We start from the raw sequence: 57,486 nt of genomic DNA, 5'->3' as shown, positions 1-57,486 counted from the left end.
TGATCCGCGAGACCGAATCGCAGATCGTCATCAACGTCGGTTCCTCGTTCCTCAACATGTCGGTCCTGCGTGCCTGCATCGACACGGGCGTGGCCTACCTCGACACTGCCATCCACGAAGAGCCGGGCAAGGTCTGCGAGACCCCGCCGTGGTACGGCAACTACGAGTGGAACCACCTGGAAGAGTGCAAACAGAAGAACATCACCGCCATCCTTGGCGTGGGCTTCGACCCGGGTGTCGTCAACGCGTACGCCGCGCTGGCGCAGCAACAGCATTTCGACCGCATTGATTCCATCGACATCCTCGACGTCAATGCCGGCTCCCATGGCAAATACTTCGCCACCAATTTCGACCCGGAAATCAACTTCCGCGAGTTCACCGGACAGGTGTGGAGCTGGCAGAACAGCCAGTGGACCAGCAACACCATGTTCGAAGTCAAACGCACTGATGACCTCCCGGTCGTCGGTTCGCAGAACCTGTACCTGACCGGCCACGATGAAGTGCACTCGCTGTCGAAAAACCTCGACGTGCCCAACGTGCGTTTCTGGATGAGCTTCGGCGAACACTACATCAACGTGTTCACCGTCCTGAACAAGCTCGGCCTGCTCTCCGAAAAACCGGTCACCACCGCCGAAGGCCTGGAAGTGGTGCCATTGAAACTGGTCAAGGCCGTACTGCCCGACCCGTCTTCGCTGGCGCCCGGCTACACCGGCAAGACCTGCATCGGCGACCTGGTCAAAGGCACCAAGGGCGGCAAGGCGCGTGAGGTGTTCATCTACAACGTAGCTGACCACGAAGAAGCGTTCGCCGAAACCGACAGCCAGGGCATCTCTTACACCGCCGGCGTGCCACCCGTAGCCGCCGCGCTGCTGGTTGCCCGTGGCGAGTGGGACGTGCAACGCATGGCCAACGTGGAAGAACTGCCGGCTGAGCCGTTCCTCAAGGCGCTGGACGTGATGGGCCTGCCGACGCGGATCAAGGACGAGCACGGTGATCGTGCCTGGGATGCGATTGCCTGATTAGGCGATAGCGACCCGAACAAAAAAATGCGCCCCGAGGGGCGCATTTTTTGTTGGGGGCAAACACAGTTCTCAAACCCGATGAAATTCAAAATGTGGGAGCGGGCTTGCTCGCGAATACGGTGTGTCAGCCAGCCTATTCTTTTCTGACCCTCCGCATTCGCGAGCAAGCCCGCTCCCACATTTGGATCGATGGCGACTGTTATTCCAGGTTCCGCGCCGAATTGCTCAGCGCTCTTGAGCACTGCAACAACGCCGGCGCCAACTGCCGTTCCGCATCCGCCCTGCTCCACCGACTGGTCGGCGCCACCACATGCACCGCCGCCACCGGTCGGCCATTGGCGCCCAGTACCGGCGCACCGATGGTCATGTCGCCCAGGAACAGCTCCTGGCCATTCACCGCATAGCCTTGCTCGCGCACCTGTTGCAGCGACTCCAGAATCTGCTCGACGTCCGTTAGCGTCTGGCTGGTGTGGGCAATGCGCTGGCTGCTCTCGATCAGCACCAACGCTTCATCCACCGGCAACGCGCTCAAATACGCCCGCCCCGACGCCGTGCAGTACATCGGCACCCGCGAGCCGATCGGCATATGCACCGGCACAAACCCTGAGCTAACAAACCGTGCGATGTAGGTCATGTCGTAGCCCGCAGGCTCGGTGAGGCACGAGGTCTCTCCCGTCAGCCGGGTCAACTCCGATAGAAACGGGTTGGCCACCTCGATCAACGAATGCGCATCCAGGTAACTGAAGCCCAACTCCAACACCCGGGGGGTGAGTTGGTAATGACGTGTGCGGGAGTGTTTCCGAAGGTAACCAAGGCTTTCGAGGGTAAACACCATGCGCTGGGCCGAGCTTTTGGTCATGCCGGCGGCCTCGGCCACCTCTGCAAGGCTCATGCTGCGGCGCTGTGCGCTGAATGCCTTGAGCACCGACAGGCCTTTTTCCAGGGATTGGTTGTGCAAGCTATTGCGTTCTTCGGACATGGCGAACTCGCGGTTTGGTCGATCAGGCGTGGCGATATTTCTACCGTAAATCACAAAAATAGACCACTTAATATCGCATATCGATACGAATGGTTCATTTTGTCGATTTTCTATCGCGCTATACGATTTTTTATAATCGAAATGGCACAGAGCTTGCGATTTCATCGTCAGCCGCTTGCGGTACTGACGATCCGTTTTCCTTCTGGAGTAACCCGATGAACAGTCTTTCGCCCTTGTTTCGCCGCCTCGCCTTCGCCGTATGCGCCACCCTGTGTGCCAGCGCCGTGCACGCAGAAAGTGCGTCCTCGTACAAAGTCGGTGCAACGGCCAGCGGTTCGCCGTTTACCTTCCTCGATATCAAGAGCAACAGCATTCAAGGGGTAATGGTCGATGTGGCGGAGGCCGTGGGCAAAGCAGGCGGCTTTACCAGCCAGATCGAACAGACCAACTTCGCCGCGCTGATTCCCTCCCTCACCTCCGGCAAGCTGGACTTCATTTCCGCCGGCATGCTCAAGACCGAGGAGCGCACCAAGGTCGTGGATTTCAGCGCACCGGTGTACGCCTACGGTGAAGGCCTGATCGTCAATGCCGACGACAACACCGCCTACCCAGACCTGGCCCCGCTCAAGGACCAGATCGTCGGCGTACAGGCCGGCACGGTGTTCTACGACCAACTGAACAAGCTCGGCATCTTCAAGGAAATCCGCACCTACGACTCCATCGGCGAGATGGTCCGCGACCTATCCCTGGGCCGCATCAAGGCCGCCGTGGGTGATCAGCCGGTGGTGGCCTACCAGATCCGCCAGAAGCTGTTCAAAGGCGTGAAACTGGCCACCGACTACCAGCCCACCAACGTTGGCGAAGTTTGCCTGGTAGTGCGCAAGGGCGATTCGCAAACCCTGGAGCGCCTGAACACCGCCATCGCCAGCATCAAGGCTGACGGCACCCTGGATAGCATCCTCAAGAAGTGGGGGCTTGATACCCAGGTGCGCCCATGAACCTCACCGAGTTCCTGCAAAACGCCCATGACTTCTTGCCGATCCTGCTGCAAGGCGCCTGGGTGACGATCCAGATCACCGTGCTGTCGTTCCTGCTCAGCAGTGCCATCGGCCTGGTGCTGGCGCTGCTCAAACTGTCGCCGATCCGCGCGCTGTCGTGGACGGCCAGCACCATCATCAACGTGATCCGTGGCCTGCCGATCATTGTGCAGCTGTTCTACATCTACTTCGTGCTACCGGACATGGGCGTGCACCTCACCGCGTTCTACGCAGGTGTGATCGGCATGGGCATCGCCTACTCGGCGTACCAGGCGGAGAACTTCCGCACCGGCATCATCGCCGTGGAGCAGGGCCAGCGTGAGGCCGCTGAGGCGCTGGGCATGCGCTCGGCGTTGATGATGCGCCGGGTGATCCTGCCTCAGGCGTTTCGCATCGCCCTGCCGCCCTACGGCAACACCCTGGTGATGATGCTCAAGGACTCGTCCCTGGTCTCCACCATCACCGTGGCAGAGATGACCCGCCAGGGCCAACTGATCGCCTCGTCCACCTTCCAGAACATGACCGTCTACACCCTGGTCGCCCTGCTCTACCTGCTGATGAGCCTGCCGCTGGTGTATGGCCTGCGTCGCATGGAACAGCACCTGGGCCGGAGGAAAAAAGCATGATCGAGATACGCCAACTGCAAAAACACTACGGCAGCCACCGCGTGCTGCACGGTGTTGACCTGGACGTGGCCAAGGGCGAAGTGGTGTGCCTGATCGGCCCCTCAGGCTCGGGCAAATCCACCCTGCTACGCTGCATCAACGCGCTGGAAGCCTACGATGGCGGCGCCATTACCGTGTTCGGCGAAACCGTGCAGCGCGGCAGTAAAAACGTGCACACCCTGCGCAGCCGATTGGGCATGGTGTTCCAGCGTTTCAACCTGTTCCCCCACCGTACCGTGCTGGAAAACGTGATGGAAGGCCCGGTGTACGTCAAAGGCGAACCGCCCAAGCAGGCACGCGAAGAAGCCCTGGAACTGCTGGAAAAAGTCGGCCTGAGCGCCAAGGCCGACGCCTACCCGGAACAACTCTCCGGTGGCCAGCAACAGCGGGTAGCCATCGCCCGCGCCCTGGCGATGAAACCCGAGGCCATGCTGTTCGACGAACCCACCTCGGCCCTCGACCCGGAACTGGTGGGCGACGTGCTGGCGGTAATGCGTACCCTCGCCGATGAAGGCATGACCATGATCGTGGTCACCCACGAAATGGGCTTTGCCCGCGAAGTGGCCGACCGCGTGTGCTTCCTGCACGGCGGCTACATCGTCGAAAGCGGCCCGGCCGAGCAAGTACTGGGCAACCCGCAGCAACCGCGCACCCAGGACTTCCTGCGCCGCGTACTGCACCCTACTGGCGATACGCGGAGCCTGTCATGAAGTCCTTGTGGTCAGCGACTGCGCCAGCGGCGGTGCCGACGCCAGCGTTGAGTGAGTCGGTAAAGGTGGATGTGGCGATTGTCGGCGCAGGCTATACCGGGTTGTCGACCGCGCTGCACTTGGCTGAGCGTGGCGTGAGCGTGTGCGTGCTGGAGGCCAACGAGCCGGGCTGGGGCGCGTCGGGACGCAATGGTGGGCAGGTCAACCCGACGCTTAAATACGACCCGGAACAACTGGTGCAAATGTACGGGCCGGAGCGTGCCGAACCGTTGATTTCGACCGTGTCGAATTCGGCGGACTTGGTGTTCAAGCTGATTGAAAAACACCGCATCGATTGCGCGCCGGTACGCAGGGGCTGGATGCAGGTGTCGTACACCGAAAAAGGCGTGGCCGGGTTGCACGCGCGGGCTGAGCAATGGGCTCGACGCGGTGTACCGGTGCAGTCATTGGACGCATCAGCGGTGGCCTCGCGCATGGGCAGTGAGGCGTTTGCCGGTGGTTGGCTGGATGGCCGCGCCGGCGCAATTCAACCGTTGGCCTATGCCCGTGGGTTGGTGAGTGCGGCGTTGGCAGCAGGGGTGCGCATTCATCGGCAAAGTGCGGTGACGGCGTTGCAGCGCCAGGGTTCTGGCTGGCAGCTGCAGACGGCTTCGGGTGCACAGGTCACGGCGGATCGAGTGGTGCTGGCAACCAATGGTTACAGCGGCAACCTGTGGCCGGGCATGGCGCAGAGCATCCTGGCGGCCAACAGTTTTATCGTCGCCACCAAACCGTTGAACGGGCGTGCGGCAGACAGCATTTTGCCAGGGCAGGAAACGGTTTCCACCGCACAACGGTTGTTGCTGTATTTCCGTAAAGACAGCCATGGGCGTTTGCTGATGGGGGGGCGTGGGTTGTTTAACGACCCCACTGACCCGACGGATTTCGCCCACCTTGAGCGCTCGTTGGCGTTGCTGTTCCCACAGCTAGGGCCGCTGGAATTCGAGTACCGCTGGGCCGGGCGCATCGCGATCACGCGGGACTTCATGCCCCACGTTCACGAACCTGCACCGGGTCTCACGTTAGCGTTGGGCTGCAACGGCCGAGGTATCGCACTGTGTACCAGCCTGGGCCAGCAATTGGCCGGGCGGCTTTGTGATAACAAGGCGGAGTTTGCCTACCCGGTGACGCCGTTGCAGCGTCTGCCGATGCATGGGTTGCAGCGGTTTTACATTGGGGCTGGGGTGGCGTGGTACAGCCTGTTGGATAGACTCAACATCAACTGATGTGGGAGCGGGCTTGCCCGCGATGGCGGTGCGTCAGCCACTGGAGGTGCCAGTTGATGTATCGCTATCGCAGGCAAGCCAGCTCCCACACTGGATTTTCGGTGCCCGGAGTATTTCACCTTCCACCAGGGACCAGAGCGGATGCGATCACTGCCGGCGCGTTCTGGCTGATGGTGGATCTTGTACCCAGGTAGCCGAATCCTCAAACCCCGCTAACCTTGACAGGGCGAGAGTTCAATCATCGATTGGCTTACCCCTCACCATGTGCGAAAGGATTCGTCCATGAACCTGCAAAAAACCGCGAACGGCCATCCTGCACGTATTGCCGGGCTGGTCTTCAGCACCTGCTGTTATCTGGTCTTTCTATTCACGTTTTTCTACTTGATAGGCTTCGTAGGCGGTGTCGTCGTACCCAAGCACATCAACTCTGGCCCCCTCATCGGTTGGCCTCTGGCAGTCCTGATCAACTGCTTGCTGATGCTGTTATTCGGTGCCCAGCATTCGGTGATGGCGCGTAAAAGTTTCAAGCGCTGGCTGACGACATTCGTCCCGCCCGTTGCCGAGCGCTCGACCTACGTATTGCTCAGCAGCCTGGTGCTTGTGCTGATGTTCTGGTTGTGGCGACCGATCACATTCACCGTCTGGCAGGTTGAGGCGGCTTGGGCCAGGGTGATGCTGACCAGCCTGTTCTGGCTGGGCTGGGTGGTTGTCTTTGTCGCAACGTTGCTGATAAGCCACTTCGAACTCTTTGGGCTCAAGCAGGCGATTGATCGTTGGCGTGGCACGGCACAACCGTCACCCATATTCAGAACACCGTCGCTCTACCGGATCGTTCGCCACCCCTTGTACCTAGGGTTCCTGATCGCCTTCTGGGCAACGCCACACATGACCGCCGGCCACCTGTTGTTTGCTGTGGGGCTGACAGCCTACATTTTTGTGGGTGCCTACTTTGAAGAGAAGGATCTTGAGGCGCTGTTTGGTGAGCGGTATCGGCAGTACCAGCAAGCGGTCGGCATGGTTTTACCGTGGTCGAACGCCCGGCCTACACCACGGAAAAAGACGCCTGAATCTTGATGTGGGAGCTGGCTTGCCTGCGATAGCGGTCTTCCAGTACTGGATGTGTTGGCTGACACACTGCCATCGCAGGCAAGCCAGCTCCCACATGGGATGTGCGGTGCTCGGGCTATTTCACGTGCCGCTTTATCAAAACACCGACCACCCAATCCGCTCACTCAACAACTCCAACGCCTTGATCCCCGCCAGCGAATTCCCCGCCGCATTCAACTCCGGCGACCACACGCACACCGTAAATTGCCCCGGCACCACCGCGACGATGCCGCCGCCCACGCCGCTCTTGCCCGGCAAGCCGACCCGATAGGCGAAATTCCCCGCCTCGTCATACAGCCCGCTGGTGGCCATGATCGAGTTCACCTGCTTGGTCTGGCGCGCCGTGAGGATCTGCTCGCCGCTGTGGGCACTCACGCCTTCGTTGGCCAGGAAGCTGAACGCCTTGGCCAGGTCCAGGCAGCTCATCTGCAACGCGCAGTAGTTGAAGTAGCTGTGCAGCACCGCATTCACGTCGTTATGGAAGTTGCCGAACGACTTCATCAGGTAGGCCATGGCCGCGTTGCGCGCCCCATGTTGCGCTTCTGATTCCGCAACAACACTGTCCACCAGGATCTGCGGGTTACCCGACAGGCGCCGCACAAAATCGCGCATCGACAGAATCGGCACGGCGTAACGCGACTGATTGATGTCGCAGATCACCAGCGCGCCAGCATTGATAAACGGATTGCGCGGCCGGCCGCGTTCAAATTCCAACTGCACCAGCGAGTTGAAGGGCTGCCCGGAAGGTTCGTGGCCCAAGCGTTCCCAGATGGTTTCGCCACCGTGGTCGATGGCCTGCACCAGGCTGAACACCTTGGAAATGCTCTGCACCGAAAACAACGTGTCGGCGTCGCCGGCACAGTAGGCGGCACCGTCGTTGCCGTACACGGCGATCCCCAATTGATCGGCCGGCACATCGGCCAGCGCGGGGATGTAGTCGGCCACTTTGCCGAGGCCGATCAATGGACGAACTTCGTCAAGGATCGACTCCAGCAACGCCTGCATGTCTTGTCCTGTCATCTGTCTTGGAATCGGTGATAAGCGGGGCGCGGAGGATACCTGATCTCAATGTGGCGAGGGAGCTTGCCCCCGCCCCACAACTGAGTATTTCCAGGCATTAGAAATGCGCCACATCCGACACCTGGTCATCCAGCACATCTCGCGCCAGCGCCCAGGCGCGGTCCTTGGACTCCACCACCAACAGCGGATAACCCCAGGCCTTGCCGAACATCACGGCAAACGGTTTGAGCGCCAGGCGCTGAGCGGCGCTCGGTTCCACCTGGATCATGCCTTTGACGTACGCACGCAACGCCGGCTTGTTTTTCTTCATCCAGATCGAGGCTTGCTTGCGCTCTTCATGGGCGTGCTCGTGATTGTTTTCGTCCACGGATTTTTCGTGCAGCAGCACGAAGGCTTGTTGACGGGCCAACAGGCCTTCGAAGACCACGAAGGCATCTTCCGGCCCGCCTTCGTTAGGGGCGTCGAAGAAGATTTTGACCACTGGGAAGGTTGTGCTGTCGAGTCGCATGGCAAAGCTCCTTAATGAGAGTGACTCTCACTATAAGAGACAAACCCCTGGACGGCATTGCACAGAATAGCCAGACTATTTCGCAATTCAGCCAAGTTGCGTCCACACCATGAAACACCACCGACTCGACCTGTATCACCCGATGATGGCCGAGGACGCCGACGTCTTCCCACGCGCCGTGGTGGCCGTGGGTGCCAGCAGCCACTCGGACACCTGGGAACATGCCCAGCACGCCCATCGCAAAGGCCAGTTGATGTACACCCTGCGCGGGATCATCCACTGTGAAATCGAAGCGGGCATCTGGATCGTGCCGCCGCAATGTGCACTATGGATTCCCGGCGGGACGTTCCATGCGGCGCGTGGTTCTGGCGAGGCGCAGGTCTATTGCCTGCTGATCGACCCCGAAGCCGCCCGCGCCCTGCCTGCGCAATGCTGCACTCTGGGCGTGTCAGGCCTGCTGCACGAGCTGATCAGCAAGGCCGTAGGCTTCCCGCAACTGTATGAAGAGGACGGCGCTCAGGGCCGCTTGATCAGCACACTGCTGGATGAACTGGCCGCCGCGCCCATCGAAGCCCTGCACCTGCCCATGCCGCAAGACCCGCGGCTGCGGCGCCTGGCCGACAGCCTGCTGGCCGAGCCGACCGACAAGGCCACCCTCGGCCAATGGGCCGTGCGCATCGGCATGAGCGAGCGCAGCATGACGCGGCTGTTGCTGGAAGAACTGGGCCTGAGTTTTGGCCGTTGGCGCCGGCAGTTGCACGTGATCCTGTCCCTGCAACGACTGGCCAAGGGCGACAGCGTGCAGCGCGTAGCCCTGGACCTGGGTTATGAGAACGCCAGTGGTTTCATCACCATGTTCCGCAAGGCCGTGGGCCAGCCACCGGCGCGTTACCTGGCGGACCGCATGGGCACCACCGGCAATGCCGCACAGCCCGGTATTGCGATGACCGACGCGCCGGACTAAGGCGCGGCGGCGTGGCAATCAAGCGTGGGCAAATCGGCGCAATGTTGCCTGCGCCAACCCCACGGTCGGGGCACTCACTTCCACCCCAAGCAACCCCAGCAACCGCGCACGAATCGCCTGGAAACCCTCCTGCCCCGGATCCCGCGCACGCGGCAGATCAATCTTCAACTGCTCGGCAATCTTGCCGTTCTCCAGCACGATCACGCGATCCGCCAGCAAAATCGCTTCATCCACATCGTGGGTCACCAGCAATACGGCCGGCGTGTGTTTGCGCCACAGTTCGATGATCAGGCGATGCATCTTGATGCGGGTCAGGGCATCCAGCGCGGCGAAGGGTTCATCCAGCAGCAGCAACTTGGGCTCACGCACCAGCCCCCGCGCCAGGGCCACGCGCTGGGCTTCGCCGCCGGACAGTGTGGCTGGGTAGGCATCGAGACGATGGGCCAGGCCGACTTCGGTCAGGGCCTGCACGGCGCGCGCCTTGGCGTCGGCAACGTGCAGGCCGAGCACGACGTTTTTCCACGCGCGCTTCCACGGCATCAGGCGCGGTTCCTGGAACACCGCCGCGCGTGCCTTGGGCACCCGCAGTTGGCCGCTGTCGATACTGTCGAGCCCGGCCAGGCTGCGCAGCAAGGTGGTCTTGCCCGAGCCGCTGGCGCCGAGCAAGGCGACGAATTCGCCGGGCGCGATGTCCAGGTCCAGGCCGTCGATCACCCGTTGCTGGCCGAATTGACGGACGACATTGCGCAGTTGTACGGGCGCTTCAATGAACGACATATCAATTCCTCACAAAAGATGGGCGCCAGGCCAGCGCAAAACGTTCGAGGGTGCGGATCACGCCGTCGATCAACAGGCCGAGCACGCTGTAGATCAGCAGGCAGATGACGATCACGTCGGTACGCATAAAGTCCCGCGCATCACCGGCCAGAAAGCCGATGCCCGCTGTGGTGTTGATCTGCTCGACAAACACCAGCGCCAGCCAGGAAATGCCTAGGGCATAACGCAAGCCGACAAAAAACGACGGCAACGAACCCGGCAGAATCACATGCCAGATCAGCTCGCGGCGGTTGAGGCCGAGGGTGTTGGCGGCCTCGATCAACTTGGGATCGATATTGCGGATGCCGGCAAACAGGTTGAGGTACACCGGAAAGGTGGTGCCGGTGACGATCAGCGCAATCTTGGTGAACTCGCCAATGCCGAACCACAGGATAAACAGCGGCACCAACGCCAGGGACGGGATGGTGCGCAGCATCTGCATCGGCGAGTCGAGGATCACTTCACCGCGCCGCGACAGGCCGCTGACCAGCGCCGCCGCCACGCCAATGCTCACGCCAATACCCAGGCCGAACAACGCACGCTGCAAGGACACCAGCAGGTGCTTGCCCAGTTCCCCGGACACGATCATCGCCCACAGCGTGCCGCCGATCTGCGACGGCGCGGCGATCACCCGTGCAGGAATCCAGCCCGCCTGTGAGGCCAGCTCCCACAGCAGTAGCAGCACGACGGGGCTGAGCAAGCGCAACACGGCGTCCGGCGTGCGCCAGCGGCGCTTGGCGGCGGGTTGAACAGCGCGTTTGTTGATGGTGAGCGTCTCGGTCATCGGGCTGGCTTCCTTGGAAAGACTCGACCCCATGCTAAGCGCATAAAAAACCGTGGTGAAAGTCTTTCGAGGAATAACCTAATGCACACAAAATGCAAATTACTGATACATAAATCAATTTATGATTCTACATTTTAATAATTAGGTTAGAACCAAACGGCATTTTACAGCCCCGCCCCCTGCCCCTACCTTGGACGCGAATAACCGACCCCCTGCCCGGTGGAGGTGACCATCCCGCACCAGACAAGGACAGACCATGAGCATTGAATTCATCGGCTACATTGGCGGCCATCACGCCTCCGAGATCCACCCGCGCAGCGGCCCTACCCTGCAACCGGACTACGTCGAAACCGTGGCCCGCGCCCACGAAGAGGCCGGTTTCGACCGCGCCCTGGTGGCGTTCCATTCCAACAGCCCGGACAGCACGCTGATCGCTTCCCACGCCGCCAGCGTGACAAAGAAGCTGCAATTTCTGATCGCCCATCGCCCGGGCTTCGCCCAACCGACATTGGCCGCACGCCAGTTCACCACGCTGGATGTGTTCAACGGTGGGCGCACGGCGGTGCATATCATTACCGGCGGCGATGACCGCGAATTGCGCGCCGATGGCAGCCATATCGGCAAGGACGAACGCTACGCCCGCACCGACGAATACCTGAGCGTGGTGCGCCAGGAATGGACCAGCGAGCAGCCGTTCGATTTCGCCGGCACCTACTACCAGGTCGAAGGCGCGCACTCCACGGTGAAATCGCCGCAACAGCCGCATATCCCGCTGTACTTCGGCGGTTCGTCAGCGGCGGCCATCGCCGTGGCCGGCAAGCATGCCGACGTGTACGCGCTGTGGGGTGAGACCTACGAGCAAGTGCGCGAGATCGTCACCCAGGTGCGCGCCGAGGCGGCCAAGCACGGGCGCACGATTCGCTTCAGCTTGTCGCTGCGACCGATCCTCGCCGAAACCGAAGAACTGGCGTGGGCACGCGCCGACAGCATCTTGCAGCAGGCCACTGCGCTGGCAGAAAAGAATGGCTTTGTGCGCCGCGAACCGCCGAACGAAGGCTCGCGCCGCTTGCTCGCCGCCGCCGCGCAAGGCTCGCGCCTGGACAAGCGCCTGTGGACCGGGATAGCCGGGCTGCTGGGCGCGCAGGGCAACTCCACGTCGCTGGTGGGGACGGCTGAGCAAGTCGCCGAGGCGTTGGTGGATTACTACGACCTGGGAATCACCACGTTCCTGATTCGTGGGTTTGATCCGCTGAACGATGCGATTGATTACGGCAAACGCCTGATCCCCCTCACCCGCCAATTGATCGCTGAACGCGAACAGGCTCAGCAAGTCGCGTAATCCTGTGAAGATCGTTCCCACGCTCTGCGTGGGAATGCCGCCAGTGACGCTCTGCGTCACGCCTTCAAGAACGGACGCGGAGCGTCCAGAGATGCGTTCCCACGCAGAGCGTGGGAACGATCAGTACCGAGGATCAGTTTTTGTAGTCGGTATCGGTACGCTCCAACTGCCGGATCAACGCATTCCAATGCCGCGCCACACCCGGCCCATCACCGCTGGCAAACACCTTGGCCTGTTGCTCAACCTTTTCCACCACCTCTTTGGGCGGGAAGATCAACTCCGCATTCCCCGCCGCCTGCGCCGCGACCTGGATATTGCACGCACGCTCCAGCTGCTGCAGTTGCTGAAACGCATGCTCGACACTCACACCCGCCGTCAACAGCCCGTGGTTGCGCAGGATCATCACGCTTTTGTCACCCAGGTCCGCCACCAACCGCTCACGCTCGTCCAGGTCCAGGGCCACGCCCTCGTAACCGTGGTACGCCACGCGCCCGGAGAAACCGATGGAATGCTGGGAGATCGGCAGCAAGCCGTCCTTCTGCGCCGACACCGCAATGCCGTCACGGGTGTGGGTGTGCAACACCGCTTGCAGGTCATGGCGTGCGCCGTGGATGGCGCTGTGGATCACATAACCTGCGTAGTTGATGCCCAGGCCGGTGGGGTCATCGACGATGGTGCCGTCGAGGTCGACCTTGACCAGGTTGGAGGCGTTGATTTCATCGAACAACAAACCAAAGGCGTTGATCAGGAAATGCTCGTCCGGGCCCGGCACGCGGGCGGAGAAGTGGGTGTAGATGTGGTCGGTCCACTTGTACAAGGCCGCCAGGCGATACGCGGCGGCCAGCTTGACGCGCACTTCCCATTCTTCCGGGGTAACGCGCTGGCGGACATTAGTGGAAACGCTGGAAATCGAGGTGACGCTGCTCATGGCAAAACTTCCTGGATGGCCTTAATGACTTCCAGGCAAGCCTAGGGGATGGATAAAAATAATAAAAAGCACATTTTAATCTAAGCTAATTATTATTTTTTTTCATAACCACTGATCGCACCCACGCTCCGCGTGGGAGTGCCGCCAGGGACGCTCTGCGTCCCAAAAGCGGACGCGGAGCGTCCGGCGAGGCATTCCCACGCGGAGCGTGGGAACGATCACTGCAGGGGTTATGCGGCGTCGCGGATCTTGTGCAGCGACGCCGCCACCAACTTGCCAAACGCATCCACCGGCCCCTGCAAGTTGCCCAAAAAGTGCGGATAGATCAGCCACAAATCCATCACCGGCTTGAAGTCCTTGAGCGGCATCACCGCCAGTTGCTCGCGATGGGCGCTACGCTCCAGCAGCGGCCGCGGCACCAGGCCCAGCCCCAGGCCATCGGCGACCAGGCCCAATTGCAACTCGGTGCCAAACGTCTCCAGGTTCACCCGCAAGGCCAGGCCCTGATCGGACAAGGTGCGCTGCAACCCCGCACGGAAGCCGCAGCCATCCGGGTTGAGAATCCAGCCGTCCTGGTACACATCCGCCAGCTTGCACGGCTTCTTCGGCAACTGCGCCTTGGCACACACCACCACCAACTCCATCTTGCCGATGGACTCGCCGACGATGTTATCGGGGAATATCTTGCCCGCCGGGAACAACGCCGCCGCCGCGTCCAACTCGCCGCGCTCGATCTTGCCCACCAGTTGGCTGCCCCAGCCGGTGGCGACCTGGGCGCGCAGGTCGGCGTATTCGGTGCGCAGGTGCTTGAGGGCATCCAGCAGCACCACGTCGCCGATGGTCTGCGGCACACCCAGGCGCAGCAGGCCGGTGGGCGGTGCGTCGGTGGCCACCAGTTCACGCAGGGCATCCATCTCGCGCAGGATCAGCCGGCATTGTTCATACACGCGGGTGCCGATCAAAGTGGGTTTGAGCGGCTTGGTGTTGCGGTCGAACAACTCCACCCCCAGCGCCTGCTCGAAGTTCTGCACGCGACGGGTGATGGCGGGCTGGGTCAGTTGCAATGATTCGGCGGCATGGCTGATGGACTGGCAACGAATCACTTCGACAAAGGCGTCTATATCGTCAATTTTCATTTGGGCCGCACATAGAGAACAGTCAATAAGATGTGTGCGAAGCATAGTTGCAGGATTGCTATCTGAATAGTCCGTGCTGTGATCGATAACGTCTAAGCCTAGTCGGAGCGGTTCTAAATTACCTTCAGCTATAAGCTAATCATTAAAAAATAGCATATTAACTACAAACATTATGCTTAGATAAGCTTAACCGACAGCGACTGATGGAATTGCCATGACCCAGGCCAAGCACCCCGAAAGACTCAGAGCCTTTATTGGCGCCCTGGCGGAACTGATCGACGGCAACCCACGCGAAGGCGACCTGTTGCACCGTGGCGGCAAGCTGTTGGCGCAACTGGTCAGCCATGACGACTGGCTCCCCGATGAATTCGCCCAACCCAACCCCGAGCGTTACCAGCAATTCCTGCTGCATGCCGATTCGCGCCAGCGCTTCAGCATCGTCAGCTTTGTGTGGGGGCCTGGGCAACGCACGCCGATTCATGACCATCGGGTGTGGGGGCTGATCGGCATGCTGCGCGGCGCAGAACTTTCCCAAGGTTTTGCACGCGCCCCCGACGGCAGCCTGACGGCCGAAGGCAAGCCGATTGAATTGGTGCCGGGCCAGGTTGAAGCGGTGTCGCCCAAGGTCGGTGACATCCATCAAGTGAGCAATGCCCACAGCGACCAGGTGTCCATCAGCATCCATGTGTACGGCGCCAATATCGGTGCGGTGCATCGCGCGGTGTACCAGCCCGACGGCAGCGAGAAACTGTTTATCTCCGGTTATTCCAATGCCTTCCTCCCGAATATCTGGGATTTGTCCAAAGAAAAGAGCCCTGCCCTATGAGCACCGTATCGACCCAAAGCTTCGCCCAGATCCGCCAGGCCCTGTTGGACCGTCACGAAGTCGCCCTGATCGATGTGCGCGAAGAAGCGCCGTTCGCCGAATCCCACCCGTTGTTTGCCGCCAACATCCCGCTGTCCAAGCTGGAGCTGGAGGTGTATTCGCGCATTCCACGCCGTGATACCCAGGTCACCGTGTACGACAATGGCGAAGGCCTCGCTGCCCGCGCCGCCGAGCGCCTGGTCGTGCTGGGCTACACCCAGGTCAGCCTGCTGGAAGGTGGCCTGGACGGTTGGCGCCAGGCCGGTGGCGAGCTGTTTATCGACGTCAACGTACCGAGCAAGGCCTTTGGCGAGCTGGTGGAAAGCGAGCGTCACACGCCATCCCTTGCCGCCGAGGAAGTGCAGGCGCTGCTCGACAGCCAGGCCGACGTGGTGGTGCTCGACGCCCGCCGCTTCGACGAATACCAGACCATGAGCATCCCCACCGGCATCAGCGTGCCCGGGGCTGAATTGGTCCTGCGTGCCCGTGAACTGGCGCCCGATCCGGCCACCCGGATCATCGTCAACTGCGCCGGACGCACCCGCAGCATCATCGGCACGCAGTCACTGATCAACGCCGGCGTGGCCAACCCGGTGTCAGCGTTGCGCAACGGCACTATCGGCTGGACGTTGGCCGGGCAAAAACTCGCCCACGGCCAATCTCGCCGCTTTGCACCGACCTCGGAAGAACATCGCCAAGTCGCCGCCGCGGATGCACGCCGCGTTGCCGACAAGGCCCGCGTCGGCCGTGCCAGCCTCGCCGACCTCGCACGCTGGCAGCAGGAAGCACAGCGCACCACCTACCTGTTCGACGTGCGCACCCCGGAAGAATTCGAAGCCGGCCACCTGCCGGGCGCGCGTTCGACGCCGGGCGGCCAACTGGTGCAGGAAACCGACCATGTGGCCAGCGTGCGCGGTGCGCGCATTGTGCTGGCGGATGACGATGGTGTGCGCGCCAATATGTCGGCCTCCTGGCTCGCGCAACTGGGTTGGGAGGTGCATGTGCTGGACGGCCTGCAAGCGGCGCAGTTCAGCGAGCCAGGCGCGTGGGTCGCCCCCGTGCCCGCCCCGCCGCAAGCCGAGTTGATCAGCCCGCACACCCTCGCCGAGTGGCTGGCCCATGGCGATACCGTGGTGCTGGATTTCACCGCCAGCGCCAACTACGTCAAGCGCCATATCCCCGGCGCCTGGTGGGCCCTGCGCGCGCAACTGCCCGCCGCCCTGGCCAAGGCCCCCGCCGCCGAGCGCTATGTGTTGACCTGCGGCAGCAGCCAACTGGCGCGCCTCGCGGTAGCGGAGGTTGAAGCCATCACCGGCAAACAAGTGTTCCTGCTGCAAGACGGCACCGCTGGCTGGATCAACGCCCAACTGCCGCTGGAAGAAGGTGAAAGCCACCTCGCCTCGCCGCGCATCGACCGCTATCGCCGCCCGTACGAAGGCACCGACAACCCCAAGGAAGCCATGCAGGCGTACCTGGACTGGGAATTCGGCCTGGTGGCCCAACTGGCCCGCGACGGCACCCACGGTTTCTACGTGATCTGACCCACCCCGATCCACCTGCACCCACACCGGGTGCAGGCCCCACATCCGACCCCTCTCCAGGCGGAGGCTGAACCCACACACGAGAGGACACGCGCATGACCCTGCACATCACCCGCCTGGAACCCACCATCGGCACCGAAATCGCCGGTATCGACCTGCGCCAGCCGCTGACCCCAGCCTTGCGCGACGAACTGCGCCAGTTGCTGCTCACGCACAAGGTGCTGTTCTTCCGCGACCAGGCCATCGACACCGAACAGCAAATTGCCTTCGCCAAGGAATTCGGCGAGCTGTACGTGCACCCCACCACCCAACAGAACGACCCGAGCCTGCCCCAGGCGCACCTGATCGAAGCCCAGGACGAACGTAAACTCTATGGCCCGCGCATCAGCGGCCGTTGGCACACCGACACCAGCTGGCTGCTGCAACCCACCCTCGGCGCGGTACTGCGCGCGGTGGACTTGCCCGACGTCGGCGGCGACACCCTGTGGGCCGATGCCGGCGCGGTGTATCGCGCCCTGCCCGATGAGCTGCGCGCCGAGATCGACCACCTGCACGTGGTGCACGACTTCAAGAAGTCCCTGGACAAGGTGGGCTACGACTACCCGATCCTCGCCCACCCGCTGGTGCGCACCCACCCGGAAACCGGTGAAGACGGGCTGTTCATCAACTTCTCGCAAAACCCCTCGGTGATCGGCTGGACGCCGCAGCAAAGCAAGCAATTGATCGACCGCCTGCTGCTGGAATTCAACAAGCCGGAGCACCAGGTACGCTTCAAATGGCGCCCCGGTTCGGTGGCGTTCTGGGACAACCGTTCGACCCTGCACTACCCCGTCTACAACTACGGCGACTACCCACGCCGCATGGAGCGGGTGCTGATTGCCTATGACGATATTCCGCATCGGGTAAGAGCGGCCGTTGCTGCCTGACCCCCACTCCCAAACCCAACACAGATCCAATGTGGAAGAGGCTTGTGTGGGAGCGGGCTTGCTCGCGAAGGCGGTGTATCAGTGACAGATGGATTGACTGACCCACCGCCTTCGCGAGCAAGCCCGCTCCCACACAAGCCCACTTCCACAGGGGATTTGCGGTGCTTTCTCGTCTTCTGGAATCAGCCCCATGCCTGCATCCCGCTTTCACTACTGCGCAGCCGCCCTCAGCCTGCTCGCCATCCACACACCGGCCCAGGCCGAAGCCCCCGACAAAACCCTCGGCACCGTGGTCGTCACCGGCAACCGTGGCAACCAGGCGCGCACCATCGCCGACAGCCCCTCGCCCATCGACGTGATCAGCGCCGAACAACTGCAAGCCAGCGGCAAGGTCGGCCTCAAGGAACTGCTGGCGCGCCTGCTGCCGTCCTTCAACCTGCCGGCGATCAACGGCGGCGGCACCTCATGGTCGGTGCGCGGGGTGACCATGCGTGGTCTCTCGGGCGACCAGGTGCTGGTGCTGGTCAACGGCAAGCGCCGCCACAACACGGCGCTGATCAACAACCTCGCGCGCATCGGCACGGCGGCGGTGCCGGTCAACCTGGACTTGATCCCGGTTTCGGCCATCGACCATATCGAAGTGCTGCGTGACGGCGCCTCCGCGCAATATGGCTCGGATGCAATTGCCGGGGTGATCAATATCATCCTCAAGGAAAACGACAGCGGCGGCAGCGCCGAAACCTCCTTCGGCCGCTACGGCGCGGGCGACGGCGACACCGTGCACCAGACCGTCAACTACGGCCTGCCGCTGCCCAACGACGGCTTCGCCAACCTGGCGCTGGACGTCAAGGAACAAGAGCCGTTCAACCGCACCGGCAGCGCCACCGGCCGGCTCTATGGCACCGCCGCCAACCCCGACAGCCGCGACCAGACCGCCAACCGCCACGGCTGGAACCCCAGCTACGGCCTGGGCCGCGAGAAGGTCACCAACGCCAGCTACAACCTCGAACTGCCGTTGCAGGACGACCTCAAGTTCTACTCGTTTTCCACCGCCAGCTACATGGAAACCACCAAGGTCACCGGCAACTATCGCCCCAACGAAATCACCGCGCTCGCCGGCGACCCGAACACGCCCTACCCCGACGGCATCCACGCGCAACGGCGCAACCGCACCAAGGATTTTCAGGTCGCCGGTGGCTTCAAGGGCCTGGTCGGCGGCTGGGACTACGACATCAGCTCCACCTGGGGCGAAGACGATTCCACCCTGAACGCCAACAACACGCTGAACCCGTCCTGGGGCCCGACCAGCCCGACCTCGTTCAACCTGGCCTCGCAGATCTTCGACCAGTGGACCAACAACCTCGACCTCAGCCGCACCTTCGACATCGGCCTCAGCCACCCCCTGCAAACCGCGTTCGGCTTTGAATACCGCTGGGAGAAATACCAGATCGAAGCCGGCGACTACGCGTCCTATACGCCCGGCAACTACGTGCTACCCAGCGGCCCGTTCGCCGGGCAAACGCCGCTGCCGGGGCTGGCCTCCTACAACGGCACCAGCACGGCGGATGCCGGCGAGATCAGCCGCAGCAACGTCGCCAGCTATGTTGACCTGGGCCTGGACGTGACCGACCGCTGGTACGTCGGCGCCGCCGCCCGCTACGAGCGCTACACCCAGGACATCGGCAGCACCTGGAGCGGCAAATTGTCGACGCGCTTCAAGCTCACGCCGGAGTTCGCCCTGCGCGGCACGATCAACAATGGCTTTCGTGCGCCGTCGCTGGCGCAGACGATCTATGCCTCTTCCACCTTCACCTCCGGTGGCGTGGTCAATGGCCAACAGGTCTCGGTGCCGGTCAAGGTGCTGCCGGTGGACACGCCTGAAGCGCAAGCGTTGGGCGCGGAAAAACTCAAGCCGGAAAAGTCCCTGAATTACAGCTTTGGTTTCACTTACGAGCCCACGCAGAACTACCGCCTGACCACCGACCTGTACCAGATCGGCATCCGCGACCGCATCGTCTCCACCAGCCTGCTCGGCGGCCCAGCGGTGTCCCAGGTGCTGGTCGCCAACGGCCTGTCGCCGGGCCTGTACGCGCAGTACTACACCAACGCCGTCGACACCCGCACCCGGGGCGTCGACATCATCAACGAGTACCGCCAGCAGCTCGATCAGTACGGCCAAGTGCGCTGGAGCCTGGCCTATAACTGGAACCAGACCAAGATCGAAAAACTCCAGGACACCCCGCCCGCACTCGCTGGCCTGGGCTCCAACTATCAGATCTTCGACCGGCGCCTGCAAAAAGACCTGACCGTTGCCACGCCGCAATCCAAGCTGATCCTGGCGGCCAACTGGAAAGTCAGCGCCTACACCCTGAACCTGGCCCTGACCCGCTTCGGCAGCTACACCGAAGGCGACAACAATCCGATCAACGACCGCAAATTCAGCGCCAAGTGGATCAGCGACGTGGACGCTGCCTACGACATCAACAAACACTTCACCGTGGCCCTGGGCGCCAACAACCTGTTCAACGTGTACCCGGACAAAAAAGGCATCAAGGACTGGGCCGGAGGCTATGAATACGGGCAGTTCTCGCCGTTCGGCTTTGGCGGTGCGTATTACTACACACGCCTGGCGTACAACTTCTGAGGCCCCGACATGACTGAATTGAGCTGCGATGTATTGATCGTCGGCGGCGGCCTGGCGGGCACCTGGGCCGCCATTTCGGCGGCACGCGAAGGGGTCAGGGTGATCTTGGTGGACAAGGGTTACTGCGGCACCAGCGGCGTCACCGCCACCGCCGGCCCCGGCCACTGGTGGGTGCCGCCCGGCGCACGCGAAGCCGCCATCGACAAGCGCCTGGGCACGGCTTATGGCCTGGCCGATGCGCGCTGGATGGCCCGCGCCATCGACACCACCTGGACCAGCCTGCCGGGCCTTGGCGACTACTACGCCTTCCCGCAAAACGAACACGGCGAAACCCAATACCGTGGCCTGCGCGGCCCGGAATACCTGCGCGGCCTGCGCCGCCGCGTGCTCGACAGCGGCGTGACGATCCTCGACCACCACCCCGCCCTGGAACTGCTGCGCGACGACCACGGCCGCGTGGCTGGTGCCCGTGGCTGGCGGCGCCAGGCCGGTGGCGACTGGTTGATCCGCGCCGGTGCGGTGGTGTTGGCCACCGGCGGTTGCGCATTCCTCTCGCGCCTGCTGGGCAACCACACCAACACCGGCGACGGCTACCTGATGGCCGCCGAAGCCGGCGCCGAACTGTCAGGCATGGAGTTCTCCAACTACTACTGCATCGCCGCGGCGGGCAGCAGCATGACCCGTTCGATGGTGTACAGCTTTGGCGACTACTTCGACGCGGCGGATCGGCCCTTGGATATCAGTGGCGGCCCGACGTTTACCGAGGACTTGGCCAGGGCGCTGCTCAACGGCCCGGTGTATTGCCGCTTGAACCGGGTGCCCGCGGACATTCGTGTGCAACTGCCGAGCATCCAGCCCAACCTGATGCTGCCGTTTGATCGGCGCGGGCTGGATCCGTATCGCCAGCGGTTTGCGGTGACCCTGCATCCCGAAGGCACCATTCGCGGCGTGGGTGGTTTGCGCCTGCTCGACGATGACTGCCAGACCAGCGTGCCCGGCGTCTTCGCCGCCGGTGATGCGGCCAGCCGTGAGCCGATTGCCGGCGCCACATCGGGTGGCGGCGCGCAGAACTCGGCGTGGGCGTTGTCCACCGGGCAATGGGCCGGACGTGGCGCGGCACGGTTGGCGCGGCTGACGCCGGCGTATCACGGCGCACTGCGCGGGTTCGATGGCGCTGCGGGGGGCGGTGCAGAACTGATCCAACGTATCCAGGCTGAAGTCCATCCACTGGACAAAAACCTGTTCCGCAGCGGCGAGCAGTTGGACCGCTCGCTACGCGAACTCGACAACATCTGGGATCAGGTGCGCAGCGCACAGTCTGGCACCAACCCCCTGCGCGCCCGCGAAACCGCCGCCATGGCCGCCACCGCACGCTGGTGCTACACCGCCGCTGCGTTGCGCAAGGAGAGCCGCGGCATGCACCAGCGCAGCGATACGCCGCAGCAAAGCGCGCGGTATGACGCGCATTTGCGCGTGTCCGGTGTGGACCTAGTACAGGCGCGCTTCGACCCCATTTCCCCAGGCTGATGACACCCCTTGTGGCGAGGGAGCTTGCTCCCGCTGGAGTGCGCAGCGCTCCCAAAAAGCCGGCTCCAGCTGCGCTGTCGAGCGGGAGCAAGCTCCCTCGCCACAGGTAATTCATACACAAGAGGTACCGACATGATTGAACTGATCTACTCCGACCTGTGCAACGGCTGCGGCCAATGCATCACCGTGTGCCCCACCAACGTGCTGGCCTCTGACGTGCAGGGCAAACCCGTGATCGCCGAGCAACTGGCCTGCCAGACCTGCTTCATGTGCGAACTGTATTGCAGCAGTGACGCGCTCTACGTCGACCCGGACGCCGAACACCTGCGTCATCCCGACCCAGTGGCAGTGCGTGAGGCCGGGTTACTCGGGCAATACCGCCGCGACTCGGGGTGGGATGAATGGGCGGATGATCCCAGGCATCAGAATGAGCATTGGCGTATGGATGGGATTTTTGCGTTGGCGCGGGGGGTGGGCGGCACCCTGAAAGTATGACGCCGGCCTCAAACACGTTGATCGATATAGGGCGATTGAAAAACTTCAAAATTCAACCGGCTTTTCTCTCGAGGAAAGCAAGGATCCGCATTAATGTCTGATATCAGACGAATTTACGCAGAAGGTTCAGGTTTGGGCTCATTGGAAAGCTTGTGCTTATTATTTTGGAAGAATGCGCTCCACACTAACCGATCCGGTGGCGATTGCGATCAGACCAAAGGGTCATTTCCAATGGGGCAAATGCTGCGAGATTCCTGCCCAATCGCTTAGTTCAGGTAGTCCATTCGTTTTCGGCGCACCATTGCTGCACATCTGCAATCAGTTGCGTTGAAAACGGTTGAAAATCAGGAATTTTTTTCTCGTACTTTTTGACGCTCTCTGCAAAAAAACTGACAAAAGCGCCGCCGATTAATTTTCGTTGAGCAGTTTTGTCTTTTTTCAGTGGAACGAAATCTTCTTCGTCCAAGGCGATATCCAGACCAAGCATTTTGTCTTTGCCGTAGTAGCGGCAAATATTCTTGCGCTCAAGCTTCTTGGGCACGCATCTCACGCAGACGGCCACCTCTAAATCAAGGTTGGGGTATTTATTTTCGAGAGTTTCACTGAGGTCACTTAGCTCGTCAGTGATCTCAAAGACGTTTGTCCAGCTCGGGGAGTCCGATGTGGTATCGACTCGCATAATGAAATCCTTATATCAGTGCCTGCATTTATTGCCTGGTGGCAACTTTCCTCGACGCTTGAAATATTTTCCGATTTTTAGACCTTCCCATATCCGCATGCTGCCCTTCGTAGGGGCTGCCATAATGCGCTGGTAGGCCAAATTCTTAACCTTAAGCCACCTCTGTGTATAACGCCGGTGCGGATTGACAGTTTCGCCGACTTTCCACACTTCACCTTTTTTTAAATAGACTTGGCCTATCGGCTGCTTGTGGCCCCACTTCATTTCATCGTAAAAGCCATCCTTCTTCGCAATCAGGTAATAAAGCTCGGGGGCAAGCCCCAATGGATCAATCCACGATATTGGGTTGGGGCCATACTGGAAAAAGTTGAATCCGCCATCAAAACCAATCGGATCCGGCGTCGTAAACCGCCCCACATCCGGGTCATAAAACCTGAACGTATTGAAGTGCAGCCCCGTCTCCCGGTCCAGATACTGTCCCTGGAACCGCAGATTCTGTTCTTCAATATAGTCAGGCTCGCGCACCTCTTCCAGCGTGCTGCCCCACACCCGATATGTCGCGCGCCAGACGTTGTGCCCATCGGTTTCAGTCAACTGCTCCGGCAAGCCGTTGAGGTCGTTGTGGTAGTAGCGAATTTTCTGTTGCGGACCGATGCCATCGACGCGCGCCAACGGCTCGTGGCCTTCGTCTACGTAGACGTAAAGGCTGGTCTGGCTGTGTTTATGCTCCTGCAACAGGCGCAGGCCGTCCCAGGTGAAGCGGATTTCGCCCAGTAGGCGACCGCCACTGTCCCGCTCGGTTTTGGCAATGCGCCGGCCCAGCGGGTCGTAGATCATGCGCACTACGCTGCCATTGTGGCTTTGCACTTCAATCAGGCGGTGTTCGGCGTCGTAGGTGAAGCGTTGCAGGCCACGCAGGGCACTGCTTTTTTCGAGCAGGCGACCGAAGCCGTCGTAGCGGTAGCGCTTGTCCTGGTAGGTCAGTAGCTTGTTGTGCCTCACTAAGCCGGCACTCGATTGTGCCCCGTCCAACAGGTTGGCGGCAGCATCGTAGGCGAAGGTTTCCAGCTGGCCTTGGGCATTGTCCTGGGTGGCAATGATCCGCCCGGTTGCGTCGTAATGCAGCAGTCGGCGTTGACCGCCTTCCATGCGACCGATCAAGTTGTCAGCGGGGTCGTATTCGAAAGTCTTTTGTTGCGCGGGCGGCAACTGTCGGGGCTGGCCTGTAGGGCTGCGTTTGCGCGAGCGCAACCGGCCGCAACGGTCGTATTCGCTGCGGGTGGTGATCTGGCCTTGGGTGCGCAGGACTTCGCGGTGCAGGCGGTCGCGTTCGAAGTCGCTGATGATCTGGCCGTCGAGGTTGATCTGGTGCAGGTGGCCGCTGCCGTAATACAGGTGGTTGAGCCAGCGGCCGTCGGGCAGTTGCGTCTGGCTCAGGTTGCCGAGTTCGTCGTAGCGATGGTGCAGCTTGCCGGTTGCACTCTGCTCGCACGTCAGTTGGCCGAGTGCGTCATAGGCAAAACCCAGTGCTTGGGCATTTCCTTGCCGGTCGTTGGTGGTGACGGCGATGAGTTGGTCGGTTAGATCGTAGGCGTATTCGGTTCGGCCATCGTCAGTCTCCTTGACCAACAGGCGGCCGACGGCGTCGCGTTCCAGGCGATGGACGATGGAAGAGGCCTCATCCAAAGGGAGGTATTCGACTGCGATCAGGTTACCCAGCGCGTCATAGGCGTAACGTCGAGCACTGCCATCCAGGTCTTGCTGTTGTGTAAGGCGGTCGCCCTGGTCCCAGGCAAAGCGATAGTGTTCGCCGTTTTCGTTGGTCAGGGTTTGCAGTCGGCCGTAGGCATCGTGTCGATATTCGATCGGGCGGCCATGGGCATCAATGCGCCGCACTAGCTGCCCGCGCCGGTCGTATTGGTAGCGGGTGGTATGGCCCGCCGCATCGGTGTAGGCGGTCAACTGGCCGCTGGTGTTGCGCAGGTAATGTTCGATGTAACCGTAGGGCCGTTCGATTTGCAGCAATCGGCCGTGGCTGTCGTGTTGATAGCGCTGCCGCTCACCGGCTGCATCGATAAGGGTTTGTAAATGACCTCGACGGTCGTACTCGAATCTTGTGGCATAACCCGAACAATCGACTTGCTCGATCAACTGCCCGGTTTCATTCCAACGCGGGGTTTTGCGCTTGCCCGTGGCGTCGGTGATTTCGACGACCTGACCAAAACCATCATGACGATAGCGCGTGACGTGTCCCAGCGGGTCGGTTTCGCTGACGCAATTGCCGCGTTGATCGTATCGATACTGCCAGCTGTGGCCGGCTGCATCGGATTCAACCAATGGCAGCGACCAGTGTTCCAGCCACACCGTCGATTCAATACGGCCCATCGGATCTTGCGTGCTGCACAGGTTGCCGGCTGCGTCGTAGCCGAACCGCCACTGCCCACCCAGAGGATCGGTAGCACTCAGCAACTGGCGCTCATCATTCCAACCGAACTGCCAGGTGTGCCCCAGGTTATCGGTGTATTCGGTGATCTGGTACTGCACATTCCATTGGCGGGTGCTGACCCGTTGCAAGCCATCGGTAATCCGCGTGATCCCGGCAATCAGGTCGTAATTGAACCTGTAGTCGTCACCCTCGTCGGTCCAGTGCCGTACCACGCGCCATTCGCGGTCGTCCACACAGCCCCATTGGTAGAAGCAGCGCAGGCCGGTAGGCAGTTGGTGTTCGACCAAGCGCTGGGCGTTGTCATAGCCGAAACGGCGCTGAACATGCCCATCGGCATCGCGCACTGCTGCGAGATCGCCGCGCATATCGTAGGTATAGCTGGAGAGCGTTTCGCGATGGTGATCCGGGTACAGGCGCTCAATCTGCTCGACCCGCCCGGGCCAATGCTGGCTGTAGCCCAGCTCGACTCGCACATCGCCAAAGATATCGCGCAACTGGCTCAGACGGCCCTGCACGTCATAGTCGAGGAAGACGCGGTTGTCATTGCGATCCCCCAACTGGCTCAAGCGCAAATGCGCAGGGTTGCCCGGTGCGGGTTCGAACAGCCGATACAACCCATCGACACTTTCAATCAGCAGTTGGCCACTGACATGGCGCCGCACGCTCAACCCTTCGCCGGCGCTGAACACCGCACCGCCCAGCGGGATTACGCCCATATCGATCCGGCGAGCCTGTTCATCGGTGTAGATCAGCCGTTCGCCACCGTCGGGATGTAGGCCTATCTCGACGAAAACCTCATAGGCCACACTCCAACCGGCGCCGAACAGACCGTTACGGCGCTCATCCCGGCTGCTGTAGTAGCGCTGCCACTCGACCGGCAGCCGGCCAGGCAATGCGAAATCCAGATCGTCATCACCGTCGAGGATCTTCGCACCGGTGGCGCTGTGCACCGGGTTGGGCGAGCCGCGCACTGCTGACGCGAGCGCATTGCTCACCTGCCCTGTGCCCCACGACACCAACCCACCCACCGCCATACAGGGCAGCGTGCTGAAGAACTTCGCCCCACCGCCCCGCAACGCCAACAACGCCGTGACCGCCAGCCCTACACCCGGCGTCTTGCCGCTGTGAATCTCACGCACCACCACCGGCGCGCCGCCGATGACCACGTTGGGCGAAATCTGTACCTTGCCCACCGTGGCTTCGCAGGTACTTCTATCTCCGCTACGCACGGCGGGCTGGCCGTTGATGAAGACCTTGCTGGAACCTTCGGCAAGGTACTGCTCAGGCATTGGCGGGTGCTTATTACAATCGACCGTATCGGCAGCACAAGGCACAGCGCCCGTCACCGGTGCAGCGACCGTAGGGCGCCAGAGCTGAGAGAAAAAACCTGCGGCGATATCCAGATAAGTCGGTTCACCGCCCGCTTCTGCCACGGCGGCGGCGACTGTTCCGGCCGCCCGCGCCGCAGGTTGGCCGTTGATAAAAACATCCGGCGAACCGCTGCTGATGAATGCATCGATCACGGGTGGGAAGAGTGCGCTGGCAAAAGACTCACATAAGCGTGAAAGGCTTTTGTCGGCACCGGTTGCGCCCATGCCGAGCCCGACCACCACACCCACCACGGCCCCCAGCACAACGCAGCCAAGGCCGCCTGTCGCCACGGTGATGCCGGTTGCAGCCACAACGGCCGCCGTGGCCAGCGCGGTCACGGCCACCGTCGCCGCGATCTCCAGCACGCCGCCCAACACGTCCGCCAGCATCGAGCTGTGCAACAGCGCATCGCCCTCGCGGGCGGCCCACAGCGTATCCGTCATGCGCAACAGTCCCTGTCCGAAAAGACCGGGATCAAATCACGCAGATACGCTGATGCTCAGGTGACGCTTTCTGAGCGACACGTAGGAAAGCTCTTAAAACCCTCAGCACCAAATGCAATTAAAGAATAATCAGTCGCGCAATAATCAATATTTTTAATAATTAACATATAACCAAAAAGAACTTCACAGAGCGTTCTTATAGGAATAACGTCAACCCACTCACCGACCCCTTCTCCAGGCGGAGGTAGCCGAACCCTTTCTTGATCTGCCTGGAGCCTGCATCCCATGGTCTTTACCACCCCCTTCAAACGCCTGCTCCTGGGCACTGCCCTCGCCCTCGGCCTGATCGGCACCGCCCACGCCGCCGACCTGCAACCGCTGCGGGTGGCCAATCAGAAATCGACAATCAAGGCGCTGCTGGAAGTCTCCGGCGAAACCAAGAATGTACCCTACGAAATCCAGTGGTCGGAATTCCCCTCGGCCTCGCCCTTGGGCGAAGCGTTGAATGCCGGTGCCGTGGATATCGGCGCCCTCGGCGATGCGCCCTACGTCTTCGCCCTGGGCGCCGGCGCCTCGCTCAAGGTGGTCAGCATCATCCACGCCGAAGGGCGCAATACCACGGCGCTGCTGGTGAACAAAGACTCGCCGATCAAGACCGTGGCGGACCTGAAGGGCAAGAAGATCGTCACCGGGCGCGGCTCCATCGGCCATTACCTGGCGATCAAGGCTCTGGCCACCGCTGGCCTGACGACCAAGGATGTGCAGTTCATTTTCCTGCTGCCAAGCGAATCGCGCCTGGTGCTGGACAACGGCACCGCCGACGCCTGGGCCACCTGGGACCCGTACACCACCGTGGTGACCTCCCAAAGCAAGGCTCGCGTGCTGATCAGCGGTAACCAGTTGTTGAGCAACCACCTGTACCTCGCCGCCACCAGCCAAGCCATCGCCGACAAACGCCCGCAGCTGGATGACTTTGTCGCGCGCCTGGACCGTGCCTACGCCTGGGCCAACGTGCACCCCAATGAATACGCCGCCGCGCAAGCCAAGATCACCGGCCTGCCGCTGGCAGTGCATGTGGAAGTGGCCAAGGACACACGCCTGACGCCGGTTGCCATTGACGACAGCGTGATCAGCGGCCTGCAAGCCACCGCCGACATCTACCAACAAGAAGGCCTGCTGACCAAGCACATCGATGTGTCGCAGGGTTTCGACAAGAGCTTTAACGCCAAGCGTGCCCCCCTCAATCAAGCCTCGCGCTAAAGGAGCAGAACATGAGCAAGCCACGTCAATTGAAACTCGGTGCCATGGTTCACGGTGTCGGTCACGGCTGGGGCGAATGGCGCCACCCGAACGCCCAACCGAACGCCAGCACCAATTTCGGTTTCTACAAACAGCAGACTGAACTGGCCGAAGCCGCCAAGTTCGACTTCGTGTTCATCGCCGACAGCCTGCATATCCACGCCAAATCCAGCCCGCACTACCTCAACCGCTTCGAGCCGCTGACCATCCTCTCGGCACTTGCCGCGATCACCACGAATATCGGCCTGGTGGCCACCGTGACCGTCAGCTACACCGAGCCCTACCAGGTGGCGCGCCAGTTCTCGTCCCTGGACCATATCAGCGGCGGCCGCGCCGGCTGGAACGTGGTCACCTCGTGGCTGAGTGGCACCGCCGACAATTTCGGCAAAGCCGAACACCCGCCGCACGCGGTGCGCTACCGCATCGCCAAGGAACACGTGAACGCGGTCCAGGGTCTGTGGGATTCCTGGGAAGACGACGCCTTTGCCTACGACAAACAGAGCGGCGAGTTTTTCACCCCGAGCAAGCTGCACGCGCTGAATCATAAGGGCGAGTTTTTCTCGGTCAAAGGTCCGTTGAACATCGCCCGTTCACGCCAGGGCCAGCCGGTGATTTTCCAGGCGGGCACCTCTGAAGATGGGCGCAACTTTGCCGCCGAAAACTCCGATGCGATCTTTGTACATGTGGAGAGCATCGAGGAAGGCCTGGCGTATTCCCAGGACCTGAAACGCCGCGCCAAGGGTTTTGGCCGTGACCCCGACAGCCTGTCGATCCTGCCGGGCATCCGCCCGATTGTCGGCCGCGATGCCGCCGAAGTGGAAAGCCGCTATCAGCAAGCCGTGGACCTGGTGACCGTCGAAGACGCCATCGTCGCCCTCGGCCGCCCGTTCAACGATCATGACTTCAGTAAATACCCGCTGGACGCGCCGTTCCCGGACCTCGGCGACCTCGGCTCCAACAGCCAGAAAGGCGGTTCCGACCGGATCAAGCAACTGGCCAAGGACGAAGGCCTGACCCTGCGCGAAGTGGCCTTGCGTTTCTCACGACCCAAACGTGACTTCGTCGGCACCCCGGAGCAAGTCGCCGACGCGATCCAGACCTGGTTCGAAACCGGCGCCAGCGATGGTTTTATCGTCAACTCGGTGTTGCCGGACGGCCTGCAATACTTCACCGAACTGGTGGTGCCGGTGCTGCAACAGCGCGGCCTGTTCCGCAGTGAATACAGCGGCCACACCCTGCGCGACAACCTTGGCCTCGATGTGCCGGCCAACCGTTACAGCGTCACCGCCGAGGTAGAAGAACAGCAGGAGGCGCTGGCATGAGCGAATCCCTCAACCGCCAGTTGGCCGACCTGCACGCCGAACGTGTAGCGACCTGGGCAGCGGAGTCGTTGCAGGTCAATATCGACCAGCGCCAACGCCTGCTGGATGAGGCCAGACCGGACGACTACGTGCAGATCGGCGACGAGCTGGACCCGTTTACCCTGCTCAACGTCGAAGGCGGCGAACTCAACCGCGAGCTGCTGCTGGCCGACGGCCCGGCGGTGCTGGTGTTCTTCCGCTTTGCCGGCTGCCCGGCGTGCAACATCGCCCTGCCCTATTACGAGCGCCAGCTCTACCCACGCCTGCGTGAACTTGGCGTGCCGTTGGTGGCCGTGAGTCCGCAAGTGCCTGAGCGCCTGGTGGAGATCAAGACCCGCCACAACCTGCAATTGCTGGTGGCCAGCGACCAGGACAACAACCTGGGTCGGCGCCTGGGGATTCTCTACAGCTTTGACGAGGCGTCGCGCAACGCCGCGTTGGCCAAGGGCAACAGCATTGGCGAGACCACCGGCACCGGCACGTGGGAGTTGCCGCAGCCGACGGTGGTGGTGATTGCCAAGGACGGCACGGTGGCGTTTGTGCAGGTGAGCCCGGATTGGTTGGTGCGCACGGAGGCTGAGCCGGTGTTGCGAGTCGTGGAGCGCTTGCTCGCCGAGCAGCCCGTACGCCTAGCCATCTGACCCACCCCAATCCCTGTGGGAGCTGGCTTGCCTGCGATGGCGGTGTATCAGTTGACACATTTCTCACTGATACACCGCCATCGCAGGCAAGCCAGCTCCCACATTTTTGACCGAGTACATTCCTATGACCCAACCGTCTCTACGCTCCGTGGAAGTCGCCAACTTCGAAGCCTTGCTCGAACGTCTCAGCGCCGAACTGGCCAGCTCCGCGCACCTCTACGATGAAAGCGGCACCTTCCCCCACGCCAACTTCAAACTGCTCCACGACCACGGCCTCGTCGCCCTCACCGTACCCAAATCCCTCGGCGGCGGCGGTGCCAGCCTGCCCCAGGCGCGCAAGGCGATCAGTGCGATTGCCAAGGGCGAACCCTCCACCGCGCTGATTCTGGTGATGCAGTACCTGCAACACACGCGCCTGCAAGACAGCAAAACCTGGCCCGCGCACCTGCGCACCCGCGTCGCCGAGGACGCCGTGCGCAACGGTGCATTGATCAACGCCCTGCGCGTCGAACCCGACCTCGGCACCCCGGCCCGGGGCGGCCTGCCGGCGACCACCGCCGTGCGCACCGCCGAAGGCTGGCGCATCAGCGGGCGCAAGATCTACTCCACCGGCAGCCACGGTCTGACGTGGTTCAGCGTGTGGGGCCGCAGCGACGACGCCGACCCGTTGGTGGGCGCCTGGCTGGTGCCCAAGGACAGCCCCGGCATCACCATCATCGACACCTGGGACCACCTCGGCATGCGCGCCACGTGCAGCCATGAGGTAGTGCTCGACAACGTGCTGGTGCCGCTGGACCACGCCGTCAGCGTCAGCCCGTGGAGCGCGCCGTCGCCGGAGCTGGATGGCGAGGGTTTCCTGTGGATGTCGGTGTTGCTGTCCTCGGTGTACGACGCCGTGGCCCACGCCGCGCGGGACTGGCTGGCGAACTGGCTGGAAGAACGCGCGCCGTCCAACCTCGGCGCCGCGCTGGCGACCTTGCCGCGCTTCCAGGAGACCGTCGGCCATATCGACACCCTGTTGTTTGCCAACCGCAGCCTGCTGGACGCCGCCGCCGAAGGCCACACCCCGGCCGCCAACGCCGCGCAGTTGAAGTACCTGGTGACCAATAACGCGATCCGCGCCGTCGAGCTGGCCATCGAAGCCTCAGGCAACCCTGGCCTGTCGCGCCTCAACCCATTGCAACGGCATTACCGTGACGTGCTGTGCAGCCGCGTACACACCCCGCAGAACGACGCCGTGTTGCAAGGCGTCGGCAAAGCCGTCTTCGCCCAACGCCAAAAGGAACGCACATGAGTCAGGTGATTATCGCCAGCCAGCTGGACGAAGATTTCAATGAAGTGATTCGCGAACGCCTCAAAGCGATCCACCCCGAAGCCCAGGTAATCGGCGTGCCGGTCGGCGTCCCCAGCGACCTGCCAGCCCAGGCCAATATCCTCCTGCTGCGCCCGATCAACGTGCGCGGCTACACCGCCCCGGATACGCCACCACCGGGCTGGCCGTACGGCGCGCAATGGGTGCACCTGGTGTCGTCGGGCATCGATTTCTACCCGCAGTGGCTATTCAATGGGCCGCCGGTGACCACCTCACGCGGCAGCGCGGCCGACAACCTTGCCGAGTTCGCTCTGGCGGCAATCTTTGCCGCGTCCAAGCATTTGCCGGATATCTGGGTGAAGGACTCGCAGTGGAATTTCACCCCACTGCGCCCGCTCAAGGGCACCACATTGGGCATCCTCGGCTTCGGCGCGATTGGCGAGAGCCTGGCGCAGAAGGCTTTGGCGCTGGGCATCAAGGTTGTGGCGCAGCGCCATAGCTCGGCGCCGTTCAGTGCGGGCGTAGAAGCCGCCAAGGATATCCACGACCTGTTCGCCCGCGCTGACCACCTGGTGGTGGCCGCGCCGTTGACCGAGGCAACGCGCAACCTGATCAACCGCGACGTGTTGGGCAGTGCCAAGCAGGGGCTGCATTTGATCAACATTGCGCGCGGTGGCTTGCTGGACCAGGAGGCGCTGCTCGAGGCCCTGGATAACGGCCAGGTTGGGCTGGCCTCGCTGGATGTGACGGAGCCGGAGCCGTTGCCGGATGGGCATCCGTTGTATACGCACCCGCGGGTGCGGTTGTCGCCGCATACGTCGGCGATTTCGACGAATAGCCGTAATGAGATTGCGGATGCGTTCTTGGCGAACCTACAGCGGTATATCTCCGGCAATGAACTGGTCAACCTGGCCAACGCTTGACGCAATTCAAAAATGTGGGAGCAACTGTCTTGATCGTTCCCACGCTCTGCGTGGGAATGCATCCCTGGACGCTCTGCGTCCGTTCTTGAAGGCGTGACGCAGAGCGTCACCGGCGGCATTCCCACGCAGAGCGTGGGAACGATCAACATATAACAAAACGGACTTTTACGAACGCCTTTCATATCCATATTGTTACCCCCAGCACCGACCCCTGACCAGGTGGAGGCCTTGCCAACCACCACTCTCTCAGGGGTCCACCATGAGCCATATCGCCGCGCCCAACCGCCTCACCCTCGCCGTCTCGCTCGCCTTGTTCAGCGCCTACGCCCACGCCGATGACGCGGCGCTGCCGGTGGTGAATGTCACCGCTGAGCACCGCAGCGAAGACCTGCAAAAAACCCCGCTGGCGATTTCCGCCTTCGATGAAAAGACCCTCGAAGACAAACAGATCCGCAGCGTACGCGACCTCTCCGGGCAGGTGCCGAACCTGACCCTCAGCCGCCAGTCGATCTCCTACAGCGCCCAGACCTACGGCATTCGCGGTATCGGCGAAACCGACCCGATCCAGGAAGCGGCCGTGGCGGTGTATGCCGACGACCTGTACATCCCCCGGGCGATTTCCTCGATGCTGGATTTCAACGACGTCGAACGCGTCGAAGTGCTGCGCGGCCCCCAGGGCACGCTGTACGGGCGCAACAGCAGCGCCGGCGCAATTCGCGTCATCACCCGTGATCCGAACCAGGAAACCCGAGGCTTCGTCGAGCTCGGCGCGGGCAATTACAACGCGCAGAACGGACGCTTCCTGATCAGCGGCCCGCTGGTGGACAACGCCCTGTTTGGCAGTTTCTCGGCGATTCGCCTGACCCGCGACGGCACCGTGTCCAACCCGACACGCGGCAAGGACGTGAACAACGTGGATATCCAGTCCTATCGCGGCAAGCTGCGCTACAAGCCCGAGGATTCACCGTGGGATGTGCAACTGACCCTGGCCGGTACTTTTGATCGCGGCGATACCACCAGTTATTCGCCGTTCGATGCCAACGGCCATTTCGACAAGTTCAAGAGCTACAGCAGCCTCGATCCGAAAAACCGCCTCGACCAAGGTTCCTCGGTGCTGCGGGCGATCTACGCGATCAACGATCACCTGAACGTCAAGTCGGTCACCGCCTGGTCGTCGTTCAACCAGCCGGTGGATTATGACAACTCCGGCCAGGCCGCACTGATTCAGAACAACCTGATCCTCTACAAGCAGAACTACGCCACCCAGGAGTTCCAGCTCAACGGCGACTACGACGATTTCAGCTTCAGCACCGGCCTGTACCTGTACCGCGAACGCTTCGACGCCGACCGCGACAACCTCACCTACTCCATCGCGCGCAACCGCGTGATCGGCCAAGGCCAATACAGCACCACCAACACCGAAAGCTATGCGCTGTACGGCCAGGGTACCTACAAGATCACGCCGCAACTGTCGCTGATCGCCGGCCTGCGCTATACCCGCGAGCACAAGAATTTCGAGTTCACCAACTACGCGATCAACACCGACCGGCAGATCACCGGCACCAACTTTGCCGCCGAGTCGAGCAAGTCCTGGCAGTCCACCAGCCCGAAGATCGGTTTCGAATACGCCTGGACCCCACACCTGAACCAGTACGCCTACGTGGCCAAGGGCTTCAAGGCCGGCGGCTACGACAACCGCGCCCCCACCCGCGCCGCCGCCGAGCAGGCGTTTTCGCCAGAGGACGTGACCACCTGGGAAACCGGCTTCAAGGGCGACTTCTTCGACCAGCGCCTGCGCGCCAACGTCGCGCTGTTCTACAACGACTACAAGGACCTGCAAACCAACGCCTACGACCCGGCGCTGGGCGTGAGCCTGCGCACCAACGTCGGCCAGGCCCACACCTATGGCGTGGAGCTGGAAACCCTCACCGCCCTGAGCCGCGACTTGCAGTTGACCGCCAACCTCGGCTACCTGCAAAGCCAGTACGACGACTTCCAGAACGCCAGCGGTGCGGGAGTGGATGCCAATGGCAAGCAGCTGGTGTTCTCGCCGCGCTGGAACGCCAGCGTCGGTCTGAACTACACCATCCCGGCCGGATTGCCCGGCACTTGGCTGGCCGGCACCGACGCGCAGTTCCAGACCAAGTCCTATGCCAATGCGCTGAACGACGATATCCAGGAAGTGCCGCAGCAAACCTTCTGGAATGCCAACACCCGCTACATCAGCGGCGACGGCCACTGGACCACCACCCTGGCGGTGAAAAACCTGCTGGATCGCGCCTATCCGCAGTCGGTGGGCTACGTGCCGTCCAGCGGCGCGCGTTACTACTCGGTCAACGACCCGCGCACCCTGTTGCTGTCGGTGCGCTACGACCTTTGAGCGGTTTATTTGATGCGGTAGTGGAAGGTATTGCGCACCGCCGGTACGGCGACGGCCTTGCCTTCAACGATGCGTGGCTGGTAGCGGAAGGTGTTGGCGGCGGCCAGTGACGGGCGCATGAACAGCGGGTGACAACCGTCCAGTACCTTGGGGTTTTCCACACGGCCCTGAGTATTGACGGTGTACTCCACCGAGCAATCGCCCTCGATGTTCTTGTCCAGGGCGCGCTCGGGATAGTCCGGCGCTTCCTTGCTCAAGGGTCGGTATTGGCGGCTGTCAAACGCCGGGGCCGGCGCAGGCGCAGCCGGGCGTGCGCGTTCGGCGGCCAGGCGTTCCTGGCTCAACCGTTGCTGTTCCAGTTCACGGTTGCGCTGTTCGGTGGCCAGGCGTTCCTGTTGCTGCTCGACTTTCTTCTCCTCGACGCGTTTGCGCGCCAGGGCGGCTTTCTCCAGTTTTTGCGCCTGGATCTGCGGATCGACCACGGGTTTGGGTGGCACCGGCACGACGACCGGCTCCGGTGGTGGCGGTGCTGCGACGGCCACCGGTTCCGGCACTGGCGCGGGTGCTGGCGGCAGCATGACCAATTGGGTGTGCATTACCCGTGGCGCCTCCACCACGGGTTTTTCCGTCGACCAGCCCAGCATCAGCGCGGCCAACACACCGACGTGCAACGCCACCGCGAGGCTGGCGGCGAAGCTGTTGCGCCAAAATCCGGCGGTATCCCTTGGCGCGATCGAAAACTGTGGACTGTGCATGATCATCGCCGTCATTGCGGGGCCTCGGTCACCAGCCCCAGGTTGCTGACACCACCCTTCTGCAACACCGCCATGGCCGCCACCACGCGACCGTAGCCGGCGTTGTCGTCGGCGCGGATAAACACCTGGGTGTCACTGCGCGCCGCCACCACCTGCATGACCTTGGCGCCCATTTCCTCCAGGGTCACGGCGCTGTCGGTCTGGTGCTGGGTGTCGAGTTCGCCGCCGAGGTTCCAGTAGTAACCGCCGCCGGCTTGCACCGACAGCGTGAGGATCTGCTGGCGTGTATCGGTGGCCAACGCCTCGGCGGCGACCTTGGGCAGTTCGATCTTCAGGCCCTGGGTCAGCATCGGCGCGGTGACCATAAAGATCACCAGCAGCACCAGCATCACGTCGATATAGGGCACCACGTTCATCTCGGCCTTGGGCCCGTGCTTGCGTTGCGGCCTGGTTAACATGGGAGCTTTCCTTATTCAGGCGGCCACGGCCAGGTTGATCGGCGTGCCGCGCAAGGTGCGGTGCAGGCGCACTTGCAGCTCATTGCCGAAGGCGTAATAGCGGGTGAGCAAGGTCTGGCCACGGGCGGCAAAACGGTTGTAGGCGATCACTGCCGGAATCGCCGCAAACAAGCCAATGGCGGTGGCGATCAACGCCTCGGCAATGCCCGGTGCAACGGTGGACAGCGTGGCCTGCTGCACCTGGGACAAACCGATAAAGGAATTCATGATGCCCCACACAGTACCGAACAAACCGATATAGGGGCTGACCGAACCCACGGTGGCGAGGAATTGCAGGCCCTTTTCCAGTTCGATTTCCTGCTCGGTAATCGCCACCTGCAAGGCGCGCTCGACGCCTTCCAGCACAGCCGGATCATGGCTGTGCAAGTGCTGATATTCCTGCACCCCGGCGATAAAGATCGGCGCAATGCCGCCCTCGCCCGCCTGCACGGTGTCGCGGTACAGCGGCTGCAAGTCGGGTGCCGCACGGAAGCGCTGCACAAAGCCGTTCAATTGGCGCTCCAGGCGGCGCAGCACCGCGCCGCGCTGGATGATCAAGTACCAGCTGAGCAAGGACGCCAGCAGCAGCGTGACCATCACTGCCTTGACCAATAGGCTGGCGTCGCTGATCAACCCCCAGATCGTCATATGTTCCATCGTCGCGTGCATGGTGAACTCCTATTCGAATAAAAAGTGATGACCGGGTGATGACGGGTCAGGGCAATTTCAGCGTGCGGGTCACTTCGGCCCAGGGCACAAACTTGAAGTTCTGGGTCTGCTCGGGCATGCGCTTGCGCCCGTCCTGCACCACCAGCATGCCCTGGCTCCACGGCCCGCCGAGGTTGATCGCGGTGACTTCCAGGCCATCGGTTTCCGAGGCGCCGTCAATACCGGCAGCCGCGTTAAGGCCAACGCGGAACGCGCCGTGGGTGGCGAACGGCGGCTCGGCATCCACCACCAGATAGCTGTCATTGCCTTGGCTGGAGATCACCAGGAAATCGCGTTTTTCGCTCTGGTACAGCGCCAGGCCCTCGACGTCTGCATGCAACTGCGGCCCCACCTTGATCACGCTGGTGAGCTTGGCCGGCTGATCGGCACGCGCATCCACGGCCCACACGCCGACGTCTTCTTCACCGATAAACAAGCGTTGGCGCTGATCATCGGCGACGCAGCCTTCGGGTTGGCTATCAACCTTGAACTGGCGCACCAGCTCGCCCTGCACGCGACCATCTGGCGCACTCAAGCGGTATTGCAGGAAGGTGCCGTCCTTGTCGTTGGCGATGGCATAAATCTCACCGCTGGCGGGCTGGAACAGGCAAATGCCATAGATCGCCTTGAGCGGCGTCGGCACTTCACCGGCTTCGCGCAGCTCGCCGGTGTGACGGTCGATGCTGAACAGGCTCAGGCTGTTGTGATCGCGGTTACTGGCGACCGCGAGATCAACGATTTGCGTACCCAGCTTGAAATTCGGGCGCACGTCGACGTTGTTCAGGCGCCCGACCGCCAGCTCCTGCAACAGCTTGCCGTCGAGGTCGTAGGCCAGCAGGCCCTGCTTTTTGTTGGTGCCGAGGACGCGGCTTTTGGCCGGTTGCTCGGGGTGAATCCAGATCGCCGGATCGTCCGCCGCATCGCCCTGGCGGCCGACGGGATCGGTCTGGCGCACGGCGGCGACTTCCGGGATCACCGCATCGACCGGCACCGGCTTGGCTTGCCAGTTGAGCGTGCCCTGATAGAGTTTACCGCTGTCGTCATCACGCACCAGCAGTTGCTGGCCGTTGACGGAGAGCTGCTCCGGCTCCTTGAGGCCCGGCAGGCTCAGGCTCGCTTGCTCGACCCAACGCTCACCGGTTTGCTGGAACAGATGCAGTTGCGCCGTCTTCGGATCAAGCGCCACCACACCACCCGGCACCAGCGCCATGGCCCCGGCTTCGCGCTTGGGCGTGTCGAACACCGCCACCGGCGTGCGTTTCACATCGGCTTCCGGGTGCGCCGGGTAGGCCCACCAGCCAACGTTTTCTTCGTTGACCACCAAACGATTGGCCGCGTCATCCACCTGGCAGAACTGCGCCGATGGCGGCAACGGCAGACCGCGTACGCGCTGGGGTTCGCTCAACAACGTGGCGCCATTGCCCACCAGCCACTGTTCACCTTTGCCTTCTTCACCCACCAGGAACACAAACAGGTTGGCCGCCGAATCGCGGTACAGGCACAGGCCGTTCACGGCGTAGTCGCGTGTCGGCAGGTAGAGCGGTTTGCCGAAGGTCTTGGCGGTGGCGTCGAGGCTGATCAACAGCGCTTGTTGGCGATCGTTGTCGAGGCTGGCCACCAGGGTCTGGGTGCCGGATACGCGGGTGTCGAGGCTGCTGAAATTGCCGTTGAAGCGCGCCAGTTCGACGCCCTTGGCATCGAGCAGTTGCAGACCGTCGCGGGTGCTGGCGGCGAGGCGTGCGTTGGTGTTCAAGATCGCCACGGCCTCTGCGTTGAGGCTTGGAGCCCAAGGAGTCAGGGCCAAATCGGCGGCAAATGCATGGCCGCTGGTTGCAAGAACCATCAGCAGGTACAGCTTGGAAATTCTCATGTACAAACAAATCCTTCAAAAACGATGGAGATCAACTGTGGGAGCGGGCTTGCTCGCGAATGCGGTGTATCAGTCGACGAATCAGTTGGCTGACCCACCGTATTCGCGAGCAAGCCCGCTCCCACATTTGGAAGGTGTGGGATTCAGAAGTGGGTGAAGGTCAGGCCGACTTTGTAGGTCGGGCCATACTCTTCGTACTGCCCGTTGTAGCTGCGATGGCCGGTGTAGACGAAGTACGACTCATCCGTCAGGTTCTGCGCCTCGAAGCTCACTTGCAGGTTCTTGGTCAGTGAGTAGCGCGCGCTGAAATCCACAAAGGTCTGGGCATCGACGTGCAGGTCATGGGCCTTGTCGTTGATCGACGCCAGCTCGTACAGATAGGCCGACTTGTAGTTGGCCGACAGGCGCAGGCTGAGCTTGTCATCTTCCCAGCCGAGCATCAGGTTGCCGACGGTGTCGGACTGGTTCGGCAGGCTGATGTTGCGTTTGCGGTTGCCGCCGCTGGCGCTGTCGAAGCCTTCGATATCGGCGCTGGAGCGGCTGAAGGTGGTGTTGGCGCCCACCAGCAAACCGTTCCACGGCGCCGGCAGCCAGTCGAACTTCTGCGAGTAGGCCAGTTCCAGGCCATACAGCTTGGCGCTGTCACCATTGGCGTAGGTGTGGGCCTCGGAGAAATTGGTCCAGGCGCCGGTGCCGGCGACGTCGGTGTTGTAGACGAAGTTCTTGATGTCCTTGTAGAACACGAACGCCGAGACGGTGCCGGCGCGGCCCATGAAGTGCTCGATACCAAGGTCCAGGTTGCTCGATTCCAGCGGCTTGAGGTCCGGGTTGCCGAAGGTGGCCTCGTCATCGTCGATCACAAAGCCCGGCGCCAGTTGGCCGAAGGTCGGGCGCACCACGGATTTGGTCCAGGCCGCGCGCACCTGGGTGTTCTTGTCGATCTGGTAGCGCGCATGCAGGCCCGGCAGCCAGTGGTGGTAGCGGCGTTTAGTGTCGGTGGCGGTGAACACGCCATCGGTGGCGCCGGTGCCTTTGGCTTCGAACTCGGTGCCTTCGTAGCGCAGGCCGGCAATGAAGCGCCAGTCGTCGATATCGATGGTGTTCATCAGGTAGCCGGCGTTGATGTCTTCGCGGATGGTGAAGTCGTTGACCCGCGATTCGGTCTCGTCATAGAAGTCCGCCGCGTTGAGGCCACCGATCAACTGCTTGATGCTGCTGGGGCTGATGCCAGGGCCGTAGTTACCCAGGCGATAATCCACATTGCCCTTCTGGAACTGGGTGAGGTTGAGCTGTTCGTCAGTGAAGCCCAGGTCGTCAAAATCCTTGTAGACCCAGGCTTCCAGGTCGTTGCTCTTGTGGCGGCGGCTGACCTTGCCGCCAAACTTGAACTGCGACGCGTAACCGCTCAGGTCATAGTCGCGGGCCAGGTCCAGACGCAGGTTTTTCTCGGTATCCTTGGTGTTCTGTTTTTCCCAATCGACCTTGTCGAGGGTGAAGTTGCTCGCATCGTAGAAGCCGCTGCCGATGATCGGGCGCGGTTTGTCCTTGTCGTAGAAACCGCTGTTGGCGAAGTCACCGCCGTCAAAGGTGGCGCCGGCGATGTGCGCCGGGCTGTCTTCGCTGGACTGGCTGTAACCGGCCTGGCCGCTCAAGGTCCACAGGCCGAGCATGCGTTCGCCGCCAAAGACATAGGACTGGATTTCCTGGGTTTCTTCGCGGTTTTTCAGCTTGCGCTTGCCCTCCGCATCCCCCAGTTCGCCCGGGGCCTGGGGGTCGGCAAATTCAATGCTGGTGGAGTTGCGGGTCTCGGTGTCTTTGTAGCGGCTGTAGAGGGTGCGCAGGTAATAGCTGCTGAGGTCATCGGGCTTGTAGTCGAAGTTCAGGCCGCCACCGGCGCGTTCGCGGCTGATGTCGTAGTCGCGCTGTTCGAATTCGTTGAGTTTGGCGCCGTCAGTGAAGTCCCAGGCGCCGCCGGTTTCGACGTTGTCCGAGCCGAAGTCACGCTTCTGCCAGCTGAGTGCGGCGGCCACGCCGAAGTTGTCGATGCCGTCGCCCAGGCTGAAACGGTTGCTGGCGGCGCCGGAGAATTTCGGGCTGGTCTGGTGGGTGTTCTTGTCGTAGCTGGCTTCGGTGCTGCCGGTGTAGAACAGGCCTTTGTGATCGAAGGCCGAGAGGCTTTGCACATCGACCGTACCGCCGAGGGAGTTGGCGTCCATGTCCGGGGTGAGGGTCTTGATCACCGACAGCGACTGCACCAGTTCCGAGGGCAACACATCGAGGGCCACGGCGCGGCGTGCGCTTTCCGGGGCGGGCACGAGGGTGCCGTTGATGGTCACGCTGTTGAGGTCCGGGCCCAGGCCACGCACGCTGACGAAGCGCCCTTCGCCCTGGTCGCGCTCGACGCTGACACCCGGCAGGCGCTGCACCGCTTCAGCGACGTTTTCATCCGGCAGTTGGGCGACGCCGTCGGCGTGCACCACGCTCTTGATGCTGTCGGCGGTTCGCTGTTCTTTCAGCGCCGAATCGATCGCGGCGGCCTGGCCGACCACTTCGACATGCTCGGTGGTGGCCGCTTCGGCCGCGTTGATCCGCTCGCTGGCCATTGCCAGGGCCAAGGCGGTAAGCGTGAAGCCGACGAGCCCGGTGCGCTTGTACATGCAATCCTCCCCAAGAATCCGTTGGCGCCAGGCAAGAGGCCCGGCAACTGGGAGGGCAAGCTAGGGGTGGGGGATGACGGTTCTGTGACAGGTACAGCGTGTGAAGGCCATAACCCGGGGTTTGGAGCGACCTCAAGCGTACAAATGAGCTGAAATGACCTCGGTTTAAAGCCTGGGAGCTGTGTTTGTGTGGGAGCTGGCTTGCCTGCGATGCAGGCACCTCGGTCTTTCAGTAACACCTGGGTGATGCTATCGCAGGCAAGCCAGCTCCCACACAAGCCAGCTCCCACAGTTGAGCTGTGTTTGGTTTGAAATTGTGATTTTTCCGTGAGCTGATTCGACCCGCCCCCACCGTCACGCAACCGTCACATCCATCTGCTGTGCTGGCGCCCATCGCTCTGTTGCCCAAGGATTCGCGGCCATGTTCTCCGTGCTCAAACCCCACCGCTGGAAACTCTCCCTGCTGCTGATCGCCGCCAACCTCGGGTTGATCCTGCACCTGGCCTGTGGCGAGTTGAAAAGCTTCAGCGAATGGGTGTGGCTGGATATCTTCGGCGAAGGCGGCTCCGCCCTGCTCGCCCTGGTGTGGCTGGGCCTGGTGCTGAAAAGCCGCCCCGCCGGGCGCGTCACCAACTACCTGGCGCTGGGCCTGTCGTGCATCTTTTTCTCGTGGTGGATCGACAGCCTCGACGAGTTTATCCGCCTGCCCGACAGCATCACCTGGGACCACTGGCTCGAATCCGGGCCGATGCCGGTGGGCATGATTCTGCTGACCATCGGCATCTACCACTGGCACCGCGAACAACTGGCGATCAGTGCGCAGATGGAGAAACGCGAGCGGCTGTTCCGCGAGCATCGCCTGTTCGACAAACTCACGCCCCTGGCCGGCGCCGACTACCTCAAGCGCCAATTGGCCGACAGCCTGCGCGACAGCCAGGAGCAGCAGCAACCGCTGTCCCTGCTGGCCCTGGACCTGGACAACTTCGCCGCCATCAACCAGGCCTTCGGGCATGCCGAAGGCGATGCGGTGTTGCAGGCCCTAAGCCATGTGCTGTTGCTGAACCTTCGCCGTCAGGATTTGCTCTGCCGCCTGGCCGGCGACCGTTTTGTGGTGCTGCTGCCCAATACCGGCGAGCGCCAGGCCCAGGTGCTCGCGCTGGAGCTGCAACAGACCGTGCGCGCCCTCGCCCACAAGACCCGGCTGCAAGGCGAACGCCTGCAACTGGCGGCCACCACCGCCGTGGTCATGGCTCTGGACGAAGCGCCGCAGGATTTGCTCAAGCGCCTGAACCTGGCCCTGGCCCGCGCCAAGCAACCGCTTGCGAAAAGCGCCTGAGATGGCGGTGAAAACAGACTGGTATGAAGCCGACAGCCGCTTCATCCCGGGGCATTACCAACCCGCCACACTGATCGACCTGGCGTTGTCGCGGGACATCGACAGCCATCGCCTGCTGCGTGGCACCGGGCTGTTTCACGAGGACATCCTGGCGGGCACTGCACGGCTGAGCCCGCAGCAATTTCTCGGCCTGATCGGCAACAGCCGCAAATTGCTGGACGCCGACGACAGCAGCTTCCTGTTCGGCCAGCGCTTGTTGCCCGGCTACTACGGCGCGGCCAGCCATGCGTTGGGCCATGCGCAGAACCTGCATCAGGCGCTGGACATCCTGATCCAGCAGCAAGTGTTGCTCAGCCCGCTGGTCACCCTGCGACTGGAGTTGGATGAGCACCACGCCTACCTGTACTGGCTGGACACCTGCGGCGCTGGCGAACACTGGCGTTTCTTGCTCGAAGCCAGCATGACCTCGCTGGTTGCCATGAGCCAATGGCTCAGCGGTGAGCGCCTGCCGTGGGTGGCCAGTTTCAGCCATGCCGAGCCCCGTTATGTCGAGCAGTACTGGGTACACCTGGGCGAAGACACGCGCTTCGAACGCCCGCTGGACATGCTCTGCATCCCCCGCGAATACCTCACCCGCGCCTGGCCGGGCGCGTCCGTCACGGCTGGGCAGGTCGCACGCCAGCAGGCTCGTGAGCAGATCGAACAGCTGGGCTTTGCCGGCAGTTTTCTCGATTGCCTCGACGACTACCTGCGCGACCTGGTGCGCCAACCGCCGAGCCTGGAACAGGCCGCGCTGGCGTTCGCCATGAGCCCGGCGACCCTCAAGCGCAAGCTGCACAAGCACGACACCGGGTTTCAGCAGCAAGTGGACCGGGTGCGCAAGCAGGTGGCGTTGCACCTGTACCAGGTCAAGGGCTACAGCAATGAGGAAGTGGCGGCGTACCTGAATTTCAACGATGCGGCGAACTTTCGTCGCGCGTTCAAACGCTGGACCGGCAGCACGCCGAACCTGATCCGCCAGCTGTTCAACAGCCGCTAGCCAGGCGCTCGCGCAAGAATTCCACCAGCGCCTGCACCGGCCGTGAGCTTTGCCGGTGTTGCGGGTACACCGCCGACAGGGTCAGATCTTCGGGGGCGAACTCGTCCAACACACTGACCAGGCGGCCATCCTTCAGCGCGTCGCCGACGATAAAGGTCGGCAGATAGGTCACGCCCAAGCCGGCGATGGCGGTGTCGCGCAACAGGTCACCGTTGTTCACGCGCATCCGCCCGCTCACATTCAGCGCCTGCACCTTGCCCTTGAAGCGCCATTGCACCTGGCGGCCATGGCCGTACGGCAGGCAGTCGTGCTCGGCGAGGTCATCGGGTTTTAGCGGCGTACCGCGCAGCGCCAGGTAGTCGGGGCTGGCGCAATACACCCGGGGAATGCTGGCGATACGGCGGGCGATCAGGGTGGAGTCTTCCAGGGTGCCGATGCGCAACACCAGGTCGTAGCCTTCGCCGATCAGGTCCACGGGACGGTCGCTGAGATCGACCTCCACCGACACTTGGGGATGGCGCTGTAAAAACAGCGGCAACAGGCAACCCAGGTGAGCCATGGCAAACGACAACGGCGCGCTGAGGCGAATGGTGCCGCGCGGCTCGCTGTTCTGCCCGGTGATGCCCTGCTCCACTTGCTCGACTTCAGCGAGCAGGCGCAGGGCAGATTCGTAGTAACTCTGGCCCAGTGGCGTGACATCCAGGCGGCGGGTGGAACGGTTGAGCAGACGCACGCCGAGGCGGTCTTCCAGCTGGATCAGGCGGCGGCTGACGAACTGCTTGGACAGGCCCAACTGTTCGGCGGCGGCGGTGAAGCTGCCGGACTCCATGACCTGGCAGAACAGGCGCATGTCTTCAAAGGGGTTCATTGTCGCTTCTCGGTGGACATTTCCGGGTTTATAACACGCCCCAACTGATCGTTCCCACGCTCTGCGTGGGAATGCAGCCCTTGGACGCTCCGCGTCCGCAGTGGAGGTCGTGACGCGGAGCGTCGCAGGAGGCGCTCCCACGCGGAGCGTGGGAACGATCGGTCGGGGTGGGGTTACTTGGTGAACGCCGAGTAGCTGTTCATCAGGTTGCGGTAGTTGGGAATACGCGGCGACAGCAGGTTGGCCAAGCCTTCCATATCGTTGCGCCAGTCGCGTTGCAGCTCACAGGCCACCGCGAACCAGTTCACCAGTTGTGCACCGGCGGCGGTCATGCGCGCCCAGGCGGCCTGTTGCACGGTTTCGTTGAAAGTGCCGGAGGCATCGGTGACCACGAACACTTCAAAGCCTTCCTCCAGCGCACACAGGGTCGGGAACGCCACGCATACATCGGTCACAACACCGGCAATGATGATCTGCTTGCGGCCGGTCGCCTTGACGGCCTTGACGAAATCTTCGTTGTCCCAGGCGTTGATCTGGCCAGGACGGGCAATGTACGGCGCATCCGGGAACAGTTCCTTGAGTTCCGGCACCAGCGGGCCGTTGGGGCCGCTTTCAAAGCTGGTGGTGAGGATGGTCGGCAGGTTGAAGAACTTCGCCACATCGGCCAGGGCCAGGACGTTGTTCTTGAATTCGTTGGGGGAGAAATCCTGGACCAGGGAGATCAGGCCAGTCTGGTGATCGACCAACAGTACAACCGCGTCATCTTTGTTCAAGCGTGGGCTAGCCATGGTTCAACTCCTTACGGGGGATGGGAAATCAGAAAGCAAAGCAGGAACAGCCAAACGCGCCCCAGAAACCCTGGAAGTCGCTGACCGGCACGCTGGAAAGCCGCGCCTTTTCGTGGCTGTGGGAATGCACGCCGCAGGGGCCGCTGCACTGGTGAACTTGCGCCTGCAACGGCGAACTTGGGCGCCAGTGCCCTGGTACCTTGACCACCGGCGACCAGTCCGGCAGCACCGGCACCCGTGGCGGTGCGTAATCCTCGAAGTCGCCGGCGCCGTAGACCACCTTGCCGCCGACCACGGTCAGTACCGATTCAATCCACTTGATGGCTTCTTCATCGACACTGAAAAAGTCCGCCGACAGTGCGGCGACGTCCGCCAATTGGCCGACCTTGATCTGGCCTTTCTTGCCCTGCTCGGACGAGAACCAGGCGCTGCCATGGGTGAACAGTTCCAGCGCGGTGAGGCGCGGCAAGCCTTCGGCGTGCAGCTCCAGGCCGCCGACGGTGCGGCCGCTGACCATCCAGTACAACGAGGTCCACGGGTTGTAGCTCGACACCCGCGTGGCATCGGTACCCGCCCCGACCGGCACGCCTTCGGCGAGCATGCGCTTGATCGGCGGCGTGGCTTCGGCCGCCTTGGCGCCGTAGCGCTCGACAAAGTATTCGCCCTGGAACGCCATGCGGTCCTGAATCGCAATACCGCCGCCAAGGGCACGCACGCGCTCGATGTTTTTCGGCGTGATGGTTTCCGCATGGTCGAAAAACCACGGCAGGCCATTGAACGGAATATCGCGGTTGACCTTCTCGAACACGTCGAGCATGCGCGAGATGGACTCGTCATACGTGGCATGCAGGCGGAACGGCCAGCGCTGCTCCACCAGGTGGCGCACCACCGGTTCCAGCTCCTGCTCCATGGTCAGCGGCAGGTCCGGGCGCGGCTCGAGGAAGTCTTCAAAGTCAGCGGCCGAGAACACCAGCATCTCGCCGGCGCCGTTGTGGCGCAGGTAGTCGTCGCCCTGGTGCAGGGTGACGCTGCCGGTCCAGTTCTTGAAGTCGCTGAGTTCTTCCTTGGGCTTCTGGGTGAACAGGTTGTAGGCGATGCGCACCGTCAACTGTTCGTCCTTGGCCAACTGCTCGATTACCGCGTAGTCGTCGGGGTAGTTCTGGAAACCACCGCCGGCGTCGATGGCGCTGGTCAGGCCGAGGCGATTGAGTTCACGCATGAACTGGCGGGTCGAGTTGACCTGGTATTCCAGCGGCAGTTTCGGGCCCTTGGCGAGGGTCGAATAGAGGATCATCGCGTTGGGACGCGCCACCAGCATGCCGGTGGGGTTGCCGTTACTGTCGCGCACGATCTCGCCGCCCGGTGGGTTCGGCGTGTCCTTGGTGTAGCCGGCCACACGCAGGGCGGCACGGTTGAGCAAGGCGCGGTCGTACAGGTGTAGCACGAACACCGGGGTGTCTGGCGCGGCCTGGTTCAACTCTTCGAGGGTGGGCATGCGTTTTTCGGCGAACTGGAATTCGTTCCAGCCACCGACTACGCGCACCCACTGTGGCGTCGGGGTGCGGTCGGCCTGGTCCTTGAGCATGCGCAGTGCATCGGCCAGGGACGGCACGCCTTCCCAGCGCAGTTCGAGGTTGTAGTTCAAGCCGCCACGGATCAGGTGCAGGTGGGAGTCGTTGAGGCCGGGGATCACGGTGCGGCCCTTGAGGTCGATGACCTGGGTACCACTGCCGCGCAGGGCCATGGCTTCACCGTCGGTGCCGACGGCGACAAAGCGGCCCTGGTGGATGGCGACGGCGGTGGCGCGCGGGTTTTCACGATCCACGGTGTGGAACTGGCCATTGAACAGAATCAGGTCGGCGTTCATAGGGTTTCCTTTACAGAGGCTTCAAGCCAGGGAGCGAACAGGCGTGTGGCGGCCGGCATCAGCAGGTAGACCACCAGCACGACGATGGTCAGGGTGACCAGGAAGGTGGCGACCACATAGTTGGAGAGGAAGGGGTGCAGGCGCAGCACCGGGCCCCAGATGATTGGGACCAGCAGGGTCAGTGGCAGGATCACGAACAGGGTGACCACGGCCTGCTTCCAGCGCGGCGGCTTGGCGGCGGTTTCGGGGTTGAACCAGAATTCGTTGACGGCGCCGATTTCGGTGTTGTCGCCGTCGGCGAGCATGGGGGCGGCTTCGGCGATCAATTCGTTGCGTTCGGGGGAGTCGAGCCAGCGTTCCAGGGCGTCGGTGGAGCGGTAGCGCAGGACGCAGGTGAACAGGGCGAGGTTGTTTTGTTTGCTGCGTACGACGTCCACGCCGAGGTGGCCGGGGCGTTCGCCGGCGATGCGGACGATGCGGCGGAGCCAGGCTTCGTAGTTGGCTTCGTGCCCGGGTTTGATGAGGTGTTTGACGACCAGGGTGACGACTTCGTCGGGGCTGGTTTTGGGTGTTGGGTCCATGGTGTTGGATTCCCCCTGGAGAGTTGAGCGATGGGGGGAGTTTGCCGGTCGGGGTGGTGGGGGAATTGGATGTATGTGCTGTTTGGGGTGGGCTGCGTATATATCCGTTATTTGGGTAACGGCGGCTTATGGTTCCGCCCTTACGGCGGGTCACTTTGGAAAAGCCCCAAAGTAACCAAAGGGCTCTTGCCCCAACACTCGGTGCCTCGCCTAGGCTCGGCATGCCCGTAATCCGACATGTATTTGGGGGGCCGCCGCCACGCGCCATCCATGGCGCGGGGCGGCTAAACCGGCATCCCTGCCGGTTTACCCCCCAAATCCATGCCGAATTCCGGCCAGCGTGTTTAACGGGGCGCCTAAGATCAAAATCAAAAACAAAGCGAGGCGGCCTGACAGCCGACCTGATTGACGAAGCGTACGCGGTCTCCTGTGGGAGCTGGCTTGCCTGCGATGGCATCAACTGGGTGTGCCTGATGTACCGAGTTGTCTGCATCGCAGGCAAGCCAGCTCCCACAGGTTCCAGTTCCCACAGTTGAAGAGTGAACACCATGAGAAAGACCGGTCGGCTTTAAGGCCGCCGCGCTTTGTTTTTGATCTTACTTGCCCCGTCAAACACGCTGGCCGAACGCAGGCTTGAATCCGTGGGTAACCCGGCAGGACGCCGGGTTAGCCGCCCTGCGCCATGGATGGCGCATGGCGGCGGCCCACGGATTCAAGCCGGAGTGAGGGCATGCCGAGCCTAAGCGAGGCACCGAGTGTTGGGGCAAGAGCCCTTTGGTTACTTTGGGGCTTTTCCAAAGTGACCCGCTGTAAGAGCGGAACCATAAGTCGCCGTTACCTAACCAACGGATATGTACACAAAACCCTAAAGCACCCGAGCCATGTGCTCAGCAATCCTCCCACGCAACCACCGCTCCGCCGGATCATTGTCATGCACCCCACTCCAAACCATCGACAACTCCGCCGCCTCAATCGCAAACGGCGGATCCTCCGCCCGTAACGCCGTCCCCTCGGTCAGCGCACACGCCGCATAATCCGGCACGGTCGCAATTATCTGCGTCCCCGCCAACAACGCCCGCAACCCACTGAATTGCGGCACCGCCAACACCACCCGCCGCGCCCGGCCAATACGCGCCAAATCCAGATCGATATTACCGCTCAGATCCCCGGAAAACGACACCATCGCATGGGGCCGCTCGCAGTAGTCGTCCAGGGTCAGCGGCGCAACCCCGCCATCCCCCCGCAGCACCTTGCACGGTATGTCCCGCAGCTTCTTGCGCTTGGCATTCGCCGGCAATTCCGTGGTGTAACTGACCCCCACCGAAATCTCACCGCTGGCCAACAACGCTGACATCAGCAGGTAATTGGCGCGGCGCACCACCACGACAATCCCCGGGGCCTCTTCACGTAGTTGGCTGAGCAACGGCGGAAACAGGCCAAACTCGGCGTCGTCGGACAGCCCGATACGAAACACCGCGCAGCTGGTTGAAGGGTCGAAATCCTTGGCGCGGCTGACGGCGCCCGAGATGATGTCCATGGCCGGTTGCAACTCCTTGAGTATCGCCACGGCGCGTGGCGTGGGCTCCATGCCCCGCCCGTTGCGCAGCAGCAACGGGTCGTCGAACAGATCGCGCAGCCGACCCAATGCCGCACTCACCGCCGGTTGGCCCATAAAGAGTTTTTCGGCGACCCGGGTCAGGTTCTTCTCGAACATCAGCGCTTCGAAAATCACCAACAGGTTCATATCGACGCGGCGCAGGTCGTTACGGTTCATAGCGGTATCCAAACGGTTGGCGAGCCGCCAGATAAGCACGCAAAACGCGGCCTGGATTGCACCGCTGTGCTGTCTTTTCAACGCCGGCACCTGGCGAAATTAACAACGATTAACTCGTCAGCCAGACGGTCTGGCGCCAAGAATGTGTCGGTCTACACTGCATCCATTCACCGGGAACGCTCCCATCGACTGCGGATATCCGTCATGGCCCGACTTGAGCACACTGCTCCCCGTTTATCCGCGACCGGCGGCCTGTGTGCCCGGCGCGAGCGGATTGCCAAACAATTGATCCTCGCCAACCTCGGTGAAAGCCTGGCGATTGCCGAACTGGCCCAGGCCTGTGCGCTGTCGCGCAGTCATTTTTCGCGGGCGTTCAAGTGCACCACCGGGCTGTCGCCGCAGGAATGGATTCGCCAACAGCGCATCCAGCGCGCCAAGGAGTTGATCACCGGTTCCGACTTGAGCCTCACGCAGATCAGCCTGGAATGCGGCTTTTGCGACCAGGCGCACTTCTGCCACATGTTCACCCGCAGCGAAGGCGTCAACCCGATGACCTGGCGAAATCACCAATTGCGTCACAGGCCGCAAGTCATTGCGGCCTAGTGGTTGGCACCCGCCTGGAATATGCTGGCCACACCCTTTCCCAGAGCATGGCCGGCCATGAATGACCTCAGCGACCAGGCCGTGCAGTTCGGCCCCTACCGCATCCACCCGCGCGAGCGCCTGGTGCTGGAAGGCGGCCGCCCGTTGCGCCTGGGGCGGCGGGCCGTGGAGATTCTGCTGATCCTGCTGGAGCAGGCCGGCAATGTGGTGAGCAAGCAGGAGTTGATCGCCCGCGTGTGGCCCAAGAGCGTGGTGGAAGACGGCAACCTGCGGGTGCATATGGCCGCGCTGCGCAAGGCTTTGGGCGATGGCCAGGCCGGGCAGCGCTATATCGTGACCGTGGCCCAGCGTGGCTACAGTTTTGTTGCGCCACTGAGCATCGAACCCATGAGCCTGCCCACCGAAGGTGCACCGCAACGCCCGTGCCATAACCTGCCGCTGCGGCGCACCCGCATGATTGGCCGCCAGGCGCTGATCGATGCACTGGTGCAGCAACTGCCCGCACAACGTTTCATCACCCTCATCGGCGCCGGCGGTATCGGCAAGACCACCGTGGCGCTGCGGGTGGCGGAACTGCTGATCGGGCATTACCGCGACGGTATCCGCCTGCTCGACCTGGCGCCGCTGAGCGCGCCGTCGATGATCCTGCCCAACCTCGCCGCCCTGCTCGACCTCACCCTCACCGAGCAAGAGCCATTGCTCAGCGTTGCCCGCAACCTGCACACCCGCCAATTGCTGCTGGTGATCGACAACTGCGAGCACCTGCTGGACGACATCGCACTGATCAGCGAAACGCTGCTGCGCCACGCGCCAGAGTTACACATCATCGCCACCAGCCGCGAAGCGCTGCGTGCCGAGGGCGAATCCGTGCAGCGCCTGGAACCGCTGGCGTGCCCGCCCGCCACCGGCAACCGCGCCCAGGCCCTGGGCTACCCGGCCCTGCAATTGCTGATCGAACGGGCGATGTCGCACCAGGACAGCTTTACCCTCAGCGACGCCGAGCTGCCGCTGGCCATCGATATCTGCCAGCGTCTGGACGGCATCCCCTTGGCCATCGAGCTGGTGGCGGCGCAGATAGAACGCTTCGGCCTGTCGGGCCTGCTGGTGCAGATGGAAGACAACTTCCGCCTGCTCACCCGTGGCCGCAGCAGCGCCCTGCCCCGCCAGCAAACCCTGCGCGCCACGCTGGACTGGAGCTTCGAGCTGCTCACCGGCTGCGAGCAGATTTGCCTGCGCCGCCTCGCGGTATTCCGTGGCGGCTTCAGTCTGGCCAGCGCGGCGGCGGTGATCGCCGGTGAACAGGTGGCGCCCCTTGAAGTATTGGGCTCCATCACGCAACTGGTGGCCAAGTCCTTGCTCAATGTGGAGGCCGGTGATGACGAGGTGGTCTATCGCCTGCACGACATCACGCGCACCTACGCCCTGGAAAAACTCAGCAGCGCCGGTGAACTCGACGTCACCCGCGCACGCCACGCCGAGCGTTGCCTGAGCCTGATGAACCAGGCGCAGGACGATTGGGAACTGACCGCGACCCAGCCGTGGATCGACCGCTATGCGCCCTTGCGCGAAGACATCCGCGCCGCCCTCGACTGGGGCCTTGGCGAGCATGGCGTGCACTTGTTGGGCATTCGCCTCACCGTCAGCGCCATGCCGCTGTGGCAAGAGTTGTCGCTGCTGCGTGAGCACGGTTTGTACGTGGGCAAGGCCCTGGAGCGGCTGGCGCAATCGGCAGCGCCGAGCCAGCGCCTGCATATGGCCTTGCAACTGGCGCTGGGCAGTTTTTCCTATCACACCCAGGGCGGCACGCCGCAGACCATCGACGCCTTTAGCTGCGCGCGGCGCCTGGCCGAAGCGGGCAAGGACCTCGCCGGCCAACTGCGCGCCGTGTCGGGGCATATGGCGGTCAACCTGTGCTGCGGCAACTATCGCGAAGCCCTGTCGCAGAGCCTGCACTTCGACCAACTGGGGCCGCAGGCCGAACCCTTGCTGGACCTCAGCGCACAACGCCTGCGGGTGCTGGCACAACACTTCGCCGGCAACCAGGCGCTGGCCTTGCACAACGCCGAGCAGGTGATTCAGCGGATGGCCCAGAGCGGCCATCTGAACCGCTTTACCCATGGCTTTGGCGTGCAGTACGACCAGAGCGTGGCGTCGTTGACCATCCTCACGCGCATCCTCTGGCTGCGGGGTTTCCCGGAGCGCGCCGCCCGTATCGCCGACCAGGCGTTGGCACTCGCGTTGCAAATCAACCATGGCACGTCGATCTGCTACACCCTGGCCCTCGCCGGCGTGGTGATCGCCCGCTACAACGGCGACACCGCCGCGACCCAGGCGCACATGGACCTGCTGCTGCAACAGGCACAAAAACACTCGGTGCAGCTGTTCCATACCTGGGCGCGCTGTTACGCCGGCACGACGCGGATGGCCGATGTGCAGGGCTTGGGATTGGTGGAGGATATTCTCGTCACCTTCAACGCGACCGAGGTGAGCGATACCGTGTTCGAACGCGCCCGCAACGGCGGCGCCGGCTGGTGCACTGCGGAGATCCTGCGGGGGCGCGCCGAAAGCCTCAGCGACAGCCGTGCCGCCGAAGCCCTGCTGCTGGAAGCCCTGGGCCTGGCACACCAGCAAGGTGCGCTGGCCTGGGAGTTGCGCAGCGCCACGGCGTTGGCGCAGTTGTGGCAGAGCCAGGGCCGCGTGCAGGCGGCGCGTGATCTGTTGGCGTCGGTGTATGGGCGTTTCACCGAAGGTTTTGCCACCGCCGACCTACTCCGCGTACGCGGCCTGCTCGACGAGTTGCAGGACAAACGACCGGCCTGAAAACGGCCCCAGGTAGTGCGCGTAGCCGGCCTGCAAACGCGCCACCTGTTCGGGGTCGCGCAGTTGCGCCAAGGCGTAGCTGCGCAGACTGTTGAGCAACCGATAACGCGCGGGACCGGGGCCTGGCTCCTGGGCCAGCAACGACAGGCTCACCAGCCGCGCCAGCAGGTACGGCAGGTCGGCATGTTCCAGCTCGGTGCCCGCCACCAACGCGGTCAGCGTGGGCAAGGTCACGGCCATCTTGAACAAGCCCAATTGCAGGAACAGCCAACGCTCCGGCAGGCTCAGGCGCGCGTAGCTCCAATCCAGTGCTGCGGCGAAGGATTGGTGACGTTCAACCGCCGTGCGGCGGCCCCGCGTCAACACCTGCAAACTGCTGCGCAACTGCGTCTGCACACCGTGTATGCCCAGGGCTTCGACCTGGGCTGCCGCCAGTTCCAGGGCCAGGGGAATGCCGTCGAGACTCCGGCAGATCTCCCGTAGGGGCGCCAGGTCCTGGGCGCGTAACACAAAGCCCTGCTGACTGGCGCGCACCCGCGTAACAAACAACTGCACGGCTGGAGAGGTCATCGCCTGCTCGGCATTCCCCCAGCCGCACGGCGTCGGCAGGGCCAACCTGGGCACGCACTGCACCCACTCACCCGGCAGGTGCAAGGCTTCGCGACTGCTCAGCAACACGCTCACCTCAGGGGCGTACTGCGCCAACGTGCGCACCAGGTGACGGCAGGCACTGAGCAGCAAGTCGGCACCGTCGAGCACCAGCAACAGTTGGCGCGTGGCCAAGGGTTTGCACAATGCCTGGGCACTGGCGCAGGGCTCCAGGTCCAACGCCTTGGCCAGATGGCGGAGCATTTGCATCGGCGCTTGCACCGTCGCCAGGTCCACCCACCACACGCCGTCGCGATAACGCGGCAGCACGCGTTCGGCCAAGGCCAATGCGAGGCTGCTCTTGCCCACGCCGGCGCAACCGGTCAGGGTCATCAAACGTTGCCCGGACAGGCGCCGCACCAACATCCCCAACACTTCATCGCGACCGATCAACGGGCTCAGGCGCACGGCCAGATTGTGCCGGGGCTTGGCGGCAGGCGCAGCGCTGTGCAGCGGTGCGACAAAACTGTAGCCGCGCTGGGGGTCGTTGATGATGCAGGGTTGGCAATCCAATGCACGGCGCAGGGCCGCGATGTGCACGCGCAGGTTGCTCTCTTCCACCACGCTGTTGGGCCACACGCGGGCGATCAGGCTGTCCTTGCTGACAAACTGCCCCGGAGCTTCCAGCAGCACCGCCAGAATCTCCAGCGCCCGCCCGCCCAGCGGCACCGGCCAGCCCGCTTTGCTGACCAGGCGCTGCTGCGGGTGAAAGGTGTAGCGGCCGAAGCTCATCGTGGGCGCGTTGTGCATGTCGATAAAGCGCTGAAACACCCGGCCTTGGGCGTTTGCGCATCCTTTTCCAGGGGCTTGGCGCTATCTTGCCACCTCGCCGTGACAGGACAATGCTGGCACGGGGAGCCACACGGACTTTGGGGTGCGTCAGACGGCCATATCGGCCTTAACTGAACTGCTGGCGGTACTGGGTCGGGTTAAGGCCGAGTTTTTCGCTGAACAGAAAGCGCATGTAGCGCACGCTGCCGAAACCGGCGTGGAAGGCCACGGTCTTGAGCGGCAGGTCGGTGGTTTCCAGCAGGTGGCGGGCGCGGTCGATGCGCGCGCCTTGCAAAAATGCCATCGGCGTCATCTGCACTTCCTTGGCAAATACCCGGGCAAAGTGGCGCGCGCTCATGCCCGCCAGCTCGGCCATCGAATCGATGGTGAACGGTTGATCCAACTGCGCCAGCACGTGGTTCTGCACCCGTGTGATCGGCGTTTCCTGGGGCGCCACCGCGGCAGTCATCGGACTGAATTGCGCCTGGCCGCCCTGGCGTTTCATCACCACCAGCAGCACCTTGGCCACATCCACCGCGACCTGCTTGCCGTGGTCCTGGGCCACTACCGACAGCGCGAGGTCGATGCCGGCCGTCACGCCGCCCGAGGTGATCAAGCGACCGTCCTGCAAGTAGATGCGATCAGTCTCGACAATGGCCTTGGGAAAGCCCTGGATCAGCCGTTCGGTGTAGTGCCAGTGGGTGGTCACGCGATGGCCGTCGAGCAGCCCGGCGTGTCCCAATACAAACGCGCCGGTGCAGATCGAACCAAAGCGCCGCGCCTTGGGCGCGGCAGCCTTGAGCCACGGCAGCAGCGCGGGATGGCATTCGTTATAAGCCCCGGGGCCGCCGGGCACCAACACTAGGTCGTAGGCATCAATGGCTTGCTCCAGCAGCAGGTCGGGCTGCACCAACACACCGTTGGAAGCGCGCAACGCACCGGGTTCAGTGCCCAGGGTGAGGATGCGGTAATGATCGGCCGCCGGCAGGTAGCGGTTGGCAATGGAGAACACTTCAAGCGGCCCGGCCATGTCGAGCAGCAGGAAGTCGGGAAACAGCGCCATGGCCACGGTTTTCATAGGGTGGAACGTCCATCGGATAAGGTACAGGCGGGCATTATGGCATGTCTTTTATTGTCAATTTGAGCGAGACAGTTATTCAGATTTCAGCTTCTTAATGAATATTCCGATAACCATTAACCTTCTTCTCAACGACAGCGCCCTGCACTTCGCAGCCCGCGCTCACTTGAGGACAAGATCATGCTGACCCTTCGCAAAGCTTCCGAACGCGGCGCCGCCAATCACGGTTGGTTGAAGTCGTTTCACACCTTCTCGTTTGCCAACTACTGGAACCCGAAAGAACAGGGGTTCTCCGACCTGCTGGTGATCAACGACGACCGCGTCGCCGCCGGCAAAGGCTTCGGCCAGCACCCGCACCGTGACATGGAGATTTTCTCCTATGTGCTTGAAGGCGCCCTGGAACACAAAGACACCCTGGGCACCGGCTCGGTGATCCGCCCCGGCGACGTGCAACTGATGAGCGCCGGCAGCGGCGTGGCCCACAGCGAGTTCAACCACAGCCAAAGCCGTGGTGTGCACTTCCTGCAAATCTGGATCGTGCCCAATGAAGTCGGCGCTGAGCCGCGCTATCAACAGGAGCACTTCAGCGAGGCGCAGAAACGTGGGCGTTTGCAGTTGATCATCTCGCCGGACGGTGCCGAGGGGTCACTCAACGTACGCCAGGATGCGCGGGTGTATGCGGGGCTGTTCAACGGCGACGAAAGCGCGACCCTCGACCTTGCAGCGGATCGCCATGCGTACATCCATGTGGCCCGGGGCAGTGTTGAGATCAACGGCCAGCGCTTTGAAGAAGGCGACGGTGCCCGTGTGCGTGATGAGCGGCAGATCCGCTTGAGCCAGGGTGAAGACGCCGAGGTGCTGGTGTTTGACCTGCGCCCTCAGGAGTTGCCACGGATGCCTTGAGCAGCCATCGCTGGTGTCGATAGTCACCATCAGCGCAATGAAGTTCTCTTAAAAACTGCGGCGCGTAACATCACATCCATACCCGGAAACACTTAACTAAAACACTTGGAGCACATCATCATGAAACGCCAAATTTTGCTTGGACTTGCTTTTTCGGTACTGGCTGTAAATGCTTTTGCTCATCCTCTGGTTGCTGAAGGTGGGGCTGAGCGACTGCAAGGGAATCGTGTGGCTGAAGGTGGCGCGGAGCGTCTGTTGGAGCGTCGTGTGGCGGAAGGTGGTTCGGATCGGTTGCTGGAGCGTCGTGTTGCTGAAGGCGGCTCGGAGCGTCTGCTGGAACGTCGTGTGGCGGAAGGTGGTTCGGATCGTCTGCAAGAGCGTCGCTTGGCGGAAGGTGGTTCGGATCGGTTGCAGGAGCGTCGTTTGGCTGAAGGTGGGGCGGAACGTCTGCTGAGTAGTCACGTGTAAGCCTGCATTGTTTGCAGGGAATCCCAAACCGGCCTGATCAGCCGGTTTTTTTTCGCCTGGGATAATGGTGGTGTGAGCACGGTTTAATGTGGGAGCTGGCTTGCCTGCGATGGCGGTCTTTGGGTGTACATATCCGTTATTTAGGTAACGGCCACTTATGGTTCCGCCCTTACGGCGGGTCACTTTTGGAAAAGAGCCCCAAAAGTAACCAAAAGGGCTTTTTTTGCCCCAACACTCGGTGCCTCGCCTAGGCTCGGCATGCCCGTAATCCGACATGGATTTGGGGGGCCGCCGCCACGCGCCATCCATGGCGCGGGGCGGC

Annotated in this window: 47 protein-coding genes (1 of these 47 only partly in view); 26 read left to right on the top strand and 21 right to left on the bottom strand. The window is 62.4% G+C overall.

Annotated elements, in window-relative coordinates:
- A protein-coding gene (locus ACZRMO_RS27600) for a saccharopine dehydrogenase family protein (protein ID WP_463974957.1) crosses the window boundary here: on the top strand, nt 1–1,019 show its 3' portion. Its footprint begins 226 nt before the window's first position; 1,019 of the gene's 1,245 nt are visible here — the last part of the coding sequence; the start codon falls outside the window, past its left edge; it ends in the stop codon at nt 1,017–1,019.
- 202 nt (nt 1,020–1,221) lie between these two features.
- Here ACZRMO_RS27600 and ACZRMO_RS27595 read toward each other — a convergent pair whose 3' ends face one another.
- Nucleotides 1,222–2,001, bottom strand: coding sequence for an IclR family transcriptional regulator (locus ACZRMO_RS27595; RefSeq protein WP_463974956.1), 780 nt, complete (start codon nt 1,999–2,001; stop codon nt 1,222–1,224).
- Nucleotides 2,002–2,216: 215 nt separating this feature from the next.
- On the opposite strand from ACZRMO_RS27595, the gene ACZRMO_RS27590 reads away from it, so the two are divergent.
- The 5 genes from ACZRMO_RS27590 (at nt 2,217) to mddA (ending at nt 6,752) form a co-directional block, all read left to right on the top strand.
- Nucleotides 2,217–2,999, top strand: a complete 783-nt coding sequence (locus ACZRMO_RS27590; RefSeq protein WP_463974955.1) for an ABC transporter substrate-binding protein — start codon at nt 2,217–2,219, stop codon at nt 2,997–2,999.
- Complete coding sequence (locus tag ACZRMO_RS27585) at nt 2,996–3,664, top strand: amino acid ABC transporter permease (protein WP_463974954.1); 669 nt, start codon at nt 2,996–2,998, stop codon at nt 3,662–3,664. The genes ACZRMO_RS27590 and ACZRMO_RS27585 overlap by 4 nt, the downstream gene beginning before the upstream one ends.
- Entirely contained in the window at nt 3,661–4,413 is a 753-nt protein-coding gene (locus ACZRMO_RS27580) for an amino acid ABC transporter ATP-binding protein (protein WP_463974953.1), read from the top strand. The genes ACZRMO_RS27585 and ACZRMO_RS27580 overlap by 4 nt, the downstream gene beginning before the upstream one ends.
- On the top strand, nt 4,410–5,678 hold the full coding sequence (locus ACZRMO_RS27575; protein ID WP_463974952.1) for an NAD(P)/FAD-dependent oxidoreductase: 1,269 nt from the start codon (nt 4,410–4,412) through the stop codon (nt 5,676–5,678). Before ACZRMO_RS27580 ends, ACZRMO_RS27575 begins: the two co-directional genes overlap by 4 nt.
- A gap of 282 nt (nt 5,679–5,960) precedes the next feature.
- Complete coding sequence (gene mddA, locus ACZRMO_RS27570; protein WP_463974951.1) at nt 5,961–6,752, top strand: methanethiol S-methyltransferase; 792 nt, start codon at nt 5,961–5,963, stop codon at nt 6,750–6,752.
- A 129-nt stretch (nt 6,753–6,881) separates the two neighbouring features.
- Here the strand turns inward: mddA and glsB are convergent, their stop codons facing one another.
- A complete protein-coding gene (gene glsB / locus ACZRMO_RS27565) occupies nt 6,882–7,790 on the bottom strand; it encodes a glutaminase B (protein WP_463974950.1) in 909 nt (302 codons plus the stop codon).
- 112 nt (nt 7,791–7,902) lie between these two features.
- Nucleotides 7,903–8,313 carry a hypothetical protein gene (locus tag ACZRMO_RS27560; protein WP_463974949.1) on the bottom strand — a complete coding sequence of 137 codons (411 nt, stop codon included), beginning with the start codon at nt 8,311–8,313 and terminating at the stop codon, nt 7,903–7,905.
- 109 nt (nt 8,314–8,422) lie between these two features.
- Here ACZRMO_RS27560 and ACZRMO_RS27555 point away from each other — a divergent pair, with 109 nt between their 5' ends.
- Nucleotides 8,423–9,277: an AraC family transcriptional regulator gene (locus ACZRMO_RS27555; RefSeq protein ID WP_463974948.1), complete on the top strand. Its 855-nt coding sequence runs from the start codon at nt 8,423–8,425 to the stop codon at nt 9,275–9,277.
- Nucleotides 9,278–9,295: 18 nt separating this feature from the next.
- Here ACZRMO_RS27555 and ACZRMO_RS27550 read toward each other — a convergent pair whose 3' ends face one another.
- Together ACZRMO_RS27550 and ACZRMO_RS27545 are read right to left on the bottom strand one after the other, a co-directional pair.
- On the bottom strand, nt 9,296–10,054 hold the full coding sequence (locus ACZRMO_RS27550; protein WP_463974947.1) for an ABC transporter ATP-binding protein: 759 nt from the start codon (nt 10,052–10,054) through the stop codon (nt 9,296–9,298).
- Nucleotide 10,055: 1 nt separating this feature from the next.
- Nucleotides 10,056–10,877: an ABC transporter permease gene (locus tag ACZRMO_RS27545; RefSeq protein ID WP_463974946.1), complete on the bottom strand. Its 822-nt coding sequence runs from the start codon at nt 10,875–10,877 to the stop codon at nt 10,056–10,058.
- Between the two features lie 256 nt (nt 10,878–11,133).
- On the opposite strand from ACZRMO_RS27545, the gene ACZRMO_RS27540 reads away from it, so the two are divergent.
- Nucleotides 11,134–12,216, top strand: coding sequence for an LLM class flavin-dependent oxidoreductase (locus tag ACZRMO_RS27540; RefSeq protein ID WP_124528383.1), 1,083 nt, complete (start codon nt 11,134–11,136; stop codon nt 12,214–12,216).
- A gap of 133 nt (nt 12,217–12,349) precedes the next feature.
- Here the strand turns inward: ACZRMO_RS27540 and ACZRMO_RS27535 are convergent, their stop codons facing one another.
- Nucleotides 12,350–13,144, bottom strand: coding sequence for a class II aldolase/adducin family protein (locus tag ACZRMO_RS27535; protein ID WP_124528382.1), 795 nt, complete (start codon nt 13,142–13,144; stop codon nt 12,350–12,352).
- A gap of 230 nt (nt 13,145–13,374) precedes the next feature.
- Nucleotides 13,375–14,280 carry a LysR family transcriptional regulator gene (locus ACZRMO_RS27530; RefSeq protein ID WP_017736142.1) on the bottom strand — a complete coding sequence of 302 codons (906 nt, stop codon included), beginning with the start codon at nt 14,278–14,280 and terminating at the stop codon, nt 13,375–13,377.
- A 214-nt stretch (nt 14,281–14,494) separates the two neighbouring features.
- Here ACZRMO_RS27530 and ACZRMO_RS27525 point away from each other — a divergent pair, with 214 nt between their 5' ends.
- The 6 genes from ACZRMO_RS27525 (at nt 14,495) to ACZRMO_RS27500 (ending at nt 22,278) form a co-directional block, all read left to right on the top strand.
- Nucleotides 14,495–15,106, top strand: a complete 612-nt coding sequence (locus tag ACZRMO_RS27525) for a cysteine dioxygenase family protein (RefSeq protein ID WP_463974945.1) — start codon at nt 14,495–14,497, stop codon at nt 15,104–15,106.
- Nucleotides 15,103–16,686: a rhodanese-related sulfurtransferase gene (locus ACZRMO_RS27520; protein WP_463974944.1), complete on the top strand. Its 1,584-nt coding sequence runs from the start codon at nt 15,103–15,105 to the stop codon at nt 16,684–16,686. The genes ACZRMO_RS27525 and ACZRMO_RS27520 overlap by 4 nt, the downstream gene beginning before the upstream one ends.
- A 95-nt stretch (nt 16,687–16,781) precedes the next feature.
- Complete coding sequence (locus tag ACZRMO_RS27515) at nt 16,782–17,612, top strand: TauD/TfdA dioxygenase family protein (RefSeq protein ID WP_463974943.1); 831 nt, start codon at nt 16,782–16,784, stop codon at nt 17,610–17,612.
- Nucleotides 17,613–17,802: 190 nt separating this feature from the next.
- Entirely contained in the window at nt 17,803–20,256 is a 2,454-nt protein-coding gene (locus ACZRMO_RS27510; RefSeq protein WP_463974942.1) for a TonB-dependent receptor plug domain-containing protein, read from the top strand.
- Between the two features lie 9 nt (nt 20,257–20,265).
- Entirely contained in the window at nt 20,266–21,783 is a 1,518-nt protein-coding gene (locus tag ACZRMO_RS27505) for an FAD-dependent oxidoreductase (RefSeq protein WP_463974941.1), read from the top strand.
- Nucleotides 21,784–21,915: 132 nt separating this feature from the next.
- Nucleotides 21,916–22,278, top strand: coding sequence for a 4Fe-4S dicluster domain-containing protein (locus ACZRMO_RS27500; RefSeq protein WP_463974940.1), 363 nt, complete (start codon nt 21,916–21,918; stop codon nt 22,276–22,278).
- 271 nt (nt 22,279–22,549) lie between these two features.
- Here ACZRMO_RS27500 and ACZRMO_RS27495 read toward each other — a convergent pair whose 3' ends face one another.
- On the bottom strand, nt 22,550–22,957 hold the full coding sequence (locus tag ACZRMO_RS27495; protein ID WP_463974939.1) for a hypothetical protein: 408 nt from the start codon (nt 22,955–22,957) through the stop codon (nt 22,550–22,552).
- A 15-nt stretch (nt 22,958–22,972) separates the two neighbouring features.
- Entirely contained in the window at nt 22,973–27,217 is a 4,245-nt protein-coding gene (locus ACZRMO_RS27490) for an RHS repeat-associated core domain-containing protein (RefSeq protein ID WP_463974938.1), read from the bottom strand.
- Between the two features lie 285 nt (nt 27,218–27,502).
- Here ACZRMO_RS27490 and ACZRMO_RS27485 point away from each other — a divergent pair, with 285 nt between their 5' ends.
- The 6 genes from ACZRMO_RS27485 (at nt 27,503) to ACZRMO_RS27460 (ending at nt 35,133) form a co-directional block, all read left to right on the top strand.
- Complete coding sequence (locus ACZRMO_RS27485) at nt 27,503–28,477, top strand: ABC transporter substrate-binding protein (RefSeq protein ID WP_463974937.1); 975 nt, start codon at nt 27,503–27,505, stop codon at nt 28,475–28,477.
- 11 nt (nt 28,478–28,488) lie between these two features.
- Complete coding sequence (locus ACZRMO_RS27480) at nt 28,489–29,838, top strand: LLM class flavin-dependent oxidoreductase (RefSeq protein ID WP_463974936.1); 1,350 nt, start codon at nt 28,489–28,491, stop codon at nt 29,836–29,838.
- The gene (locus ACZRMO_RS27475; protein WP_463974935.1) at nt 29,835–30,518 is read left to right on the top strand and encodes a peroxiredoxin-like family protein; all 684 of its coding nucleotides are present in this window, start codon (nt 29,835–29,837) and stop codon (nt 30,516–30,518) included. Before ACZRMO_RS27480 ends, ACZRMO_RS27475 begins: the two co-directional genes overlap by 4 nt.
- A gap of 124 nt (nt 30,519–30,642) precedes the next feature.
- Entirely contained in the window at nt 30,643–31,812 is a 1,170-nt protein-coding gene (locus tag ACZRMO_RS27470; protein ID WP_463974934.1) for an acyl-CoA dehydrogenase family protein, read from the top strand.
- Nucleotides 31,809–32,753 (top strand): D-isomer specific 2-hydroxyacid dehydrogenase family protein, encoded by a 945-nt coding sequence (locus tag ACZRMO_RS27465; protein ID WP_463974933.1) that lies wholly within the window; start codon nt 31,809–31,811, stop codon nt 32,751–32,753. Before ACZRMO_RS27470 ends, ACZRMO_RS27465 begins: the two co-directional genes overlap by 4 nt.
- A gap of 259 nt (nt 32,754–33,012) precedes the next feature.
- Nucleotides 33,013–35,133 (top strand): TonB-dependent receptor, encoded by a 2,121-nt coding sequence (locus tag ACZRMO_RS27460; protein WP_463974932.1) that lies wholly within the window; start codon nt 33,013–33,015, stop codon nt 35,131–35,133.
- Between the two features lie 5 nt (nt 35,134–35,138).
- On the opposite strand, the gene ACZRMO_RS27455 is transcribed toward ACZRMO_RS27460, so the two are convergent.
- The 5 genes from ACZRMO_RS27455 to ACZRMO_RS27435 all read right to left on the bottom strand — a co-directional run bounded on the left by ACZRMO_RS27455 (nt 35,139) and on the right by ACZRMO_RS27435 (nt 41,620).
- On the bottom strand, nt 35,139–35,903 hold the full coding sequence (locus tag ACZRMO_RS27455; protein WP_463974931.1) for an energy transducer TonB: 765 nt from the start codon (nt 35,901–35,903) through the stop codon (nt 35,139–35,141).
- Nucleotides 35,900–36,346, bottom strand: coding sequence for a protein TolR (gene tolR, locus ACZRMO_RS27450; protein ID WP_463974930.1), 447 nt, complete (start codon nt 36,344–36,346; stop codon nt 35,900–35,902). The genes ACZRMO_RS27455 and tolR overlap by 4 nt, the downstream gene beginning before the upstream one ends.
- A gap of 15 nt (nt 36,347–36,361) precedes the next feature.
- Nucleotides 36,362–37,054, bottom strand: a complete 693-nt coding sequence (gene tolQ, locus ACZRMO_RS27445; protein ID WP_207046891.1) for a protein TolQ — start codon at nt 37,052–37,054, stop codon at nt 36,362–36,364.
- Nucleotides 37,055–37,100: 46 nt separating this feature from the next.
- Nucleotides 37,101–38,963 carry a phytase gene (locus ACZRMO_RS27440; protein WP_463974929.1) on the bottom strand — a complete coding sequence of 621 codons (1,863 nt, stop codon included), beginning with the start codon at nt 38,961–38,963 and terminating at the stop codon, nt 37,101–37,103.
- A gap of 143 nt (nt 38,964–39,106) precedes the next feature.
- Nucleotides 39,107–41,620 carry a TonB-dependent receptor gene (locus tag ACZRMO_RS27435; RefSeq protein ID WP_463974928.1) on the bottom strand — a complete coding sequence of 838 codons (2,514 nt, stop codon included), beginning with the start codon at nt 41,618–41,620 and terminating at the stop codon, nt 39,107–39,109.
- A 421-nt stretch (nt 41,621–42,041) separates the two neighbouring features.
- Between ACZRMO_RS27435 and ACZRMO_RS27430 the strand changes: the two genes are divergently transcribed.
- Together ACZRMO_RS27430 and ACZRMO_RS27425 are read left to right on the top strand one after the other, a co-directional pair.
- Nucleotides 42,042–42,956: a GGDEF domain-containing protein gene (locus ACZRMO_RS27430; RefSeq protein ID WP_124528363.1), complete on the top strand. Its 915-nt coding sequence runs from the start codon at nt 42,042–42,044 to the stop codon at nt 42,954–42,956.
- Between the two features lies 1 nt (nt 42,957).
- Nucleotides 42,958–43,995 carry an AraC family transcriptional regulator gene (locus ACZRMO_RS27425; protein ID WP_463974927.1) on the top strand — a complete coding sequence of 346 codons (1,038 nt, stop codon included), beginning with the start codon at nt 42,958–42,960 and terminating at the stop codon, nt 43,993–43,995.
- Here ACZRMO_RS27425 and ACZRMO_RS27420 read toward each other — a convergent pair.
- The 5 genes from ACZRMO_RS27420 to ACZRMO_RS27400 form a co-directional block, all read right to left on the bottom strand.
- Nucleotides 43,982–44,863, bottom strand: a complete 882-nt coding sequence (locus ACZRMO_RS27420) for a LysR family transcriptional regulator (protein ID WP_463974926.1) — start codon at nt 44,861–44,863, stop codon at nt 43,982–43,984. The two genes, ACZRMO_RS27425 and ACZRMO_RS27420, sit on opposite strands and share 14 nt — an antisense overlap.
- 173 nt (nt 44,864–45,036) lie before the next feature.
- Nucleotides 45,037–45,651 (bottom strand): isochorismate family cysteine hydrolase YcaC, encoded by a 615-nt coding sequence (ycaC, locus tag ACZRMO_RS27415; RefSeq protein WP_016980087.1) that lies wholly within the window; start codon nt 45,649–45,651, stop codon nt 45,037–45,039.
- 28 nt (nt 45,652–45,679) lie between these two features.
- The gene (locus tag ACZRMO_RS27410) at nt 45,680–47,518 is read right to left on the bottom strand and encodes an amidohydrolase (protein ID WP_463974925.1); all 1,839 of its coding nucleotides are present in this window, start codon (nt 47,516–47,518) and stop codon (nt 45,680–45,682) included.
- Entirely contained in the window at nt 47,515–48,099 is a 585-nt protein-coding gene (locus tag ACZRMO_RS27405; protein WP_463974924.1) for an antibiotic biosynthesis monooxygenase, read from the bottom strand. Before ACZRMO_RS27405 ends, ACZRMO_RS27410 begins: the two co-directional genes overlap by 4 nt.
- An 865-nt stretch (nt 48,100–48,964) precedes the next feature.
- Complete coding sequence (locus ACZRMO_RS27400) at nt 48,965–49,873, bottom strand: LysR family transcriptional regulator (RefSeq protein WP_463974923.1); 909 nt, start codon at nt 49,871–49,873, stop codon at nt 48,965–48,967.
- Between the two features lie 204 nt (nt 49,874–50,077).
- Here ACZRMO_RS27400 and ACZRMO_RS27395 point away from each other — a divergent pair, with 204 nt between their 5' ends.
- On the top strand, nt 50,078–50,476 hold the full coding sequence (locus ACZRMO_RS27395; RefSeq protein ID WP_448187225.1) for a helix-turn-helix domain-containing protein: 399 nt from the start codon (nt 50,078–50,080) through the stop codon (nt 50,474–50,476).
- A gap of 57 nt (nt 50,477–50,533) precedes the next feature.
- Nucleotides 50,534–53,296, top strand: coding sequence for an ATP-binding protein (locus ACZRMO_RS27390; protein ID WP_463974922.1), 2,763 nt, complete (start codon nt 50,534–50,536; stop codon nt 53,294–53,296).
- On the opposite strand, the gene ACZRMO_RS27385 is transcribed toward ACZRMO_RS27390, so the two are convergent.
- Together ACZRMO_RS27385 and ACZRMO_RS27380 are read right to left on the bottom strand one after the other, a co-directional pair.
- Complete coding sequence (locus tag ACZRMO_RS27385) at nt 53,243–54,676, bottom strand: winged helix-turn-helix domain-containing protein (protein WP_463974921.1); 1,434 nt, start codon at nt 54,674–54,676, stop codon at nt 53,243–53,245. The genes ACZRMO_RS27390 and ACZRMO_RS27385 overlap by 54 nt on opposite strands.
- Before the next feature lie 166 nt (nt 54,677–54,842).
- A complete protein-coding gene (locus ACZRMO_RS27380) occupies nt 54,843–55,793 on the bottom strand; it encodes a GlxA family transcriptional regulator (RefSeq protein ID WP_463974920.1) in 951 nt (316 codons plus the stop codon).
- A gap of 180 nt (nt 55,794–55,973) precedes the next feature.
- Here ACZRMO_RS27380 and ACZRMO_RS27375 point away from each other — a divergent pair, with 180 nt between their 5' ends.
- Both ACZRMO_RS27375 and ACZRMO_RS27370 read left to right on the top strand, forming a co-directional pair.
- On the top strand, nt 55,974–56,696 hold the full coding sequence (locus tag ACZRMO_RS27375; protein WP_463974919.1) for a pirin family protein: 723 nt from the start codon (nt 55,974–55,976) through the stop codon (nt 56,694–56,696).
- Nucleotides 56,697–56,816: 120 nt separating this feature from the next.
- The gene (locus tag ACZRMO_RS27370) at nt 56,817–57,164 is read left to right on the top strand and encodes a hypothetical protein (RefSeq protein WP_463974918.1); all 348 of its coding nucleotides are present in this window, start codon (nt 56,817–56,819) and stop codon (nt 57,162–57,164) included.
- Nucleotides 57,165–57,486: the final 322 nt, after the last annotated feature.

It is taken from the genome of Pseudomonas sp. B611, assembly GCF_055407965.1.
This window is presented reverse-complemented; position numbering and strand designations above follow the sequence as displayed.

What these genes read in the sequence shown, in the direction of transcription:
- ACZRMO_RS27480 (WP_463974936.1), top strand. Translation starts at nt 28,489, where the DNA reads ATGAGCAAGCCACGTCAATTGAAACTCGGTGCCATGGTTCACGGTGTC.
- ACZRMO_RS27495 (WP_463974939.1), bottom strand. Translation starts at nt 22,957, where the DNA reads ATGCGAGTCGATACCACATCGGACTCCCCGAGCTGGACAAACGTCTTT.
- ycaC (WP_016980087.1), bottom strand. Translation starts at nt 45,651, where the DNA reads ATGGCTAGCCCACGCTTGAACAAAGATGACGCGGTTGTACTGTTGGTC.
- ACZRMO_RS27545 (WP_463974946.1), bottom strand. Translation starts at nt 10,877, where the DNA reads ATGACCGAGACGCTCACCATCAACAAACGCGCTGTTCAACCCGCCGCC.
- ACZRMO_RS27595 (WP_463974956.1), bottom strand. Translation starts at nt 2,001, where the DNA reads ATGTCCGAAGAACGCAATAGCTTGCACAACCAATCCCTGGAAAAAGGC.
- ACZRMO_RS27440 (WP_463974929.1), bottom strand. Translation starts at nt 38,963, where the DNA reads ATGAGAATTTCCAAGCTGTACCTGCTGATGGTTCTTGCAACCAGCGGC.
- mddA (WP_463974951.1), top strand. Translation starts at nt 5,961, where the DNA reads ATGAACCTGCAAAAAACCGCGAACGGCCATCCTGCACGTATTGCCGGG.
- ACZRMO_RS27550 (WP_463974947.1), bottom strand. Translation starts at nt 10,054, where the DNA reads ATGTCGTTCATTGAAGCGCCCGTACAACTGCGCAATGTCGTCCGTCAA.
- ACZRMO_RS27370 (WP_463974918.1), top strand. Translation starts at nt 56,817, where the DNA reads ATGAAACGCCAAATTTTGCTTGGACTTGCTTTTTCGGTACTGGCTGTA.
- ACZRMO_RS27375 (WP_463974919.1), top strand. Translation starts at nt 55,974, where the DNA reads ATGCTGACCCTTCGCAAAGCTTCCGAACGCGGCGCCGCCAATCACGGT.
- ACZRMO_RS27465 (WP_463974933.1), top strand. Translation starts at nt 31,809, where the DNA reads ATGAGTCAGGTGATTATCGCCAGCCAGCTGGACGAAGATTTCAATGAA.
- ACZRMO_RS27510 (WP_463974942.1), top strand. Translation starts at nt 17,803, where the DNA reads ATGCCTGCATCCCGCTTTCACTACTGCGCAGCCGCCCTCAGCCTGCTC.
- ACZRMO_RS27455 (WP_463974931.1), bottom strand. Translation starts at nt 35,903, where the DNA reads ATGACGGCGATGATCATGCACAGTCCACAGTTTTCGATCGCGCCAAGG.
- ACZRMO_RS27430 (WP_124528363.1), top strand. Translation starts at nt 42,042, where the DNA reads ATGTTCTCCGTGCTCAAACCCCACCGCTGGAAACTCTCCCTGCTGCTG.
- ACZRMO_RS27435 (WP_463974928.1), bottom strand. Translation starts at nt 41,620, where the DNA reads ATGTACAAGCGCACCGGGCTCGTCGGCTTCACGCTTACCGCCTTGGCC.
- ACZRMO_RS27500 (WP_463974940.1), top strand. Translation starts at nt 21,916, where the DNA reads ATGATTGAACTGATCTACTCCGACCTGTGCAACGGCTGCGGCCAATGC.
- ACZRMO_RS27490 (WP_463974938.1), bottom strand. Translation starts at nt 27,217, where the DNA reads ATGACGGATACGCTGTGGGCCGCCCGCGAGGGCGATGCGCTGTTGCAC.
- ACZRMO_RS27420 (WP_463974926.1), bottom strand. Translation starts at nt 44,863, where the DNA reads ATGAACCCCTTTGAAGACATGCGCCTGTTCTGCCAGGTCATGGAGTCC.
- ACZRMO_RS27395 (WP_448187225.1), top strand. Translation starts at nt 50,078, where the DNA reads ATGGCCCGACTTGAGCACACTGCTCCCCGTTTATCCGCGACCGGCGGC.
- glsB (WP_463974950.1), bottom strand. Translation starts at nt 7,790, where the DNA reads ATGCAGGCGTTGCTGGAGTCGATCCTTGACGAAGTTCGTCCATTGATC.
- ACZRMO_RS27400 (WP_463974923.1), bottom strand. Translation starts at nt 49,873, where the DNA reads ATGAACCGTAACGACCTGCGCCGCGTCGATATGAACCTGTTGGTGATT.
- ACZRMO_RS27560 (WP_463974949.1), bottom strand. Translation starts at nt 8,313, where the DNA reads ATGCGACTCGACAGCACAACCTTCCCAGTGGTCAAAATCTTCTTCGAC.
- ACZRMO_RS27580 (WP_463974953.1), top strand. Translation starts at nt 3,661, where the DNA reads ATGATCGAGATACGCCAACTGCAAAAACACTACGGCAGCCACCGCGTG.
- ACZRMO_RS27410 (WP_463974925.1), bottom strand. Translation starts at nt 47,518, where the DNA reads ATGAACGCCGACCTGATTCTGTTCAATGGCCAGTTCCACACCGTGGAT.
- tolQ (WP_207046891.1), bottom strand. Translation starts at nt 37,054, where the DNA reads ATGCACGCGACGATGGAACATATGACGATCTGGGGGTTGATCAGCGAC.
- ACZRMO_RS27405 (WP_463974924.1), bottom strand. Translation starts at nt 48,099, where the DNA reads ATGGACCCAACACCCAAAACCAGCCCCGACGAAGTCGTCACCCTGGTC.
- ACZRMO_RS27555 (WP_463974948.1), top strand. Translation starts at nt 8,423, where the DNA reads ATGAAACACCACCGACTCGACCTGTATCACCCGATGATGGCCGAGGAC.
- ACZRMO_RS27505 (WP_463974941.1), top strand. Translation starts at nt 20,266, where the DNA reads ATGACTGAATTGAGCTGCGATGTATTGATCGTCGGCGGCGGCCTGGCG.
- ACZRMO_RS27485 (WP_463974937.1), top strand. Translation starts at nt 27,503, where the DNA reads ATGGTCTTTACCACCCCCTTCAAACGCCTGCTCCTGGGCACTGCCCTC.
- ACZRMO_RS27475 (WP_463974935.1), top strand. Translation starts at nt 29,835, where the DNA reads ATGAGCGAATCCCTCAACCGCCAGTTGGCCGACCTGCACGCCGAACGT.
- ACZRMO_RS27470 (WP_463974934.1), top strand. Translation starts at nt 30,643, where the DNA reads ATGACCCAACCGTCTCTACGCTCCGTGGAAGTCGCCAACTTCGAAGCC.
- ACZRMO_RS27520 (WP_463974944.1), top strand. Translation starts at nt 15,103, where the DNA reads ATGAGCACCGTATCGACCCAAAGCTTCGCCCAGATCCGCCAGGCCCTG.
- ACZRMO_RS27575 (WP_463974952.1), top strand. Translation starts at nt 4,410, where the DNA reads ATGAAGTCCTTGTGGTCAGCGACTGCGCCAGCGGCGGTGCCGACGCCA.
- tolR (WP_463974930.1), bottom strand. Translation starts at nt 36,346, where the DNA reads ATGTTAACCAGGCCGCAACGCAAGCACGGGCCCAAGGCCGAGATGAAC.
- ACZRMO_RS27460 (WP_463974932.1), top strand. Translation starts at nt 33,013, where the DNA reads ATGAGCCATATCGCCGCGCCCAACCGCCTCACCCTCGCCGTCTCGCTC.
- ACZRMO_RS27535 (WP_124528382.1), bottom strand. Translation starts at nt 13,144, where the DNA reads ATGAGCAGCGTCACCTCGATTTCCAGCGTTTCCACTAATGTCCGCCAG.
- ACZRMO_RS27425 (WP_463974927.1), top strand. Translation starts at nt 42,958, where the DNA reads ATGGCGGTGAAAACAGACTGGTATGAAGCCGACAGCCGCTTCATCCCG.
- ACZRMO_RS27515 (WP_463974943.1), top strand. Translation starts at nt 16,782, where the DNA reads ATGACCCTGCACATCACCCGCCTGGAACCCACCATCGGCACCGAAATC.
- ACZRMO_RS27530 (WP_017736142.1), bottom strand. Translation starts at nt 14,280, where the DNA reads ATGAAAATTGACGATATAGACGCCTTTGTCGAAGTGATTCGTTGCCAG.
- ACZRMO_RS27590 (WP_463974955.1), top strand. Translation starts at nt 2,217, where the DNA reads ATGAACAGTCTTTCGCCCTTGTTTCGCCGCCTCGCCTTCGCCGTATGC.
- ACZRMO_RS27585 (WP_463974954.1), top strand. Translation starts at nt 2,996, where the DNA reads ATGAACCTCACCGAGTTCCTGCAAAACGCCCATGACTTCTTGCCGATC.
- ACZRMO_RS27540 (WP_124528383.1), top strand. Translation starts at nt 11,134, where the DNA reads ATGAGCATTGAATTCATCGGCTACATTGGCGGCCATCACGCCTCCGAG.
- ACZRMO_RS27380 (WP_463974920.1), bottom strand. Translation starts at nt 55,793, where the DNA reads ATGAAAACCGTGGCCATGGCGCTGTTTCCCGACTTCCTGCTGCTCGAC.
- ACZRMO_RS27525 (WP_463974945.1), top strand. Translation starts at nt 14,495, where the DNA reads ATGACCCAGGCCAAGCACCCCGAAAGACTCAGAGCCTTTATTGGCGCC.
- ACZRMO_RS27385 (WP_463974921.1), bottom strand. Translation starts at nt 54,676, where the DNA reads ATGAGCTTCGGCCGCTACACCTTTCACCCGCAGCAGCGCCTGGTCAGC.
- ACZRMO_RS27390 (WP_463974922.1), top strand. Translation starts at nt 50,534, where the DNA reads ATGAATGACCTCAGCGACCAGGCCGTGCAGTTCGGCCCCTACCGCATC.